This window comes from Alteromonas halophila, from assembly GCF_014651815.1.
In the GTDB taxonomy this organism is placed as follows: Bacteria; Pseudomonadota; Gammaproteobacteria; order Enterobacterales; family Alteromonadaceae; genus Alteromonas; species Alteromonas halophila.
Map to the genome: position 1 here is coordinate 115344 of NZ_BMXP01000005.1, position 57671 is coordinate 173014.

Here is a 57671-nt window from a genome sequence, read left to right on the forward strand (position 1 = left end):
TTTATGGCACCACCAAAGGTCGCCTTCGTCATCAGCTCTTATGTGAAGCGCTGGAACCCTGGCTACCTGAAACGCCGGCCCGGATTCTGGAAATTGGTGGTGGTACCGGCGTTATGGCACACTTTCTTGCTCAGCACGGCCACAACGTTGTACTCACCGATGCGTCTGAAGATGTATTGGTACATGCGAAAGAACTGTTAAGTGACACCGCCGGGGTCACCATCCGTCACGCCAGGTTACAGGATAGTCATGATATCCATCGCTACGACATGCTGGTGTGTCATGCGGTACTGGAGTGGCTGGACAACCCAATGGAGGCTATTGCGTTTATGGCCGGTGAAATGCAAAAAGGCAGTCTGCTAAGCCTGAGCTTCTTTAACCGGGACGCCTTGTTATTCGGTAATGCACTGTATGGCAATTTTGACTACATCGAGCAGGGAATGCAGGTAAAGAAAAAAGTCCGGCTGAATCCACACAACCCGTTGCCAGTGCAGCCTGTGATTGAAGCCTGCGAACAGGCCGGACTGACCGTCAGAGCTAAAACCGGCATTCGCTGCTTTCATGATTATCTTAAAGATCGAGATATGCAAACCAGCCACTATGAACAGTTACTGGCGCTTGAACGCACCCATAACCAGCGCCACCCCTATTTATGGTTGGGGAAATACTTTCACCTGATGCTGGAAAAATAAATCACGCCCGCATCACAAGACACCCACCGTTGCCAGTCGCCCGGACAGCCATTTCTGAACCAACACGTCCCGGCATCAATGACACCTGGTCTGGTTCTATAAGCAAGGACACCCGGACTGGCAGCACATGCCTGTTCAACGTCAAAGCGATCCCCCTGAAAGTTATACGTTGCCAGAATGAAACTTTTACATGACAGCGTGGTGAGTTGATAGGGCTAATATTATCTGAATAACTGTAAGTTTATGAATTTCATGCGTTAATTTAGTGGTTTTAGAGGCTGGCGTGCAGGTTGCACCGCATAAAACTGAGATAAAACCTTTTTAAATTAATGAAGACAGGAGACTGAAATGAACAGCGATCGCATTGAAGGAAACTGGAAAGAAATGAAAGGCAAGGTTCAGCAGCAGTGGGGAAAACTGACTGATGATGACCTGGATAAAATCGATGGACGCCGCGAGGAGCTGGTAGGAAAAATCCAGCAGGCATATGGAAAAGACAAAGATGAAGCTGAGCGCGAAGTGGATAACTTCTTTAAGTGATCAGCAAAGGCGCCGTGGTGGAGCCATCACGGCGCTAAAAAGTTGTCATTGTTCTCCCCCGGCATTCGTATATTTGCGACGGTAACTGCAGCAATTTCCTGCATCGCTTCCTGCGTAAAAAAGCCCTGATGACCGGTAATAAGAACGTTGTGAAAGCTGGCCAGACGTTCAAACTCATCATCCTGAATAATCTCCAGAGAGTGATCACGAAAAAAAAGCTCAGACTCCATTTCGTACACATCAAGCCCCAGGTAGCCTATTTTCTTTGATTTCAACCCTTTAATTACAGCTTGAGTATTCACCAGACCGCCCCTCGAGGTGTTAATCAGCATCACCCCATCACGCATTTGGGCAATCGTCTCTTCATTTATCAGGTGATAACTGCCTTCATTCAGCGGGCAGTGCAGAGTAATGATATGGCTGGTACTAAGAAGTGTTTGCAGGTCGGTGTAGGACGCCCCCAGCGCCTTTACAGACTGAGCAGGCATGGGGTCATAACACAACAGCGTACAGCCAAACCCCGACAGAATGCGGGCTACTGCCTGACCAATCCGTCCGGTGCCAACAATACCCACGGTCTTGCCATGTAAGGTAAAGCCCTGCAGGCCCTGGATATCAAAGTTGCCTTCCTTCACGCGATTGTAGGCTTTGTGAGTCTTGCGGTTGAGCGTAAGTATCAGTGCCAGTGCGTGCTCAGCCACGGTGTGGGGGCTGTAAGCCGGCACCCGGGAGACGCGTAACCCCAGCTTTTTTGCCTCATCTACATCAACATTGTTGTAGCCGGCGCAGCGCAGCGCGATATGTGAAACACCCGCATCAGCAAGCGCGCGGACCGTCTCGCCACATACTTTATCATTCACAAAAATGCAGACAGCATCGAAGTCGTGACAGGCTATTGCTGTCAGAGGGGTTAAGGGTTCTTCGATAAAGGTATAGGATAAATGCCCGTCGCTGTTGGCGCTTTCGAGCATGGCTTTGTCGTAGGGCTTGCAGCTAAATACACCAACCTTCATGTTTCAGTCCTTATGCAGGCTTCGCAACCAGTTCGGCAATGCGATCTTCGATCCTGGCGGGCGTTGTCGTAGAACCGAAGCGTTCAACGACGTGTCCATGCCGGTCAACCAGAAACTTGGTGAAATTCCATTTAATCCTGCGGCTGCCAAGAAAGCCGGGGGCTTCCTGCTTTAATTCTACAAACAATGGGTGAGCGTCATTTCCATTCACGTCAACTTTGCTAAAAAGCGGAAAGCTGACGCCAAAGTTCATCTCGCAGAATTGCTGAATCTCGTTGTCTGAGCCAGGCTCCTGGTGGCCAAACTGATCGCAGGGAAAGGCTAGAACAGTAAAGCCTTTCTCATGATAGCGTGTGTAGAGATCCTGCAGTTCTTTGTATTGCGGTGTGAATCCGCATTTACTGGCGGTGTTCACAATCAGTAATACCTGACCCTTGTAGTTGTTTAACGACTCGGGCTGGCCATTATTTCGCGTGGCGGAGTGATCAAAAACAGACATAACAATTCAGCCAAACTTACTGTAATACTGTAATACTGTAATTTCAAGCTAGCAAAACCGGCGAAGAACACAACGGTTTTTTTGGTAAACTGAGGTAAAAAGCAAACAGAGAAAATTATGACAATACAAAATGTGGCATTTCTTGGATTAGGAGTGATGGGCTACCCCATGGCAGGTCATCTGGCTCGTGCTGACTTTACGGTAACGGTTTTTAACCGCACACCTGATAAATCGGTGCGCTGGTGTGACGCATATCGCGGCAGGCGCTCAGAGACGATTGCAGAGGCGGTTAGCGATGCCGATGTCGTTATGATGTGTGTGGGCGATGATAACGATGTTCGCAGTGTGGCAACAGAAGCGCTGCAGGCAATGAAGCCGGGCAGTGTACTGATTGACCACACGACCGCATCGGCAACCATTGCCCGTGAGTTGTTTAGCAAAGCCAGAGAACATGACATCGATTTTTTGGATGCCCCTGTTTCAGGCGGTCAGGCGGGGGCGGAAAATGCTGCGCTGACGGTGATGGCTGGCGGGGAAGCCGCTGTATTCAATAAGGTAAAGCCGGTTATCGACAGCTATGCCCGTCACAGTCAGTTACTGGGTCATGCGGGCAGTGGGCAACTGGCGAAAATGATGAATCAAATCTGTATTGCCGGTATTGTTCAGGGCTTGTCAGAAGCCCTTCATTTTGGTCAGCGTGCCGGGCTGGATTGCAATAGCGTTATTGATGTCATTAGTAAAGGCGCAGCCCAATCGTGGCAAATGGAGAACCGCGCGGCGACAATGCTTAAAGGCGAGTTTGACTTTGGTTTCGCCGTTGACTGGATGCGCAAAGATCTGGACATCGCGCTGCAGGAAGCACGCAACAATGGTTCAACGCTGGCACTGACCGCGCTGGTTGATCAGTATTATGCTGATGTGCAAAAGTCAGGTGGTGGTCGCTGGGACACGTCTAGTTTGCTGACGCGTCTTGACTGACCCTCTGATCGTCCTTCATAGACGTCTCAGGCGTTGTTTCATCGCTGGCTTCCGGCGGCAGCAGCACACTGGCATGGTGATTCACCGTTGTGGTTAACTGCGTGAGCCGTGCGCGGTTGCTGTCGCTCATCGGCAGGTGAGGGATGGTGTCGAGTAATTGCCGGATACTGTACTGCCGATACTGTGGCGAGCCGGATTCAATCATACAATGCAGCAGATTGAGTCCGAAGGCAGCGGTGTGGTCTGACAAATCAAAGGCGTCATAAAACCGCTGCATTGCCTGAACATAGTGTTTGTCAACAAACAGCCTGGTACCTTCTTCGTTCAGCACCATTGCCTGATCCTTAGCCAGTCCAAGCTTCTTGCCACTCACTGAGATAGCCTGATAATTGAGTACCTGTTCGGAAATATTCATACTGTTACTGTTTTTCTGCTGTGCAAGGTGCATCAGATCCCGCGCCTTACTTTGATCCCCGGCGGCATGATGGACTTTGGCCGCGATAACCAGCGTTGGCGTTTCTGCGCGTTCAAGGTGAGCCGAATTAAGCACCGTTTCAAGCAGGTGCGATAGTTTGTCCTGGTCATTGTCCAGAACCGCCGAGAATGCCAGCAGATAGTCGCGTTTTTGCGTGGTTTGCGGATCGGACTGACTACGGCCGGCTATACCAAGCAGGCGACGTGCCTGGGTGAGACTTTCCTGACGATTGCTGGACGGACTTTGTTCGGCAATATGCAGGTAAAATTCCGCCAGTTCGAAGGTAAACTCGTTGAATCTGTCTTTTGCACTTCTGTGCATGGCGCGTTTTTTCTGCAGCAGCTCGATGGCCTCCAGGGTCCTGTCCTGTAACTGGTACGCAATAGTTTTCATGCGTGTGGCGGGGAGACTCAGCTCACTGAATTTTATGTTATCCAGATACTGTTCGGTCTGATTGTATGCCTGTTGCTCAAACGACATGGAGGCCAGCCACTCAAACGCGCGCTCTCTGGCTAATTCATTTCCCAGCAATGCGGTCAGTGTGTCACGACATTGTGGCCACTGACCGGCGGCATGCTGGCATTTGATTTTTCCCCATTGCGCCCACAGTACTTTTTCTGAGCGCATCAGTACCGAGTCATACATTTTAGCGGCGTTGTCGATATCTCCGGCTTCCAGCAACAGCCGGGCATGTAATTTCAGCACATCAGACTTAAGCCGGGCAGGTACCTCATCTTTGCTGAGCCGTGTCATCATGCGCAATGCAGCGCTCAGGTCATTTTTATCCAGTAAGCGCAGTACGTTCGCAACAAAGCCGCGGTATGTCATGTAATGTTCGAGATGCCGGGTCAATGAAGCAATGGTGTAGGGTTTTATAATCAGGATGTCGGGGTGGACGTCGATAATACGGCCGATTGTCTGCGGCAAACGATCAGAGGTGATGAAAATAAGCCCTGTCGAAGGCTTAAGTAACCCTGACTGGCGTAACTGGATGATCCATTCCGTGCCGGTGCGTCCCTGTCCGAGGTGATAATCCATCAGGATCAGCTCGAAATGTTGCTTTCGCAGTGCGGCGCGCAACTCGTTGCCGGTTGCGAAGCTGCTTACCTCATAAATCCCCAGTGGCAGTAAATGACTGCGAAGGGTATTTCGGGCATTGGCGTTGTCTTCAACTATTGCCAGTCGGTATTGCACGTGCTCACCTGCCTGTGTCCCAATCCATTGGGTCAACGTAATGATGTTATTCAGCTTATCAGTCCGACAGACAAAGTACAGTAACCTGCAGTAATACGTAAGGTGCGCTCAGAATACCTGCTACGCGAGATCCAAGCATGACCGGCAATGGTATACATAAACAAAATTACACAAAATTCTGTCACATTAAATTTACATGCGTAAATGCTTTGTTTTAAGTTAACGTTTACGTCAAGGAGAGTTATCCGCTAAGGTGCTCCCATCCCGTGAAACCAGACAGAGGTCACCATGAACAAGGTACCCTTATTAATCAACGGACAATTTATTCAGTCCGACACTTCTTCATATATTGATGTTACCAACCCTGCGGACAATAGCGTCATCGCGCAGGCCCCCTGTACCACTGATGCAGAAATGGAAAAGGCCATTGCTACGGCACAAACTGCGTTTGAGTCCTGGCGTCATGTTCCGGTGACAGAGCGTGCCCGCCTCATGATGCGCTATCAGGCATTGCTTAAAGAACACCAGAAATCCATTGCGACTCTGCTGGCATCAGAAACCGGCAAAACCTTCGACGATGCCATGGGTGATGTATGGCGTGGAATTGAGGTGGTTGAACAGGCGATGAATATCCCGTCAATGATGATGGGGGAAACCGCCGAAAATGTTGCCCGCAATATCGATACTTACAGTTATGTGCAGCCACTGGGTGTGTGCGCGGGAATTACGCCGTTTAACTTTCCGGCGATGATCCCGTTGTGGATGTTCCCGATGGCTATCGCCTGTGGTAACACGTTTGTTCTTAAACCGTCTGAGCAGGATCCACAGACGCCCGTTAAACTTGCTGAACTGTTTATGGAAGCCGGGGCGCCCGAAGGTGTACTGAACGTAGTGCATGGCGGCAAAGATCAGGTGGAGCCACTGCTGACTGATCCACGCATCAAAGCCGTGTCTTTCGTAGGCTCTGTGCCGGTTGGCCAGTACATCTACCGTACTGCGACGGCCAATATGAAACGGGCGCAGTGCTTTGCCGGTGCTAAAAATCATACGGTCATCATGCCCGATGCGAATAAAGAACATGTCCTGAACAATCTGGTAGGCTCGTCTGTCGGAGCGGCCGGGCAGCGTTGTATGGCGATTTCTGTGGCTGTGTTTGTCGGTGAGTCAAAAGACTGGATCCCCGAACTGGCAGAACGCATTGGTCAGGTTAAACCCGGGCTGTGGGACGACAAAGACGCGGGCTACGGACCGCTTATCAGCCCGCAGGCGAAAGATCGCGTACTTAACCTGATCCAGGCCGGTAAAGATGAAGGGGCGATCTGTTTACTGGATGGCTCTGATTTCACGTTATCAGGCTATGAAAAGGGTAACTGGGTTGGACCCACGGTTTTCTCAGATGTGTCTACAGACATGCGAATATACAAAGAGGAAATTTTCGGTCCGGTACTCAGTTGCATGAACGCAGAGTCGCTGGATGACGCATTGCGTATTGTTAATGCCAATCCCTATGGCAATGGTACGTCTATTTTTACCAATAACGGTGCGGCAGCGCGTAAGTATCAGCACAATGTTGATGTGGGTCAGGTGGGGATCAATATTCCTATTCCGGTGCCATTGCCGTTCTTCTCATTCACCGGCTGGAAGAATTCGTTCTTTGGTGACTTGCATGCTTACGGCAAGCAGGCTATTCGTTTCTACAGTGAAACGAAGACGATTACATCGCGCTGGCTGGAAGATGATATTGCCGGTGGACCTAACCTTACTATTTCTCTTGATTCTTAAGCGGAGCCGTTATGAATTTTGAGCTAAGCGACGATCAGAAAGCCTTTGCCGATACCGCCAGGCAGTTTGCCGAACAGGCACTGGCACCGCATGCAGCACAATGGGACAGGGATCATCACTTTCCCGTTGAAGCGCTGCGCGAAGCCGGCGAACTGGGCTTTTGCGGCCTCTATACACCAGAAGAAGATGGTGGCCTGGGGCTGCCACGTCTGGATGCCTCCATTATTTTTGAGGAACTGTCTCAGGGGTGCACAACCACCACCGCAATGCTGACAATCCACAATATGGCAACCTGGATGATAGCGAAATGGGGACAGGCTGAAACCAAAGAGCGCTGGTGCCCGTCTCTGGTCACCGGTGAAAAGCTGGCGTCTTACTGTCTGACTGAACCAGGATCCGGTTCGGATGCGGCCTCACTGAAAACCACTGCTACGGCAACAGATGACGGGTATGTCATGAATGGCTCCAAGGTATTTATCAGTGGTGCTGGCAGTACTGACGTACTGGTTGTTATGGCGCGAACAGGTGCCGAGGGGCCTGCCGGCGTTACTGCCTTTGCGGTGCCTGCCGATGCGCCTGGGATCAGTTATGGAAAACCTGAAGAGAAAATGGGCTGGAATGCCCAGCCGACGCGTATGATCACTTTCGAGGACGTTGCGATTGATGCATCCTGGCGTCTGGGAGATGAGGGCCAGGGGTTCAAAATGGCAATGCAGGGGCTGGATGGCGGGCGCATTAATATTGCGACCTGTTCAATAGGGACCGCGCAGCACGCGCTTAATGTTGCGCGTGCGTACATGCAGGAACGTCAGCAATTTGGTAAACCACTGGCAGCGTTTCAGGCGCTACAGTTTAAGCTCGCCGATATGGCAACCGAACTGGTCGCGGCACGTCAAATGGTGCGTCTGGCGGCCAGCAAACTGGATAACAAACATGCTGATGCCACGACGTACTGCGCGATGGCAAAGCGGTTTGCCACGGATGTGGGCTTTAATGTATGTAATGAAGCACTGCAACTGCATGGCGGTTACGGCTACATTCGCGAATATCCGCTGGAGCGTCATGTGCGGGATGTGCGCGTACACCAGATTCTGGAAGGGACGAATGAAATTATGCGCGTCATAATTGGCCGCAGACTGATTAACGATGAGCGCGACGTGCTCTGACAAGGCAGGAGACCCGATGAGTATTGATGTGCAGGACCAAGTGAAAACTGACAAAGTATTGCTGGCTGAGCACCGTAGTGACGAAAACAGTGTCATTGCGGTTGCCACGTTAAACAAACCCAAAGCACTGAATGCCCTGGATCTGGACATGGCCAGGGATTTACTGGCAGCGCTGCGACACTGGCAAGAACGCGATGACGTGATGTGCGTGGTGCTGATGGCCGAAGGGGACAAGGCATTTTGTGCCGGTGGCGACATTGTCTCTATGTATAAAGCAATGCAGGAGGCGGAAGGCGAAACACCTGCGTTTGTTCAGGAGTTTTTCACTCAGGAATACACGCTGGATTACACTATCCATACTTATAAGAAACCTATCATTGTCTGGGGAACCGGCATTGTCATGGGCGGCGGTATGGGTCTGCTGACCGGCGCCAGCCACCGTCTGGTGACACAGTCATCCCGCCTGGCGATGCCTGAAATATCAATCGGCCTCTATCCGGATGTAGGCGGCAGCTATTTTCTGCCGCGACTGCCCGGACACACCGGTATGTTTCTGGGGCTGACCGGGGCCAGCATGAATGCCACAGATGCCTGTTATCTTGGACTGGCTGATCACACGGTCGATGAAGGGGCCCGCAAGCAACTTATAGCCTCGCTGATCGGTCATACCTGGCACAAACGTTCCAGTAAACATGAGCAAGTGGATTATGTGATTAAGTCACTGCCCAAACCAGATGAGCCACCAAAAGGCAATGTTGAGGCGCATCGCGCGTTGATCGACAAAGTCTGCGATGGGGAGTCGCTGGGTCATGTTATTCGCCAGATTGTTGATTTGGATGATTACGGGAACAAGTGGCTGGCCAAAGCCAAAGCCACCCTGAAAGCCGGCTCGCCAATCACTGCGCACCTGGTTTACCAGCAGGTAGTACGAGGTAAGGGCATGTCATTACTCGGTTGCTTCGAAATGGAACTGATCATGTCCTGCCGTTGCAGTGAGTTCGGTGAGCTTCAGGAAGGAATAAGAGCGCTGTTAATTGATAAGGATAACAACCCAGCCTGGAAATATCCGGACGTCGACAGTGTGCCACCGGAAGTGATCGTGAAGTTCTTTACATCACCGTTCAAAGATCATCCTCTGTCTGAGCTGGAGAAACTTAAATGAGCAATATCGCATTTATAGGCCTGGGCAATATGGGGGGGCCCATGGCCAGCAACCTTCTCAAAGCCGGTCATGCCGTAACGGTATTCGATTTAATCGAGTCATCTGTCGCGGCGCTGGCAGAAGAAGGTGCAACAGGTGCTGACAGTGCCGCTGACGCCGTCAGGCACGCAGATGTAGTGGTGACCATGTTACCTGCTGCCTCGCACGTTAAAACGCTGTATCTGGGCGATGATGGGATCATCAAAGCCTCCCGTGCCGGAACCCTGTTTATCGATTCAAGCACCATTGACGCAGATACGGCACGCTTAGTGGGTAAGGCGGCAATGGATGAAAGCCGCCTGTTCGTCGACGCGCCGGTATCCGGTGGCGTCGCAGGCGCCAAAGCAGGCACACTCACATTTATAGTGGGGGGCTCCAGTGAATCCATGGAACAGGCCAGACCGGTGCTGTCTGACATGGGGAAAAATGTATTTCACGCCGGGGACGCGGGCGCCGGACAGGTTGCCAAGATCTGCAATAACATGCTGCTGGCTGTCCTGATGGCGGGAACATCAGAGGCATTGCAACTGGCTATTGATAATGGTCTTGATCCAAAAGTGATGTCAGACATCATGCTGGAAAGCTCGGGTTGTAACTGGACGCTGCAAAAGTATAACCCTTGTCCGGGAGTGATGGAGGGCGTTCCCTCAGATAATGATTACAACGGCGGCTTTATGACCAAACTGATGAATAAAGATCTGAATCTGGCGATGGCGGCTGCAGCGTTAAGCGAGTCGGCCACACCGATGGCGGCGACGGCGCAGAATTTATATAAATTTCATCAGAATAACGGGCATGCCGATAAGGATTTCTCCAGTATTTTCCGTATGTTCAATAAGAGCTAAACATCGCGTAGCTCATCATTCACAGGCCGGTATCCTGCATACCGGCTTCGCTTTATTCCTCGCCTCTGGTAGCATCCGCTTACTTTTTTAAAAACCGGAGCACCTATGTGGCAATGCCCGCTGTGCCAGTCTGTACTGACACTTAATGATCGGTCAGCGCACTGCAATAATCAGCATACGTTTGACCGGGCGAAGTCAGGTTATCTGAACCTTCTGCCTGTGCAGTTCAAAAAGTCCCGGCATCCGGGCGATGATAAAACCATGTTGCGGGCCCGGCAGACGTTTCATGCCAGTCATGGCTACCTGCCACTGATGCAACGTATGGCATCACTGATTGAGGCCTATCTGAAAGTATCTGAAGGCGCAGTCACGCTGTTTGACGCTGGCTGTGGTGAAGGCACCTACCTGAATACGCTGAGTGAACTGTTGGGGGCGCAGGGGATAAAAGTAAACGGCGCCGGCTGTGATATCGCCAAGCTGGCCGTTGACATCGCCTCAAAAGCCTACAAGCCGCATCAGTTTGTTGTTGCCAGCAGCGCCAATTTGCCTGTGCAGGACGCCAGTATCGACGTGATGCTGCAGGTGTTTGCCCCTGGCAGTGAACAGGAGCAGGCCAGGGTGCTTCGCGACACCGGCATGCTGGTTACGGTGGATCCCGGTCCTGATCATTTATGCGAGCTCAAAGCCAGAGTGTATGATACGCCCCGTCAGCATCCGCTTCCTAAAAAGACTAAGCCCGGCTTTCACTGTATGACGTCGGCGTCGCTGCGCTACACACTGACCTTTTCGTCAGACGCACAACGTCAGGCGCTGCTAACTATGACGCCTTACTGGTGGCGTGTGGCGGCGTCTGCACGCGACGAAATTGCCAGAGTCCTTGACGACGTGACGGCTGACTTTGTTATCCAGCTGTGGCAGCGTGACGGGGAGCTGGCGGCGCCATAAACGACGCTGCCAGTCAGGTTTAACGCGGAACAGAAAACCGCGATAGGTGTTTGATCGCCCGGCTTAACATATCAACGTTCAGTGATTCGTTACTGCGGTTGCCGGATTCAATATCGGTTATTTCATAACTGCCATTGCTCAGCACATCGGTGCGTTTGCCATCGTGGATAACGATCACACGCTCGCCGGAGGTACTGACCAGCCAGTTACGGGATGGCGCCAGCAAGTTCTGACCGGTAGAATAAGTCATCACCGGCGCGTTACAGCCCAAAGCGCCAAGCACAGTCGGTACAAGATCTTCAGTGGATGCATTACCCGCGCGCAGTGCCATGTTGGTGTAAAGCTGTCCACGCGATGCGCCGCCTTCCTGACCAAATCCCGTGGCAATAATAACTGACTCATTATTAAGATTTGTCGACGCAATGTAGTCAGAAATTTTGCTGGCGGGCAGAAAGGCAACCTGCAATCCGTTTGCCTGAGGGTTTAAGGGTTGCTGGTATTGTTTCAGTTTGTCAGTGGGCAGACCCTTATCAATATGAACAGACACAGGCATGCCTAAGCCGCTTGCCAGTGCCAGCATTACCGGACGTTTCTGCTTCAGTGTTTCCTGGTAGATCTCTGGTACACCGTAGAGCGTTGTCATTACCAGACTATCGGCGCTGGAAGCCGTAGTGTAGTAGTTGTCCAGCGCCCTAAGTTCACGGGTGGCTGTTGACGGCAGCTCACCATCGTCAGTTTGCACCAGAATGCTGATATTCCTGCTGGTATCTATGGCGCAGTAAACAGGCTCGGCCGGGTAATGAATTTGATGTACCTGAGGGTCAAACTGCAACTGCTTGCGCTTGAGGTAGGCATCCATATCAAGCAACCCGTAGCGTGACATGGTAGTCTTTGCCGTGGCCGGATAAGACAGCGGGAACATATTGTCCTGCTTGATAATTGGCTGGTACAAGTGCGCATCGGCCCACACGTGTACCGCATGACTTGTCACAAAACACAGCACAAAAAAGGTGGTGACCGGCACACCAATACGGTACTTGCTGAAGCGTTCAACCCGCTTCCACAGCGCATTCGCCAGAACCAGCTGAAAACCCAGCCAAACGACAAACAATAACAGCAAGAATCCCCATTGCTGCCAGCCCAACTGACTCAACTGAATGGCCACATCACCGCGCAAAAGATCGGCTGAATTACTGTTCAGATGAAACCCAGTGCGGTTAAACAGCAAGGCGTCAAAAGCCAGCAAGGCAAGGCCAACCGCCGCTATCACGGACGCGACAGCCTTAATGACACTGGCGTTAGAAACCAGATAACACAAGGGTAAGACAAATATGACAAAGCCAAAGAATGTCATAAAGCCGATGTGTCCGAACCAGTTGGTAAACAGGTATAACGAGCCTAGCCCAGTACCGGGCGCGGGTGAGGAAAAAATAAAGATGGACGCGATAATCAGGGCAATAACAATGTTTGCCAGTGCGAACCAGTGTCCCCAGTTGACCAGTTTCGTCACGCGTTGGCGACGTGGCGACTCAGCTAATATCATGCGAACTCCGGCTACCCGCTAACACTTTTCTTCAGTACCTGGGTAAACTGGTCGAGCATTGCCTCACGTTTTTCAGGGGCTACCTGCTGAGTAAAAATATGGGTGATCACATTCCCCAGCACCATCAGTGATAAATCCCGGTTTGCTTCATTTTTTTCAAGGACAAGAATGACTTCGTTCATTAGCGCTTCGAACTCTTGATTAGAGTATCGGCTTTGTTGGGGCATTTTGACGCCTCTTTATATAGTTTCTTTGACGAAAAGAATCGATTTCGGATTAAAATGATTATAATCGTTGTTTGAGTGATAACAATCATTCATTCCAAAATCCTGTGTTATGGGCTCAATTTTCCATTGATTTAGTGGCTGTCGGACGGTGTCATACCGATCTGGTCACTTGGCTGACGCATTCGTGGGCTGTAGACTATCTCTCATTTTTATTTAAGGAGCACCGCTTTACTATGAGTGCACTGATACACCACTTTGTTGTTCACCGCATTGCGGTAGACGAACAGGATAAACTTGTTGCCGTACCACGGGATAAGTGCCTTGACGTAACACCGGAAATAGAATCACTGGCGCAGCAGATTAACCATAGTTTCAATGTTAAACCCGGCAAAGGGGTGGGGCATTTTCTAACTGATGACAGTGAACAGGAACTCAATGAAGAGCAGACTGCGGTTGCCAGCGGGCTGACGAATTTCTTAAGCCATAAAGATCAGGGCGGCGATGATCTGGATACGCGGTTTCACGGTTTTTCACTAGAGGCCACGTCACGGCTTGTTAAAACGCTGATTGATACCGGCACGGTAGAAACCGGCTTTCTCATATTTTGTCAGTACGAGTTTCTGGCAACACAGTACCTGATGATCACATTGCTGAATACCCGCTCTCACGTTGAGGTCAATCAGGCCCTTGAACTCAACGCCAAAGAGCATCTTGATCTTGCACGGATGCAGCTGGCAGTAAGAATTGACCTGACGCAATGGCGAGTGCAACCGGAACAACAGCGTTATATCAGCTTTATAAAAGGCAGAATGGGGCGCAAGGTGTCTGACTTTTTCATGCAGTTTATCGGTTGTGAAGAGCGGGTTGATGTAAAGCAGCAAAATAAACAACTGGTATCCGGTGTAGATGCCTATCTGGCCAGTGAGCAGCTTGATCCACAGGAACAGCATCAGCACCGTGAGGATGTGAAGTCCTATTTTAAAGAAAAAATTGATGCTGGCGAGACGCTGTCCGTAGAAGAGCTGTCCTCCCGCTTACCTGCCGATGATGAACAGGGACGCAGTTTTTCGCAGTTTACACAATCTTTAAAGACCCCCCTTGAGAAGGAAATACAGCCGGATCCGGCCGCGCTCAGACAACTGGCGAAATTTTCAGGTCAGGGCGGCGGCGTGTCTCTGAGTTTTGAACGAAAACTGCTGGGTGACAGAGTTTTTTATGACCCTGCTGCCGATACGCTGACAATTCGGGGAATACCGCCAAATCTCAAAGATCAGCTGAACCGTAAATCTCAGGCCGATGATTGAACTGTGCGGCGTTTAAAAAAAACGTATACTAGAAGCCTGACAGACGTAACCGTGTAGATAACACAGTTTCAGAGCAGATAAGCCCGTTCCGTGCCTGTCGGGTACATTAACTGGTACTGAGGGTTGTGTTTGTGTAGACAGGTACAGAGCGAACACAGCGCAAGCATAAGTGCGCGGTGTAATTGTGTCGTAACTTATACGGCAAAGATGATAAGGACAATATGCAATTATTTGTTAATGATCTTACGGTAATGGACTTTTCTTACCTGTGCCCGGAGCGCGGCATGGTAGGCGAGAGCTGGATTGTGGATGTCATTCTCGACGGTGACCTCAACGAGGAAAGCATGGTTCAGGATTTCGGTAAGGTTAAAAAAGATCTGAAAAAACTGATTGATGAGTACGTCGATCACAAATTACTGGTACCCGCTGATCATCCTTCGGCCGGTGTCCGTCATGAAGACGATAGCGAACAGGTGGAAGTGCAGTTTAGCTGCGACGATGGCGATAATATTCTGCTTTACTGTCCGGCAGACGCTTATGCATTTATTTATGCAGATACCATCAGTATGGCATCGGTCAGGGACTATCTGCGCGAAGTGATAGCCATTCATTTACCCGATAACGTGGAAAATATCACGCTGAATCTGCGCACCGAAGTGATTCAGTCGCCTTTCTACCATTATACGCATGGCCTGAAAAAACATGACGGCAACTGTCAGCGGATTGCCCATGGGCACCGTTCGAGAATTGATGTATTTCATGACGGTGAAATCAGCGAGGCGAGCCAGAAATACTGGTCGACACGTTTCAGTGATATCTATATTGCGACACAGGAAGACTGTATCGACTACGACAAGCGGCAGATGAATGCAAACGTCAGTGATCCTGACGCTTATCTTTGCCTCGCGTATGAAGCGTCACAAGGGTATTTTGAAATGTTGATCGCGAAAAAACGTAGTGAAGTCATTGAAACAGACACCACCGTTGAATGTCTGGCTCAGTTTATTTTCAACGAAGAGAAAAAACGGGTACCTGCACCGCGCATACAGGTGATGGCCTACGAGGGAGTGGGCAAGGGTGCCATTGTCGGGGAATAAAAATTGCGAATACTTAACCGCTATACAAAAACGTTGCTTACCTGTCTGCTGACATCATTACCGCTTATCGTAACAGCGCAGCAGGACATCGTGCTTAACGGCAAACTTACCCAGGGTAGTCTGGTCCGGGGCCAGGTGGCGCCCGGAAGCAGTGTGTCACTCAATGGCGAACCGGTAAAGCTCAATGCTCAGGGTAAGTTTGTGATTGGTTTTGAGCGTGATGAGACGTTGTCGCACACACTCAGGGTGGAAAAGCCAGACGGAACCACGAAATCCCGGCAAATTACGTTGTCAAAGCGCGACTATGATATTCAGCGTATCGACGGTCTTGATCAGAATATGGTGACACCGCCAGCATCGGTGCTTAAACGTATCCGCCGTGACAGCGCAAACGTTGCCAGTGCGCGGGCTGGCGATAGTGACAATGATGCTGTTTTTACCCGATTTATCTGGCCAGCTAAAGGCCCAATCACTGGTGTGTATGGCAGTCAGCGGGTACTAAACGGCGATCCCAAGCGTCCGCACTATGGGGTTGACGTTGGGGGACCAATAGGCACGAAGGTGATTGCCCCTGTCAGCGGTACGGTTACGCTGGCTGATGATCTTTATTACTCCGGGAATACCCTGATAATCGACCATGGCATGCGCGTGTTTTCAACCTTCTTGCATATGGACACCATCACCGTCAGTGTCGGCGACACGGTCGAAAAAGGCCAGCAAATCGGTACGATTGGGGAAACGGGTCGGGCTACCGGGCCGCACCTGGACTGGCGCATCAACCTGGGAAATAAGCGTCTGGATCCGCAATTACTGGTCACAGGCTCCCCCAACGACTAGCGTTGGGGGCAGGGTGCCGGTGTCGCTGGCTCAGATAAGACCCAGCCATCGTTCAAACCGTTGCGTATCTTCAATGGTAAAGTAGCCGACATCTTCTCTGGCCCTGAGTACAGGCAAGTCGCAGTGAATAAGGCGTCCATCACGGGCAACGGTCAGTGAAAGGGATGCTGACGCCGACGCGTTGAGGTAGCGCTGTAGCAGTTTGTCGTCTACTACTGTGCCATCAGCGGCAATGATTGTATCGTTTATCTGCAGACCCGCCTGCTCAGCGGCAAGCCCCTCGGCGACCTGCAAAACGGTAACGCCCATTGCCGCACTTTTTACTGACGCACCTAACTGATGCCGGTTACCTGTACTGTCTGGCTTGTGCCCGCCCTTATCATCGGATGACTGACGGCAACGGAAATGCAGGGCTAGACCAATATCGCTCAGGTATTCCTGCAACGGCACATCTTCGGTGCCATACACCACAGCGCTGAGGTAGTCAGAAACATCGATACCAAAAGCACGGTGACAGAGTGATTCAATTACCTCATCCGGCGTACCACTTTCGTCTTTACCGTAGTCATTCCACAAATGTTGCATCAGTGTATCCAGCGACACCCTGCCATCTGACTTGCGACGCAGCAGTAAATCAAGACCGAAAGCGATGATCCCTCCCTTCGTATAATAACTGACGATATGGTTGGGTGAATTGGCATCCTGTTTGTAGAAGCGGGTCCAGGCGTCGAAACTACTTTCGGCGGCGCTTTGCTTATGACGACCGGCACCCTGCAAGACCCGGGTCAGGTGAGCCGATAGTATATCGAGGTATTTTTGTGGTGATACCACACCACTGCGGGCCAGGGTCAGATCATCGTAGAAACTGGTAAATCCTTCATAGATCCACAATTGTGGGGTATAGGCTTCTTTACTGAGATCCGGCGCGACCATCAGTGCCGGCTTGATACGTTTCACATTCCAGGTGTGAAACAGCTCATGGCTGCACAGGCTAAGAAAATTGATATAGCTATCGGTGGTGCCCTCTTCCCCGGGCATGGGTAAATCTCCCCGGGGAAACAACAACGCCGTTGAGTTACGGTGTTCAAGACCGCCGAAACCACTGCTACTTAGCAGAGTCATAAACAGGTAATGCTGGATTGGCTGAGGATCACCAAACAGTTGCATATGGTGCTCGCAAACTGGAACCAGATCCCTGGCAATACGATCCAGCGCCAGTACCGGCTCTCCAGAGAATAAAAGCGTAAATGTGACGTCATTTACGACTATGTCGCGGGTAACACAGCGGCCAATAAAAATAGGGTGATCGATGAGTTCATCGTAATTGCCGGCATTATACGTAAAAGCAGTATCCGGTATTTGCGCCATGCTGGTATGAACCGATTTCGCCGTATCTTCCGGTGCATTAATAGTCAGGGTGCAGGGTAAGTGAGTAGCCTCCTTTATCTGCAAAAACACACTGGTGCCGTTACAAAATGCGTATTCATCATTGATGTATGCTGAACGTACGGACAAATCGAAGGCAAACACATCATAGCTTATCTGAACCGGCTGTCCGTGCGTGGCTATTTCCCAGGTCTGCTTGTCCTGTTTGTGGCTTAGTAACACCGTGCCGTTCTCATCTGTTGCCTGCAACCGTATGATTTGACGGGCGAAATCTCGGATCATGTAACTGCCGGGGATCCAGGCAGGCAGTGTAAGTGACAGTGTATTGCTGTCGTGGGCAGGAATGCTCAGCGTCACCCTGAAAGTATGTTGCTCCCATGAGTGAACGGCCAGATGATAATGTAGCAACGCGTTGTTTTTAAACACAACACCTCCGGTCAGGCTATTAAATAAGATGTAGCTATCATGCTACACGCAGAAGTCTTTGTCAGCCTTCAAAAAATTGGTTACATTGGTTTAACAACGTCAAAGTAATCATAGCCATGGCAGAAAAAAACGCGCAATTAGCCCTTAGCCGGGACAACATTGAAAGCCTTAAAGCGCTGGAAGTTGGCGAGGCGATTGATTTGCAGATTACGACGCCGACTTCTCCCCGACGCGTGAAAACCCTCTACGTGGGCATGGATATACCTAACTGCCTGATTTTTCAGATGCCAACCACTGCTAAGTGGATTTCTACCCGTGACCTGCTGACAGTCGGTAATGACCTGGTCGTTCGGTATGTCCTTGAGGGAGATTCCGGGCAGGTCATCGCATTCAGGGTAAAGGTTTTGAAACTGCTGTCTAAGCCTACAGGGCTTCTGATTACCAGTTTTCCGCAAAGCCTTCAGTCTATCGGCCTGCGTTCCGAGAAACGTGCACAACCTGGAATTGCCGTGGCGGTTAAGTCACCACAGTTTGGCGAAGGAAGTAAAGATGCAACAGGTATTATTGTAGATGTGTCCTTCAAGGGCTGTCGGGTGGCTATGCCAATTAATCCTGACTGGCCCATGCTGTCAGCAGACGAAAAAATAACGCTTATTTATTTCGGTGAGGGCAATAATATTGAGATTTCAGCCACAATAAAAAATATAAAAGTAGAACAGGAATATAATTACTACGGCCTGCAATTTGATGAAAATCAGAAATCGGTGACTCAGTTGCTGGACCGTCATGTTCTGCTTCGCTGACCCACCCTTTGCGGGATTAACAGGAGTAACCCATGCGAGACATAGAGCGATTATTAAGCCTGTATGGTGAAAGCCATCAGAACAAGACCAATGTACTTATCCATGCTATTGCGGTGCCCAGTATCTACTTTGTCACACTCGGGCTGGTGTGGTCGATTCCGGTACCCGACTGGCTGGCGCAGTTCAATGTAACCTGGGCGCATCTCATTGCCGTACCTGTGCTGTATTATTATTTTATGTTATCCGGGCCGATTGGCGCCGCCATGACGCTGCTCACTATTGCCAGTTTCGGCGGGATAAATTTGCTGGTTTATCTTGATATCTCGGTGTGGAAATTCTGTCTGGCATTGTTCGTTGTCATGTGGATCCTGCAGTTTGTCGGGCATAAGATTGAGGGTAAGAAGCCTTCTTTCCTGGAAGATCTCCGTTTCCTTCTGGTCGGTCCTGCGTGGTGGTGGACACACTGGCTTAAACGAATGCATATCAGTTACTAAAAACACTGCATGCTCTATCCAGAAATTCAGCCGGATCCTTATAAAATAGTGCGGTGATGACCGATAAAAAGAAACGCACCTTTATAACGGCATTAGACGAGTCTGTGATAGATAATTTCATTGGAGAGGCTGCCACGCCTTAGACGGGCATGACACCCACTGGCGCTGGTAGCCGCACGCGCATTTTTGATTGCTATTTACATAATGCCCTTTGGCCGAGCGTTATTGTTGTGCGTGCCCCGTCTAATCTTGCGATAAGGCGACAGAGAGTTACGACCAAGCAGCAACAGGGATCCGTTCAAGTGCGTATAATCACCGAATGATGTATAAAATTACGGTAGTATTGTGAGTCGCTGGCAGCGCCTTTTCGACAGCAAAGAACGGTTATTCTGGGCCCTCCATTCTGCGGGATGGGCAGGCTTTGCTGTAATTTACTATATTGGTTCATTTTTGCATGATGTGCGGCCCATTTGGGTATTTATCATTATGTTGAATGCCTATGCTGGCTGGCTTCTGACCATCCCGCTTCGATATGTTTTCAGGTATGCGCGCAAGCAGTCACCGCTAAAAATGCTAACTGTTGTCATTGCTGCGTGTTACGTGGTGGCGTTGCTGTGGGCGGTGGTGAAAAATATAAACTACTGGGAAATTTACAAGCACGGGTATCGTCCAGATGCCTGGTATATGTACTTCACTAACACCATCAATTCTCTCATCATGGTTGGATGCTGGAGTGGCGTGTATTTTGGGATTAAAAACTTCCAGATGTTGCAGAAGGAGAAGCAGAACGCGCTTAAAGCAACCACTATGGCGCACCAGGCGCACATTAAGATGTTGCGATATCAGCTTAATCCTCATTTCCTTTTCAATACACTCAATGCAATATCAACACTCATCCTGTTGAAAGAAAATGATACAGCTGAAGCCATGGTCAGTCGTCTGAGCGACTTTCTTCGCTACTCACTGGATAATGATCCGATAAAGCGGGTGCCTTTGGGTCAGGAAGCAAAAGCATTGCGTCTGTATCTGGATATTGAAAAAGTGCGTTTTGATGATCGTCTGGATGTGCGTTGGGACATTGACGAGGGCTGCGAAAATGCATTGGTGCCCAGCATGATTTTACAGCCGATTATTGAAAACAGTATAAAACACGCTATCTCTAAAATGGAGAAGGGTGGAGAAATTGCAATTACCGCCAGAGCGTTTGGCAACGACCTGCTTATGGACGTCGCAGATAACGGTCCTGGTGCAGATATAAAGAACGGACAGCTGAGCCGTGAAAACGGGGTGGGGCTGGCCAATATTCGTGAACGATTACAATCGCTGTATCAACGCAACTTTGCATTGTCGATAGAGCATAATCAGCCGTCGGGTGTGCGGGTGCGCATTCGTATACCTTATGAAGTAAAGGATGCATAAGATGACTGAGCAGGTAATAAAAACGGTAGTAGTAGATGATGAACCGCTTGCACGGCGAGGATTGAAAGCCCGGCTTGAGCGCCATCAGGACATTGATGTAGTGGCAGAATGTCAGAACGGGCTGGATGCCGTAAGTGCGATTTCGCAACACCGGCCTGATTTAGTTTTTCTGGATATTCAGATGCCGGGACTGAATGGTTTTCAGGTGATCCAGAAGCTTCGTGAACTTAGCCAGCCCCTGCCGCTCATTGTGTTTGTAACCGCCTATGACAGTTACGCCATTCGGGCCTTCGATGTGCACGCGCTGGATTATTTACTCAAACCTGCCGATGATGAGCGTCTTCGTCTGGCCCTGCAGAAAGTAAGAGAATACTTTGCTACCCAGCACCAGGACGAGCAGTCACGAAAACTGGTGAATCTGGTTGCCGAACTGACCGGTGACGATTATGAGGAGATTCTGAGAAAACTGGCAAGCGGCGAGCAGGTTGAGACCAATCCATACCCCGATGTCCTGGCCATCAAAGACGGCTCTGAGGTGACGCGGGTAAATGTGCATGACATTCAGTGGATAGATGCAGCCGGTGACTACATGTGTGTACATGCCCTTGATGGTATGCATATTATGCGTAAGACCATGAAAGAGCTTGAAAAAGAACTAAACCCTCAATGGTTTGTAAGGGTTCATCGTTCTGCCATCGCCAATATCCGTTTTGTCAAAAAGCTGGTCAGCCACATCAGTGGCGAATACCACCTTATCCTTCAGAATGATACTGAACTGAAAGTCAGCCGCAGTCACCGGGACAAGGTGAAAGCAGCCATGAAAATGTAATACTGAAGGTTACGCGTAACGGCTGTTGATCAGTGCTTGCATGGTCTGTACTGCGCTCTCATCGAGTGGTTTGGTACTTTCCCAGGTCATTGGCAGCGGAACCTCGCAGGGTTTGCCATTGACTTCGCCGACCATGACGGCGTTAACAGGCTTACCTACCAGTGAGACGGCATGGGCTCCAAGCTGTGTGGCCAGAATACGGTCCTGACTTACCGGAGAGCCGCCGCGTTGTACGTGTCCCAGGATCACCGGTCTGACCTCTGAATTGGTCAGCGCATTCAGTCTTTGTGATAAATCGTTGATACCGCCAGGCCAGACATTTTCAGCAAGGACAATGATATAGCTGATATTACCCCGCAGTTCCCGTCTTACCGTCAATTGGGCGTGAATGTCATTGAGCGTTTCTTCCTCGCCATTGAAAAGCTCCGGTAATACGACATAGTCAGCGGCAGAGGCAAGTGCAGCGCTTAACGCCAGAAAGCCCGCGTGACGTCCCATTACTTCCACCAGAAACAGTCGCTCAAACGCGTCAGCTGTATCTCTGACTTTATCAATAGAGGATACAGCGGTTTCAATTGCAGTATAATAGCCAATCGTTGCATCAGTGCCAGCGATATCATTGTCAATCGTTCCAGGCAATCCGATGACCTGACCATCCCAGTGGTTGCTGAGGTGCATTGCACCGCGAAATGACCCGTCACCGCCAATCACAATCAGTGTATCAATGTTTAGTGCATCAAGATTGCTGGCCGCACGTTGGGCTGCTTCCTGAGTTTTAAACTCCAGGCAGCGCGCACTGTGCAATACGGTACCGCCTTGTTGTATAAGGTTATGGATTATATCCGCAGTAAATTCGGTGTACTCCTGATTCAGCAACCCATTATAGCCGTGCTTATAACCGATACATTCATGGCCATTTTGCTCACAAGCCAGTACAACGGCGCGAATGCAGGCATTCATACCTGGCGCATCGCCGCCGGAAGTGAGAACGGCAACCCGTTTCTGCTGTGTCATTACGTCAGTGCCCTGTTTCGTCGTAAACTACTTAAAGAATGGCAGAAGCGGCGGCCTTTAAGCAAGACACGACGGAAATAATCTGTATTGAATTCAGTAAAGTAATAAAACATATGGTTACATTCTTTATGCAACCAAATTCGATTCTTGATACCTAAGGTAGCGAACACTGGCAAATTCCTGTGTGTTATCCCTATCCGTATAACTGACAGATGCCGGCAATGTTGTAAAACAAGGGAACAATGATGAAAAAGTGGTGCTGTATTTTACTGATAGGTTTTTTGCTAAGTGGCTGTTCTTCAAAGTTTGCTTACAACAATATGGATTGGCTGGTCTACTGGTATCTGGATGATTATGTAGAGCTTAATGATTCGCAGGAAGATATTTTTGATGAGCACCTGAAAGACTGGATCCAGTGGCATAAAAGTGAAGAGCTTGAGCGCTATATTCAGCACCTGGAGACGGTTCGTGAAGATATCCGTAATAAATCGATGTCTGAGGAGCGTGTGCTCTGGCATTTACAACAGGCAAGAGAACACTGGCAGCGCATGCGGGAAGAGCTCAGTCCGCAGTTAGCAAAATTTGCTGAACGCCTCAGTGATGAGCAGGTTGTTAGCTTATTTGCTGCGCTCGAAGAGGACAATAAAGAAGAGGAAGAAGAATTGCAGGAATACCGGGAGATGTCAGCAGATGAAAGAGCCGAGGAAAGGCTTGATGACATCAGAGATGATTTGGAAGATCGAATTGGCGATCTCACCGATGAGCAGGAACAAATCATTCAGGCCCACAGTCCGCTCTTCATGAGTACGCGTGCAGACTGGATAGAGTATCGAAGAAATATTCAGCAGTCTGCACGCCGCCTGTTTGTAACGCGCGGTAGTAACGAAAAGTTTGCTAGCGATTTGCTGTCACTGATGGTTAATCCCGATGCGTATCGCAGTGAGGCCTACCGTACTAACAGAAAGGCCAATATGAAAAACTACGCCTCCCTGGCCTCAAAAATTGCCGGGACATTCACAGATGAGCAGCGCAATAAGTTACTCGATGAGGTTGATGACTTTATTAGTGATTTGCGTGACATGCAGTCTGACTAACGAATTTATGAGGGCTATTTTATAAGACACCCACCAATTCCAAGACACCCACTTTTGTCTAAGTAGCTATAATAGGGCCAGAAACATGGGGTGATGTCGTGTTTTCATTGCGGATTTTAACGCTACTCTGTCGATATATTGCGTGAGGGCTATGTTTTTTATTAGCCCCTTCAATTCAGCATTTTGACAGATAGCATTCTACATGCGGACAGTTAATTGACTGCATAAATGTGGTAAGTGGGACAGCAGGGAGGCCCTGTATCAGGCTGAACTGATGCCTCGCCTTAGTTCAAGCCGCCGGTGTGCCAAAGTCAGACTCACCGAAGTGGAGAAGTGTGTTTCTATACTGCTTGCTAGCGTTGGCCAGCAAACGGTATCAAGCCCGGTGCGGGCCAGCACAGGCGTAATATCCGGTCTGATAACCCCGGGCTTGTCAGTGTGGGGGATGCGGCCGGTCATGTCGAGTAGCGTCAGGTAATCCTCAAAGTGAAAGGGCAGGGCGTGTGTCTGCTCTTCGGCCAGGCCACTGAAAGGCAGCAGACTGGCAGGCTGGCGACCGTGGCGTGCTGCACGGATGCGCCGGCAGATACTGGTGTGGGCAGAGGCCTCCGGCGTATCAGCGATACCGGCGCGTATAGGATTTAAATCGACATAGGCCATACAGGCGGCCAGTGATGCCTCGTCCATAAGCGCCTGCGATTTAAACCGGCCTTCCCAGAAACGCCCGGTGCACTCATCTTCCTCGTTGGCCCGCCGGGCAATCTGCTCATTAAGCGCACGCATAAACCAGCTGATGTCGTACAGCCTGGCCCGGTATACCTCGGCGGTCTGGCGAACCGACTCCAGCTCAGCCGGTGAGAGAGAGGCGGCCTGTTTCGGACAACAGTATCGCTGCGTCAGGTGTGTGCCGCGAAACACCCGATGCCAGCGACTGAGTATTTCGAAGTGACTCCAGGTTTGTGTGGCAGCCTTATCTACCTTGAGTACGACATGGGTGTGGTTACTCATCACTGAGTAGGCACACATAAGCACCGAGAAGGCCTGGACAAGGACTATCAGACGGCCTTCCACCCACTGACGGCGATGCTCATAGGACTGACCCGATAACGGATCATGGCCACACAGGTAGGCCCGGCGCACACAGCGTGATACACAGTGATAGTAGGGTGTCTCATCCAGACAGATAAGCTCAGAGCGGGGCCGGGCCATGATAATCGGTCACAGTTAAACAGGTTATACCCGTAGCATGGACGATGCGGCGGGAAAAATCACCGGGACCTTAGGCCAGAATGGTGGGTGTTTATAGCTATTGTGGGTGTCTGTTGGTAGGGCCAGTATTGTGGGTGTCTACAACTAAAGTCGGTGTCTTATGACTTTATGATGTGGGTGGTTAACTATCGCCAATATAGCTAAACAACTCTTCTTTCAACGCATCATATTTCTCCTGATGTTGTTGTTTTAGCGGCATATCTTCAATTAGCTTATAGACGCGTTTGCACTCTTTGATTAATAGTGGCTCAGCTTTGTCGTTTTTGTCTAACAATTTGATGAGGCATTGAAGCAGATTGAGTGCAACCCCCGTATTTACAGGTGCAAAAGACTGGGCGCGGGTGAAGGCATCTTTGGCACTTTGGTATTGTCCTTTTTGGTAAAGGTCGATGCCTTCCCGGTTAAACTGTTGATAGCTTGAGAGGTTGTCACTGGCTTTCTTTTTCTCTCTATCCAGCAAGTAGCGGCTATTCGGATCCAGGTCTTCATCATTGTCCTGTATAAGTCCCTGTAAACGCTCTGCTTCATCAAATTCTCCTATGTCGTACATTACTTTAACGCTGTCAGGAATATAGGCGGTAGGCACATGTTCAAACTTTTCTTCTATTGAAACCTGCGAACTGGCTAAATTCCGCTTAGCATCAAGCATTTTACCGTCTATAGCGTTGACCCGTGCATTAACAATGTTTTCAAAAATATCTACGTCAAAATCATCTCCCTGCCGGTTGAGGTACTCATCAAATTTACCCCGCTGAGTGACCAGTAATGCTTCTTGCTGATAGCGGTTCCTGGTGTGTTTGTCGTCAGAAAATTCTGCGACATCCAGTAAGCTGCGAACATAACCACACCAGTGTGTGGGTGTCTGGTGCACGGTGTGTTTTGAAAGCTTCCAGATTGATTCGCTCGATGCTGAAGCCAGCACATAATCGTTATTGTCCCTGGCGATACTGCACGCAACAAAATGCCTTGGCAGGGAGAAAGGAGAAAGCTTGATGGCTTGCCTGATAGCAGCAATAGCCGCATCACCGCAGTTCATTGCGTTATTAGACTGTGCCAGTACATCGTACGCATCAGCATTAAACCGGTTTTGTTCAAGAACCTGCTGAGAGGTTGCGATCGCCTGCTCATAATTCTGTTTGAGCAAATGCGTTTTGGCCAGCGCAATTTGTGCCCATAGCAACGGCTTGCCAGACTGATAGGGGGCCAGTACATCAAGCGCTTTATCTGGCTGCTTATCCTCCCAGTACAGCTCTACCAGTAACTGCTCACAGGAGCGCTGATAAGGAGACTTAACGCCGGCGAGCTGCTCGCAGGTATCGATCGCCTGATCCCACTCCTCGTCCATAATGGCCTTGTACACAGGCTGCAGAAACTGTCTTTTTTGCCATGCTCTGGAGATACGTGTTTTTAACTGGGCCTGCGAAAACGGTTTGATCAAATAGTCATCGGGCCTGCGTTCTATGGAGCCAAGCACCACCGGACGCGCACTGTCCGCGCTTATTAATAAACAAATGGTACTGGGTTTTATCAGCTTCCTGACGCGCAGTTCTTCAATCAGTTCAAAGCCATTCTTTTTCTCAGCCCCTAAATGCAGATCACATACTATGATATCGAACTTCTGCTTTCTGCATAATGATATGGCCTGTTCCGCTGACGGTTTTGTTATCACATCAGTTGCGCCCATAGAGTTCAGTAAGCCCCGTAATAGCAACAGAAACGGGCGCTGATCCTCTATGATAAGAACGTGCTTGTCAGAAAATGTCATCGACTGAAAACTACCAGTATCGCAATGAGTTACTTACATCATTCATGAATTCAGCGATACACGCAAGATGCCCTCAAGAAAATCCGAAAGACAGCGATACAGTCTGTATGGTGTTAAAGACAGTAACAACGCATGGCCGCCGATAAAGTACAACTCGACTCGATAGCGCAGTGGGAGGGAAATTTATCCAAGGCCGCAGAAAATGGCGCCCAGTTTGCGCTGTATCTGGCTATGCAATTTGGCGCGTCTGTGGGCGAACCAAAAATCAAGCCGTATGAAACCGCTGTCCCTTCAGATAAGGCCTTTGTGGACCGCCTCAACTTCTATCGTCGTCCAGCTCTGGATGCGAATAAAGCGGATCATTCTCACAGTCATCGGTTGTCACAATTTATCGCACAGGGGGATATTTGCTCAGCGCGGTTACAGGACGCCATGCATCCCGAGCCGTTGAGCTTTCATAATGACGCTACCCGGATCCCTGATGATGTTGTTGCCAACTGCTCGCTGGCAACCCAGCGCCGGCTTAAGGGCGACACTGCGTCTGACATTGAAGAAGACAATACTCTGCTGGATGACATTATCGAACAAGCCAATGAATACAGGGTTGCCTGAGTGGCAATTTAACTGTGTATTTGCTATATTCGCGCCGCAATTTTGCACTGGTTTTACGTTCCAATCAGCAAAAAAGGTAATAATTACATGTCACAGTATATCGTTTGCGCGATGTATAAGTTCGTTGCGCTCGACAACTATCAGGCTATGCGTCAGCCATTGCTTGATACAATGGAAAAAAACGGCATAAAAGGCACACTGCTGCTGGCCGCAGAAGGGATAAATGGCACCGTATCGGGCACCCGTGAGGGGATTGATGCGCTACTGGCCTATCTCAATCAGGATCCCCGGATCAAGCCGATTTCCACTAAAGAATCTCTCCATGAAGAACAGCCGTTTTACCGTACAAAGGTAAAACTGAAAAAAGAAATTGTAACGATGGGTGTAGATGGGATTGATCCGCGCCATACCGTGGGTACCTATGTTAAGCCTCAGGACTGGAATGCACTGATCAGTGATCCTGATGTTGTAGTGGTAGACACGCGCAACGATTACGAAATTCAGATCGGGACATTTAAACATGCAGTGAACCCAAATACTGAGACCTTTCGCGAATTTCCCGAGTATGTGAAGACATCACTGGATCCGGCGAAACATAAAAAAGTGGCAATGTTCTGCACCGGCGGCATTCGCTGCGAAAAATCGACGGCTTACATGAAAGAGCAGGGATTTGATGAGGTATACCATCTTGAGGGAGGTATATTGCAGTACCTTGAAGATGTGCCAAAAGAGAATTCTCTCTGGGAAGGCGATTGCTTCGTGTTTGATAATCGCGTAGCGGTCAATCATGATCTGGAAAAGTCTGTATACGATCAGTGTTATGCATGCCGCCTGCCGATCACCAGTGACGATAAGGCCTCGGATAAGTATGAGCCGGGTGTGAGTTGCCCTCACTGTCACGGCACCCATACTGAAGAGCAGCTTGCTCGTTTTCGCGAACGGGAAAAGCAGGTACAGCTTGCCCGTCACCGTCGTGAAGCCCATGTTGGCACAGAGGCGCGTGAAGTCATGCAGGCAAAGCGCAATGACAAGGCACGACAGCAACGTGAACGTGCGCTTAAAGCAAAAGGGAATCAGGCATAGACACTGACACGCTTGAACGTTACACTCGATCCTGAGATGTATTAGAGAAGGAAGTATGCGTGAACGCCCAGTTATCAAAGGCTGAAATTGACGAAGCGAGAAGTAACTTTAACTTTTTTGATCGTGATGGAAACGGGCAGATTGATCTGCCAGAGTTCATCGAGCTGCTGACGGTGATTTCCCCTAAGACCAAAGCCAGTCATGTTGAAGAAGGCTTTAGACTGATCGACAGTAATGATGACGGGTTCATCGACTTTGATGAGTTTCTTGACTGGTGGCAGGACTGTTGGTGGGAATACTGATCCTGTTTCCATGCAAAAAAGCCAGCGTTAACGCTGGCTTTTTTGTGTCTGGCAAACCATTATCCTGCAACGACTTACGCAGCCGGATTGTCGCATTGGTGGCGTTAACTATCGCTATCGGTGTTCCTGCGTTTTACTGGCATCATGCCGACGTCCTCACCGGCCATCGTGTTGACTCGCTTTTTCTTGCGCGGGGCAGAAGCACCAGCGGAGGCGGCTTTTTTATTTGGTGTACCAGACTTCTTAGGCACTTTTTTACGTATAGCAAAGCCGGAAAATGTAGCGCCAAGGGCAGGGTGCGGCTCACAGGCCAGTGGATACGCCAGCTGTTCTTTTAATGCTGCAAAGCTTTTCCAGTCACGGGGACCCACCAGTGAAATAGCCTGTCCCTGACGGCCGGCGCGTCCGGTGCGACCTATACGATGAATATACTCGTCGGGTTGTTTGGGCAAGTCATAATTTATCACCAGTCCAACTTTGACCAAATCAAGGCCACGTGAAGCAACATCCGTCGTGACCAGAATACTGTGCTGACCGCGCCCGAATTCACTCATGATATTGGCACGTTGCGACTGCAGCAGTTCACCACTGAGCGCCACTGCGTCACGCTGCTGCGCATTGAGCAATGTGGCAATACGGCTGGTATCCTCACGTGTGGCACAGAATATGACTGCCTGATTGAAGTTAGTCTCATCAAGGCAACGGGCAAGCAGCGCATCTTTATGCTCAACATGATCGGCAAAATAGCATTGCTGGTGAATATCTTCATGAACCGCGCTTGCCTGACCAACCGCAACCCGCACTGCAGCGGTTGTCAGTTTTTTCGTCATGGCGGCCAGTTCGATGTTATCCAGTGTAGCCGAGAACAGCATGGTCTGACGCTTTCGGTGATCAGCAGCCTCGTTAATACTTGTCAGAGCCCCGGCAAAGCCTAAATCCAGCATCCGGTCAGCTTCATCAATGATAAGCAATTCAAGTCCGTTAAGGAAAAACGACTTATCCTCAAGGTGATCGGCAACCCGGCCGGCGGTGCCTACTACAATATGCGGATTGCGACGCAGTACCTTGGTTTGCTCGTTATAGTTTTCACCACCCACAACCAAAGCACATTGCAGTGACATTTTGCTTATCAGGTTTTTGGTTTCAATGAATACCTGTTTGGCGAGCTCCCGGGTAGGGGCAAGGATAACAGCGCGGGGATCTTTACGTGACAGAGGCTTGTCTTTCAGTAACCGATTAATCGCGGGGATGAGGTAAGCAAAGGTTTTGCCCGATCCGGTTTTCGATGACGCAATCACATCTTTCCCCTGAATCGCGGGGACGATAGTTTGTTGCTGGATTTCGGTAAGGTCAGTGATGCCTTTATCCGACAAGCGTTTAATAATTGTGTGATTGACGGGAAGATCAGATACGTGCAAGAGAAGCCCTCATAGATAATGACCGCGTCATTATCTATGAAAGGGCGGTGAAGTTAAAGGTGAAGTCACATCACAGTTACAATGACTGATGCCCTCGCTATTTAATCTTCATTTCAGGGATATCACCGTCAACAATAAGCGTACCGGCGGTTTTCTCCTGTATTTCTTCAACCGTTACGCCCGGCGCGCGTTCGCGCAGGTGATATGCACCATCTGCCACGTCCAGCACAGCTAAATCGGTAATGATTTGGGTGATACAGTTGACGCCGGTAAGAGGAAGCGTGCAGGACTGTAGCAGCTTGGAGTTACCATGCTTGTCTGCATGCGTCATGGTGACAATGATGTTTTTGGCCCCGGCTACCAGATCCATGGCGCCCCCCATGCCTTTTACCAGCTTGCCAGGGATCATCCAGGAGGCAATATTACCGTTTACATCCACCTCAAATGCACCAAGTACGGTAAAATCAACATGGCCGCCACGGATCATGCCAAAGCTTTCTGCCGAATCAAAAATAGAAGCGCCGACACTCGCTGTCACCGTTTCTTTGCCTGCATTGATCATATCCGCATCAACTTCAGCCTCGGTCGGATATCGGCCCATACCAAGCAAACCATTTTCGGACTGTAGCATTACATCTACCCCGTCTGGCACGTAATTCGCTGCCAGAGTAGGGATCCCAATACCCAGGTTAACATAACTGCCGTCCTGAAATTCCTGCGCCACGCGCATTGCAATTTGTTCTCGTGTGAGTGCCATATTACTGCCCCTCCTCAGACGTCACTTTGCGCTCGATTCGTTTTTCAAACGTACCTTTAATGACCCGATCGACATAAATGCCCGGCGTGTGGATTTGTGATGGTTCCAGCTCTCCTGGTTCAACAATTTCTTCCACTTCTACAACGGTAATTTTGCCAGCAGTTGCTGCCATGGGGTTAAAGTTTTGTGCGGTGTGCCGGTAAACACAGTTTCCGTAACGATCCGCTTTCCAGGCCTTTACAATAGCGAAGTCACCGGTCACCGACTCTTCAAGAATATAAGGGCGGCCATCAAAGTAGCGCACATCTTTACCATCGCCGACAGGGGTACCATACCCTGTTGCAGTGAAGAAGGCAGGAATGCCAGCGCCACCTGCCCGCATTTTTTCCGCGAGGGTACCCTGTGGTGTCAGTTCTACTTCCAGTTCGCCAGCCAGCAGTTGTTTCTCAAACAGGGCATTCTCACCGACGTAAGACGACATCATCTTCTTAATCTGTTTGTCTTCCAGCAAAATTCCCAGACCAAACCCATCTACGCCACAATTATTTGAGACAACGGTTAAGCCCTTTGTCCCCATTGTTTTTATCTGTGCAATTAGCCCTTCCGGAATACCGCACAAGCCGAAGCCGCCTGCGATTACCGTCATATCATCACGCAATCCCGCCATTGCGTCTTCATAACGGGTCACGACCTTATCGAAACCTGACATAGGATCCTCCTGTGGTGTGTTTATTTCGTTAAAAAAAAGTATCAGGGATGCTATAAGTTTTGTAAAATTAATTTTATATCAGTATTAATAAGAAAAATTTACTAATAATGGCAATTTCATACCGCAATATGCTGGCATTCCTACGGGTGGCAGAGTCATCGACATTTGCTGAAGCTGCAGAGAAACTGCATATCACCCAGCCCGCGTTATCAAGTGCAATAAAAAAAATGGAAGAACAACTTGGTGGCAAGCTGTTCAGCCGAAGCACCCGGCGGGTACAGTTAACCCCAGAGGGGCAGACATTACTGCCCACTGCACGCAGACTGATCAATGACTGGGATGAAACCCTTGATGATATGCAGCACTTGTTTTCTATGCGTCAGGGCAAGCTGACAATTGCTGCGATGCCGTCTTTTGCCGACTCCCGACTCCCCCTGATCATGCGTATGTACCATGACCGGCATCACAATATTCGGCTTCGGATCCTGGATGTGGTGATGGAAGCCGTGATTGACGCAGTGTTATCAGGGCGCGCAGAAATTGGTTTCACATTTGAGCCGGAAGTGAATGAAGGCCTTGTTTTCGCGCCCTTGTTCGAAGACAGCTTTATCGTTGTTACCGATACAGGACACCCACTTGCCAGCCAGTCGTCAGTGAGCTGGTCAACCTGCCTCAAATATCCGTTTATTATGATGAACAGAGGATCTGCAGTACGAAACTGGACCGAGAACCGTGCCAGTGAATTTGGCAGCCTGACCATTGTCGCTGAAACCGGTCAACTAGGGTCGGTGGGGCAATTAGTTGCGCAGGGGTTAGGTATATCGGTAGTTCCCGCACTGTGTGGTCCTCAGATGAAAGCGCGGGGACTACATTGTCTGACAATAAATGATAAACCACTGGTAAAACAGGTCGGTATGATCAAAGCCTCACGACGCGGTTTGTCTGTGGCTGCACAGGCGTTGTGGACACAATGTACAAAGGGGATTTAAATTGCATTGCCTGGCCACCCTCATTAAGTACAGTGAGGGTAGCCCTTTAATGCGGGTTTACCACTTTTTCTTAGGTGCGAACAACTCGTCAAGTTCGTCACGCTCTTCTTCTTTCTTCCTGGCACGATCCTGCGCATTGACACTTTTCAGGTTATCCTGAATATCGGACAGTGACTCTTTCAGCGTGGCAAGGCGCGATGAGGTGTATTCATCAGGGTTAGACTGATTTTCAAGTGCGTTGATTGCTTTTTCAAAATATTGCCTGGCCGAGCCCAGCATATTTGCGGCAAGTGCACTGTTGGCCCGCTTAACCAGTGTCTCAACATTAATTTTAAGCTGTAAACGCTCCAGATGACGCTCTTCTTCAACATAGGTTTTAGTGTCAATTCTGTTTCTGCTGTGTTCAGAGCGAAGCACCACACGCAACTTCTTCACCGCCTGAATATACTGAATAATCAGCTTATCGCTGTCAGGCAGTGTAAATTCATTAAGACTTGGAATTTTATCATCTGCGTCTTCCGGTGACGTCTGCTCGGAGGCGTCTTTAATCCGTTGTTTGGTTTCCGCTGTTTTATTCAAATCATGAATAACTTTAAGCGCGTTAAGAACACGCTGATGTAATATCGCCATTAAACGCTGAGATACCGGCATATTGGCACATGCCATGATGACATTTTCAGTCTCGTCGACGATGGTGCGTTGTTTGGCAGCCTCGGCACGACGTTCCGCTTCAAGCTTTGCGCGGTGCTGTTGATAGGCATTGATAAATATGGCCGCCACAACCAGCAGCACAATTAAAATTATTATTATCGTGAACATCGTGTACTTTATTTCCTATCGCAGTGATCTTTCTTCAGTCGCTGGTCGCAGGGGCGTGCAATGTCACCTGATACCAACGATTTATATCAGTAATAGTGATTATGTCGGCCGCATTTACGGTAATTTTACTTCAAACACACTCCCGCCCAGCGTACCACCATTTGTTAAGGAAATCTCACCGCACTTGTCGCCCTGCCGGTGAGCCGCTGCTATAAGTCTGGCAAAAAACAGACCCAGCCCGGTGCGGCCCTGACTTAGCTGTAATTCGGTCATATCAGCGGTGCTGTTCTCCAGCATACTGTCCGGGTAGCCGTCACCATCGTCTTCGACGGTGAGCACCAGATACTGATTTTTAATCTGTGCGCTGAGTCGAATATTGGATGTTCCGTACTTCAGCGCATTGACCACGACATCGTTAACCAGTAAATACACCAGTTCGCTGTCAAGGTACCAGCTCAGCGACTCATCGACATCTATATTAATATCAATTTTCTTTTGCTCGATATACAACAGGTTCGAGCCAACGACATCGTGAAGCAAATCATACAGAAAACACTCATCTACGGTGATGGGAAGCTTTTCCAGCTCGGCACGGTACAGAGACAAAATCTGGACGAGGTTGGTATTAAGCCGGGAGGCCTCATAGTGCACATTCGCAACCTGACTCAGGGCCTTATGATCATCGTCCGGTAACTCAAGTGCGAGATTTTCAATAGACTGGATAAGCAGGAACAGAGAGTTTTTCATGTCATGAACAGCGGCCGCTAACACGGAGGAAAAATCAATCTGCGAAGATGTGCTGTACTGCTCTGTCATAGATGTTCGCCGTTGCGTGCTGGCCTGAAATTGCAAGTATCCATGATTTATGACGTTTTTTCCTGGTTTTTTTGCCAGAATAACGCCGGACAGGAGTAATCCTGTAGCAATCACAAAAAGATTTAGTTATAACGTGCATAGTATTTATTAGTTCCGGTAATGAGGAAATCTCACTATGAAACTACAGCAGTTACGATACATCGTTGAGGTATTAAATAACAACCTCAATGTATCGGCAACGGCCGAAAGTCTCTATACCTCCCAGCCAGGCATCAGTAAGCAGGTCAGAATGCTTGAAGATGAACTGGGTGTGCAAATATTCGGACGTAGCGGGAAGCATTTGACTCATGTCACGGATGCAGGGCATGACGTGATCAATATTTCCAGAGAGATTCTGGCTAAAGTTGAAAGCATTAAATCGGTCGCGCGCGAGCATACCTTACCGGATCAGGGCAAACTGAACATTGCCACAACGCACACCCAGGCGCGCTATGCGTTACCGTCTGTGATACAGGGGTTTATGAACAAATTTCCCCGGGTATCACTACATATGCATCAGGGAACGCCATCGCAAATCAGTGATCTGGCGGCAAAAGGAGAGGCAGACTTCGCCATCGCTACCGAAGCGCTGCATCTATACAACGACCTGGTGATGCTGCCGTGTTATCACTGGAATCGCAGTGTCATTGTCAATAAAGCTCACCCTTTGGCTACGAAGAGTAAAATTGACATCACGGATATCGCAAAATATTCGCTGGTCACGTATGTATTTGGTTTCACCGGACGCTCGGAGCTGGATCAGGCGTTTGAACGAGCCGGGCTGACACCTAAAATCGTGTTTACTGCCACTGATGCGGATGTCATCAAAACGTACGTAAGACTGGGGGTTGGGATTGGTGTGATTGCCTCGATGGCCGTTGATGAAGAGCTCGACTCTGATTTGGTAAAAATTGATGCCAGCCATTTGTTTGATTACAGCACGACAAAAATTGGTTTCCGAAAAGGCTCGTTTTTACGCAGCTACATGTATGATTTTATTGAACGGTTTGCGCCGCATCTGACTAAGGATAAAGTCGAAAAGGCAATGATGCTGAAAAATAATGATGAAGTAGAAAAAATGTTTAAAGGCGTAACCCTGCCGGTTAAATGACAGGCTCAGCATTAGGGAAGATGCGAACACGTCTATCACTCAGCGAGTCCTGAAGTACGTATTCACATCTTCCCCGACCGCTAACATTCAATAATATTAACAGCAAGGCCGCCTCTGGCGGTTTCTTTGTACTTGGTCTTCATATCGTTGCCAGTGTCACGCATGGTCTTTATGACTTTATCCAGCGACACCTTGTGCTCGCCGGTGCCACGCAGGGCCAGTCGTGAAGCATTAATGGCTTTGATTGCCCCCATAGCATTGCGTTCAATGCAGGGTACCTGAACCAGACCTCCTACAGGGTCGCAGGTCAGGCCCAGATTATGCTCCATACCAATTTCGGCCGCATTTTCCACGGCCAGTACGGTGCCACCCATAATTTCCGCCAGTGCGCCGGCCGCCATTGAACAGGCAACGCCAACTTCACCCTGACAGCCCACTTCCGCCCCGGAAATAGAGGCGTTTTCTTTATACAGAATGCCAATCGCCCCGGCTGTTAGCAGAAAACGGCAGGCGGTCTGCTCATCCACCGGACGAATAAATTTATCGACATACTGTAACACGGCCGGAATGATACCTGCCGCGCCATTAGTAGGGGCTGTAACAACCCGTCCACCGGCGGCGTTCTCCTCATTCACCGCAAGCGCAAAAAGATTAACCCAGTCCATGGTTTGCATGGGATCGGTAGAATGCTCGGTCTGCAAACGACGATGTAACGCGGGCGCGCGACGTACTACCTTAAGGCCACCGGGAAGAATACCTTCGCTTTCAATGCCGCGCTGTATGCAGCTTTTCATGGCCTGCCATATCTCATGCAGCTTTGCCTGCACTTCATGGGCAGGGCGGTGTACTGACTCGTTTTTCAGCATCAGCGAACTGATACACAGGCCATTGGATTTGCAGGTCTCAATGAGTTCAGCGGCTGTTTTGAACGGGAAGGGGACCTTTGCCTGTGTACCTAAGGCTGCCGCTTTAGCGTCATCAAAGTCTTCGTCTTTAATGATAAAGCCGCCGCCAATACTGTAATAGGTCTGTGCACGCATTTCTTCCTGCCCCTTATAGGCGCGAAGAGTGAGTGCATTGGCGTGCTTTGGAAGCGTTTTGCGGCGATGGAAAACAATCGCGTTCTTGTTTGGGAAGGTCACCTGATGGCTGCCATTTAGCGACAGGCGCTGCTGATTATGGATCTCCTCCAGCATCATATCGATGCTGTCGACGTCGATCGTTTCCGGCGCTTCTCCTAATAAGCCAAGAATAACGGCTTTTCCTGTGCCGTGGCCTTTGCCCGTCTGACCCAGTGAGCCAAAAAGCTCTACTTTTACTTCTGTGATTTGCTCAAATAGTGCTTCATCGCCAGCCAGCTCTTTGACAAATTCTGCAGCAGCGCGCATGGGGCCGACAGTATGTGAACTGGAAGGGCCGATACCGATACTGAACATATCAAATACGCTAATCATAGGGTCATTATCCTTTTTCGTGGCCTGGTGCGTTTTCCAGGCGCAAAGTGTTTACCGCAGATCTTGCACGGCAATACCAAAAACTACAATAGACCGGGCGTGTGAATGCCCAATGTGCGTACACGGAGGTGTAAACTTAACTTGCTGTCGCAAGCGACGGGTAGGCAGGGCAACGATTCACCCTGTACGATTTAACGACCTGATACATAACTCCGTATTTACGCGACGCCTAATACACTACGCGGCGGCGTTAACGCAGGTTTAGCTGGCCACTGTGATCCAGATGATGGGCCAGGTTTCTCACCATGGCTGCGGTGGCCCCCCAAATCAGCTTTCCCTGCCAGGGAATAAAGTAAATAGGGAAACGCTGATTATGTCTGACCATGAAATGGGTAAGGTGATGTTGTTTATCCATCAGGTGGGCCAGCGGTACTGTAAAAACACTGGCAACTTCGTTGGGATCAATCTGATAATCGAAATCCGGTGATACAAAGCCAATAAAGGGTGAAATCACAAATCCACTGATTGTGCGGTAATCTGGCAGGCGGCCGATAATTTCGACGGCGTCACGCGGTAATCCAATTTCTTCCTCTGCTTCGCGCAACGCTGCAGCCGCTGCTGAACTGTCGTGTTTTTCCCGCGCGCCTCCGGGAAAACTGATTTGACCGGGGTGGGCGCGAAGGTGTGACGAGCGCTCGGTGAAAATGACATCCAACGCACCCTCACGCTGCAGGATCGGAATAAGTACCGACGCCGGGCGCCCCTTCACAGGTAACGGATAGTCCGGCTCCTGCTCGACCTGCCGAAAGTGGTGGAAGCGATAGATAAACTCGTCTTTATTCACAGTGCTCGGCCAGTTCGGGTAATATTTTGGCAACCTTATCGAGGGTTTCCTGATATTCACTCAGCGGATCAGAGTCCAGCACTATGCCGCCACCGGCCCAGCAATGAATGCGATTATTTTCTGCCAGTAAGGTCCTGATACATATACTCGAATCCATGTCATTCATTGCGCCTAAATAGAACATGGAACCACAATATACGTTCCTGCGGTGTGGCTCCAGTTCATCAATAATTTCCATGGCACGTACCTTCGGTGCGCCGGTGATGGAGCCGCCCGGAAATGCGCCAGCGAGTAAATCCAGGGGTGATGCATCAGCGCTAAGCCTTGCCGTGATGGTGCTCACGAGATGGTGTACTGCTGCAAAGCTTTCCAGCGAAAAAAGTGCAGGCACCGCGACAGAATGTGGTTCACAATGTTTGCTGATGTCATTGCGTAACAAATCTACAATCATCAGGTTTTCGGCCTGGTCTTTCTCTGCTTCAAGCAGTTCATTCGCACTGGCCTTATCCCGCGCAGGGTCGGCAAACCGTGGGCGGGTTCCTTTAATCGGTTTGGTCTGCACCTGGCCATCTTTGGATACCGATAAAAAGCGCTCCGGTGATATACTCAGTACATGGCTGCCCTGATGATGCAGATACGCAGAAAACGGCGCTTTATTGCTGTCCCGTAGCCGACAATAAGCGGTAAAGGGATCACCGGTGTACGCTGCGGTAAAGCGCTGCGCCATATTAACCTGATAACAATCTCCCGTATGCAAATAGGTGTTGATGCGCTCCAGTGCGTTGACATAGGCCTGTTTACTTAAATTGGATACCCAGCGCGAGGCAAGTGCAAATCGCCCGGTTTCCGGCTTAGCGTCAATACCCGAGAGATCAAGCCGTGGCAAATAGTCGAGCCTGCAATGATACTGCATGCCGGTTACCCGGTCTTCAATCAGCGACTGATCGTAAAGCCCCACGACCACGTCAGGACAGTCGTAATCATCTTCGGCCTCGGTTGGCAGGGCCTCATAATAGCGACCGGTATCGTAGCCTGCCAGACCGGCAACACCGATAAGAAAGGGCAGTTCATCGGCAAGGCGCTGACTGTCCCCAGCGATACTAAGCGTGCTGACCAGCGCGTGGTGCAAGTTCTTTAATGCTGTAAACGGTGGCGAGGTGACGCGCTCAATTAGTTCGCTGTCGCGGTAGCGTATGTGGCTCTCGCCCTGCCTGGTAGTCAGCCAGGCTTTTGGAGACCACGCCATTATGCTGTAGCGGCTATCACTGTGCTCGCTGGCCGAATCGAACAAGACTGCCATGTCTGTATGGCAAACCTCCTCGAAAATGGTCCGCAACGGACGAATGGATGGCGGCGCAAGTGGCTCAATAACGAGCGTGACGGATGGTTTGGTCATAAAGTTTCTAGTTATTTATCCACCAGTTGTATATGCAGCGTGACGCACTGCTTGCTGATTGCACTATATTACTTATTACTTGGTGCGACACTTTGAGATGCGCTAGTATACAGGTTTTTAGCGTGCTAAGACCATGTTTGGCTTAAATTAAAGAGGATGCCATGACCGTAATCCGTCAACAAGATTTCATCGAAAGCATTGAAGATGCTTTACAGTTCATTTCTTATTATCACCCACTTGATTACGTCAAAGCCGTAGAAAAAGCGTACCTGAAAGAGCAGAGTCAGGCCGCAAAAGATGCGATGGCGCAAATTCTGATTAATTCCAGAATGTCAGCCGAAGGCAAACGCCCGTTGTGTCAGGATACAGGCATTGTGACTTGCTTTGTCAAAGTTGGGATGGCGGTTAACTGGGACAAAACCGATATGACCGTGCAGGAAATGGTTAACGAGGGTACGCGACGTGCTTATACCAACAGTGACAATCCGCTGCGGGCGTCTATTGTGTCAGACCCGGCCGGAGCCAGACAGAACACTAAAGATAATACGCCTGCGGTTGTGCACATCGATATGGTGGCTGGCGACAAAGTGGAAGTCATGATTGCGGCAAAAGGCGGCGGCTCAGAAAACAAGTCCAAGATGGTCATGCTAAATCCCAGTGACGATATTGCCGAGTGGGTGGTGAAAACGCTGCCCACCATGGGCGCAGGCTGGTGTCCGCCAGGTATGCTGGGGATCGGTATCGGGGGGACCGCAGAGAAAGCGGCGGTACTGGCAAAAGAAAGTCTTATGGATCCTGTGGATATACAGGATCTTATGGAACGTGGTGGGGAAACGACAGACGAACAACTGCGTCTGGATATCTTTAAACGCGTTAATGACCTTGGCATTGGGGCGCAGGGACTCGGTGGCTTAACCACAGTGGTAGATGTAAAAATTAAGTCTGTGCCTACTCACGCTGCGTCAAAACCTGTCGCGATGATCCCCAACTGTGCGGCTACCCGTCACGCTCACTTTTTTCTGGACGGCAGCGGGCCTGCTGAACTGACCCCGCCGAAGCTGGAAGAATGGCCGGAAGTAACGTGGGAAGTGGGTGAGAATACCCGTCGTGTGAACCTTGATGAAGTGACGAAAGACGATATCCAGGAATGGAAAGTGGGTGAGACGGTACTGCTTAGTGGCAAAATGTTAACCGGTCGGGATGCAGCGCATAAGCGTATTCAGACCATGATAGAGAGTGGTGAAGGCCTGCCGGAAGGCGTGGATCTGACCAACCGCTTCATCTATTACGTAGGGCCGGTTGATGCGGTTGGCGATGAGGTCGTAGGGCCGGCGGGCCCCACAACGGCCACCCGTATGGACAAATTTACCGATATGATGCTGGATAAAACCGGCCTGATCGGCATGATTGGCAAAGCCGAGCGCGGCCCGGCGACGGTTGAGTCCATTGCCAGTCATAAATCGGTCTACCTGATGGCCGTGGGCGGCGCTGCCTATCTGGTGTCCAAAGCTATCAAGAAGGCCCGGGTTGTGGCGTTTGAAGACCTTGGAATGGAAGCCATTTACGAATTTGAGGTCGAAGATATGCCGGTTACTGTTGCGGTGGACAGCACGGGTGCCAATGCACATAAAACGGGTCCGGCAATCTGGAAAGCAAAAATCGCCGATCTGGAAACGGCGCTGTCCAAGTAACTCTGTCAGAATGCGGCAGGCAACCTGTCTGCCGCCACATCCACACTTTAATTTTGAGAATTCATGGCGTTTTTATCATCCCTTTCCCCCCTCCACTATGTCCTGGCGTTAGCGATCCTGTTATCAGGGGTTGCAGCAGGCTTTGTGACGGCATCACGACGCAAACAGCGCGAAGTAGATGAAGCCCGCGAGCAGGCCGAACAACTGGAATTGACATCGCGTCTGGCATCAGAACGCTACCAGCAACAGCTTGCCCAGCGCGAACAGGATTTACGTGACACACAACAGGAGTTGCGTGACACTCATCAGTCTCAGCTCGCCCTGCAGGAACAGCTTGGCAGTCTCAACCAGAAGGCTGAGCAACTGGTCAGCGTGCAGGACGAATACCGCCGACTGCAAAGTGAGTTTCGTGAGCTTCAGGAGTCTCACTCGGCGCTTCGCGCACGCTATGAGTCACAGTCTACCAGTCTGGACGATCTTAAAGCTGCCCATGAAGAAAAAGTGGCACTGCTTGAGAATACCGAGCAGCGCCTGCAGACCCAGTTTGAAAATCTGGCCAATAAAATATTCGATGCCAAAAGCGAAAGCTACCAGAAGCAAAATAAACAGGGGCTGGATGCGATTCTAAACCCGTTAAAAGAGCAGATTGATGGCTTTCGAAAGCAGGTTTCCGATCAGTACGTGAAAGAAGGTCAGGAGCGGGCGTCTCTTAAAACTGAGATATCGAGCCTGAAAGAGCTCAATCAGAAAATCACCGAAGAAGCCAATGCCCTGACTCTGGCCCTCAAAGGCAGCAGCAAGACGCAGGGTAACTGGGGGGAAGTGGTACTCGAACGTATTCTGAAAGAGTCAGGACTGCGGGAGGGCCATGAGTTTGAGACGCAGGTTTCTGCGCGTAATGAAGACGGTAAATTGCAACAACCCGATGTGGTGGTGCATTTGCCTGATGACAAAGATGTGGTTATTGATGCAAAGGTTAGCCTTGCCGCCTATGAAAAGTATTTCAACAGCGAAGACCCAGGTGTACGTGAGCGTTGCCTGAGCGAGCACGTTGCATCCATAAGAAATCATATCAAGGGCCTGGGCAGTAAAGATTATCATGAGCTCAAAGCGCTGCGCTCGCTGGATTACGTACTAATGTTTATTCCCATAGAATCGGCGTTTTTGCTGGCCATTGATGAAGATCCCGAACTGGTTAATCTGGCGCTGGCGAATAATATTATGTTGGTCAGTCCGACCAATTTGCTGGTTGCACTGCGTACCATTCATAATATCTGGCAGTATGAATACCAGAATCAGAATGCCCAGAAAATTGCTAACAACGCTGCCAAACTGTACGACAAGTTTGTAGGGTTCGTTGCCGATATGGAGAAGATTGGCAAATCCATTGAAGGCGTTCAGAAAAATTATGACGGTGCGATCAATAAATTGTCACAGGGGCGAGGAAATCTGGTTCGCCAGGTCGAACAGTTCCGGGAACTGGGTGTGCAGCCCAGTAAGCGTCTGCCCGACGAGCTTGCCTCTCAGGCACTTGATACGCAAGACGATACGCAAACCTAATGACAGAAACGTCGCGGCGACAGGGCTGGTGAACAACGCAGCAGTCGGGCGTGGGCCTTTTTTACGCAGAGATATACGAAGGAGAAGGCAATGTGTGGCAGGCTGAGTATCACGGATTCTCCGGGCGTCAGAGCGCTGTGTGATCAAATGGAGATTGCGTTATGGCCGGATGACGGTCAGATTTTCACCCGCTTCGCGCGCGCGACTCAGCGCATCTCGGTAGTTTTTGAGCGTGATGGGCAGCGTATTATGCGCAATGCTATTTGGTGGTTACTCCTTGATAAAACACACGATGAAGGTGGCCGCAGTGTGCTTAGACCATCAAAGTATACGTCGTTCAATACCCGCTACGACAAGCTCAACACGCCGCGCAGCGCCGGCTACCAGGCATTTCGCCAGCAGCGCTGTGCAATCCCGGTCCGAGGTTTTGGCGAGAGCCAGAAGACCCGTGAGGGCATGCACTACCATGACATGGTGGTCGCTGAAGAAGGCGCAATGGCAATGGGCGGGCTTTATCGCGTGTGGGACTATACCGATGATCGCGGAGAACGCCGTCAGGCAATATCCTGCTCTGTTGTGACTTTGCCCCCACACCCAAAATTGCAGGCCATACACCAAAAATCAACGCCACTGATGTTGTCCGAGACCGATGGCAGCCTTGATCGCTGGCTCGATGCCGGCACCACTGACAGTGATGCGCTGAACGACTTACTTACGCCCTGTATTCGCCACCCGCTTAACGCTGTACCCATTGACAGGCCTTCTTCACACAACCCCATTGGCGAGTCGTTCACTATTCAAAAAGACAGATAGCCGACTGATTCCCGGTATTGATTCAATGGCAGTGTCGGTGACGCCACCATTGCACTGAGGGAAACGACTGGCTAGCGGTTTCTGCCGTATTTGTCGTGACTGGACACCCAATGGCCAGTAATGACCGCGCAGGCCAGGGAGATATCACCTGCCAGCACGGTAGCTGCGACAATTTCTGCCAGCTTATTCGCTTTGCCCTTGCCATAACAGCCTAATAGCTCCAGGCATTCACGCTGGGTAGGTAACCCGGTGCCGCCGCCAAAGGTTGCTACTATCAGCGAGGGCAGGGTAACGGATAGGTATAAATCACCGTTAGGCAGGAGCTCATGAGAAAGCAGCCCGGCATGGGATTCCACCACATTTGCCTCATCCTGTCCGGTGGCGATAAATAATGACGCGATACCATTAGCAGAGTGCGGGCCATTATACGCCGCTCCGGCCAGCATTGCGCCCATATTCGCCAGCACCGATGAACGGGCCATGACCCGGGTATCGACTTTCATCAGCTTTCGCATCACGTCCTGCTTGAGGGTGACTTCTGCAATAACCCGTTTCCCGCGGGAGTGCAGCATATTCAGGTGCGAATGTTTTTTATCGGTGTCCATATTGCCCGACAGTAAAAATTCACAGTCACCCGGGTAGTTGTCAGAAATCCACTGGCAGGCAGCGAGCGTCGCTTTGCCCACCATATTCTGTCCCGCCGCATCACCGGTCGTATAATTAAACCGGACATAGCGAACCCGCGATACAGACCATTGTTCGAAATGGGTTAGCCTGCCGATAGAGGTTGTGGATTCAGCCGCCTGTTTGATGGCATCGAAATTGTCATCCAGCCAGCTCCCAAATTCCCTTGCCTGACGGGCATCGTCGAAAATAAAGGCAGGGGCGCGCTGCATAAACTGCTCGACCACGGTGGTTTTCACACCGCCACACTCATTAATCACACGCATGCCGCGACTGTAACTGGCAACCAGCGTGCCTTCGGTCGTTGCCAGCGGCACATAAAATCGCCCTTTTGCATCTTCGCCGTCAATATCGACTGGACCGGCTACACCGACCGGCATTTGTACAATACCTATGAAGTTTTCTATATTTCCCGGCAGGCAGGCCGGATCGATTGAATACTGGCCTGTATGGGAGAGTTCTGCGCCGGTATGTTCCTTTAAAAATTGCCGACGGGTCTGGGCCTGTTCGCGACTATGGTCGTTCTGACCGTCTCTGGGGATCCTGTATTTGCCGTTTGCCATTACCATTCCTGTTAGTGCTACCTAGTCGTTCACTATACACATCGCATAGGCAGGATCTACGCGCGACACACTGGTAGGAGCAATAAAAAAAAGCCCGGTTAATAAACCGGGCTTTTACAGCTATAACAGAAAGTTAGCGTTATTTTTTAATTCTGCGGCGCAGAATCGCAACCGGCAGCAGCAGTAACGCTATCCAGCTCATTGAACCGGCAGAATCACTGCTTGGCTCAGGGGCTGGTTGCGGCTGTTCACTTGCTTCGTCAGCCAGGTTGTTGACGGTTATTTCAACCTCTACCGTTTCAGATGTGTTGCCCTGTGTATCAATGGCAACCACTTCCAGCATGATAGACTCAAGTCCAGCGTCATAATCAAGCATTTCGCTGTTTGCAACTGTGATAACACCGTCGCTTGATACATCAACAGCAATTGAGCTTGACGACTGAACGTAGATTTCAGAAACAGGGCTTGTAATAACGTCACTGTCACTGGCTTCAATGGTCCCGATTACGGTGCCATTTTCCGCATTTTCATCAACCGAGAACGACTGTGATGCCACGGTAGGCGCACTGCCGTTAGAGGCAGAGGCTACGCTTGACGGAACAACACCGCCGTTGCTGAAGAAGGTAAAGCCACCGGCTGCAGCACCCTGCAGGTAAGCGGTTTCGCCTGGTGCCAGCATGTCGACTGGGGCGCCGTCTGCATCCACTACGGAAGGTAGCGCACCGGTGAAGGTGAAGTCGTGCATAGCAACCAGATCCGCATCGTAAGGCTGAGTTGGATCGAAGTCGAACGAACTGTTCTCAACACGGAACGCAACTGTTGCAGGAACACCTGTTTCCAGATCACTTGCAGTCAACCCTAAGTCTTCTGCACAGCTTACCATGGTCAGCTGATTAGAGCCTGGTTCGTGCTGTGTAAAGAACAGGCTACCGCTCAGCGAACCAAACGGACGGGTGAAGGTCATTGATTCAAAGGTTGACTGACCAAACGCGCCATAGTTAATGGTCTGTGCGGTGAAATCAAACTGACCATCACTGTTAACATCCACGTCCATGAAGAAGCCAGCCTGGTGTGCAATTAACACCGGATCACGCATGGTAATGGTTGTCAGAACAATACCACCTGTTGCACAGGCGCTGCTTGGGTATGTCTCAATGCCGGCAGAGATGATGTCAAAGGTTTTATCTTCATCAACACCACTGTCTACTGTCAGTGGGATCGTTGCGGTATCCATGGGCACCACACCGGTGTTGGTAACCATACGCATAATGCCATCGTCGGTTACTTCAGAAGACAGTTCAACTTCCGCAAAGCCTTTAGGCAGCGAGTGGTAAACCATGTGCATACTTGGTTCATCTGCACCGCTTTCGGTGAACATCAGCGCACCATCGTACTCTACGGTAGTCAGGCCTTCTGTCCCGGCTTCAGTGTAGATATTGCCACTGTTAAGCGCCCATTCTGGTAACAGGGTAGGGTCGAAGGTTGCTGTGACTTCGAAGGTCATTGTCTGACCAGCAGGAACAGTAACAGACCCTGGATAATCCATGGTCAGGGCACCGGTTTCCATGTCATTAGCGAAGCGCGCTTCGTCTGACAGGTTATAGGTCTTGTCCTCTGTAGAGAAGTTCTTAACCATGATGGTCTTAGTGACCGACGTGGTCGAAGAAAGCGGCAGCGGACCAAATGACAGGGCACCTTGCTTGGTGTCCATATCCCAAGCCGCAACCTGTGACATAGACGCTTTCTCGACATCGACCAGACCCGCACCGATATAGCTGATTGGCGCCATTTCGGTTTCAGGGTTCAGTGAGCGAGGCTCCATGGTCACGTTCAGGTTGGCTGTATTCATCAGCGTGGCTTTAAGCTCAAACGCATTTCTGCGTGGGAACACTTCAGCAAGCAATGCCATGGCACCTGCCGTCATTGGGCTGGAGAAAGAGGTACCGTTGATGGGGGATAACTGATCACCGGTTCCTGATAGAGCAGTGTTGATTTGTACGCCTGGGGCTGTAATTTCAGGCTTCAGACGACCATCAAGCGATGGGCCACGTGAGGTAAAGTCAGCAATCGCGCCTTCCTGCACAATCAGCTCAGAGCTGAATGAGTAGTCAAGGGCACCACCAACCAGCGCTTCTTTCATTGCTGCACCGGATTCAAAGGAAACCATGACAGCGTTGATGGTGATTTCTTCGGTCGGTGTACCGCCCATCACAAATGGTGCTTCGCCAGGGTTATTGTTGGCAACAATAACAAATTCCGCACCCGCCGCCTGCGCATTTTGAATTTTCTGCGTGAAGGCACAGGCACCACGGTCAATCAGCACAGCCTGACCAGTCAGATCAGCCGCGTACGGGTCGCAACCTGTTGCATTGGTCTCTGACTCAGCATAGACAACCGGCAGACTACCATCTAAGGAAAATTCCGCGTCAGCATTAAATGCAGCAGCAACTGCGGCAATTTCTTCCCCGGCAAACGTTCCAGATACAACTGGCAGTGCTGTAGTAGGGTGCGTCATTGCGCCTACAGAAAGGGCATTATCAGTGGTACTTGGACCACCAACAATAAACGGATAAGGACCATCGTTACCGGCAGAAATTGCAACGACTACGCCCAGGTCAACGGCACGGTTAATCATGTCGGCTACGGCGCCACCACGGCTTGTCCCATAGTCGCCACCCAGTGACATGTTGATGATGTCTACACGGTCAGAAATGTCGCCGTCGCCATTAGGATCCATAGCGGCTTCAAGGCCACCTAACTGCGCAGCACCCGAGCAGGTTTGCTGACACACAGTGTACCCATAGATATCTGCTTCAGGGGCAACACCCAGTACTGAGTGCGCTACGTGAGTGCCGTGAACGCCATTATCAAGCGGATCAGGATCGTTAAAGACAAAGTCGTAACCGCCTTTAACATTACCAATTGGCCATGCAGGTGTATCTGCTGTGTCTGCCGCCGCTTCAGCGTAGGCTTCCGCCGTACCCGGACCTCCCATGGCGGCGTGCGTATAGTCGATACCAGAATCCAGTACCGCAACACTGATGCCGGCACCCGTTGCTGAACCAGATTCTACCAGTTGTGTCGCATTGATATATTCGGCACTGTCAGCAATATGAAGCTCTGAGTCATACACAGGCAAAACACTTGCTACGCCTGCCAACTGACGTACTTTCATTACTTCTGACTTTTCACCCTGCAGTACCAGAGAAGCTGCCAGCTTGGTAGTACGTGAAATAATAGTAACATCTGCACCCAGTGCATTGATTGCCGCTTCCAGACGGTCCAGACCATCGTTGGCCTGAGCAACTGCATGCTGGGCATCTACTGAAGAGGTGGATGCTGCGCCGCGCGTAACGTCAGCAACAGATACAGCTGTTGAAGCATTGGCTTTGACCATCCATGTAGTAGTTTGCGACTGACTTCCGCTAAGCGATACATCATTTTGTACTTTTCCGCCCAGGGCATTGACGTCGATTCTGTCGCTGGCTGCTGCGCCGGTTGACGCCAGTGCCAGCAGTAATGCTGTGGTTATTTTACTTTTGTTCATATTAGAAAACTGTTTGACGTGAAGAAACCAAGCGAATGATGTATCACAACACTGCGCGATTTTGTCTAATTGGTTTCGCGCCAAACAGATACCCTCCTGAATTTTTAAGTTCCTGGAATTATTATTTTGAAATGGTCTTTGCCATTTGTGAGTGCCGTCTGATTTACGACCCTGTTAGTTCTAGCACACTTTAATCGCGTTTGTAATTATAAAGTCACATTAAATAACAGACATATTTTGTTACATCTTGTCCGTACGTAGAAAATTATAAAAAGAAGGAATAACAAAGACATAGATCATCAATTAAATCGTTGAGACCGTATCGAACTGTTGGCGTGTTGAAAACGTAAAGAAGTTGCGCAAATTGTTAACGTTGCGCGGTTAAAATTTACATTATTCGTTAAAAATAGGACGGGCATCCTATTTGCTGGCCTGATGTTAGGTATCATATCTTCCATACAGGTGAGAAAGCGAGTAAATAGCAAGGCCTCTTTGCGCACATTGAACTAGCATGTGGGATGAAAATGCTGACCGTGATCAGCGAATAAAAACTATGCGAGGAACGGATTGTGAAAGACAGAAATCACCTGGCGAAGGTGTCGACCACGCACGAAGTCAATATTATTGAAGATGGCCTGATCGATATACCGATGCTTCAAATCCTCAAACCAGACGGCTCACTGCATGAGAATGCCACTGCGCCGGAACTGGATGAAGCCACAGCAGTTAAAATTCATGACACCATGGAATACATCAGGGTGCTGGATGAGCGGATGATTGCCGCGCAGCGACAAGGACGAATCAGCTTTTATCTGGCCAGTACCGGCGAAGAGGCGGCTGCAGTAGGCAGCGCAGCGGCACTTAGTGAGCATGACATGATCATGTCTCAATACCGTGAGCAGGGCGCACTGGCGTATCGTGGTTACACAACGTCACAGTTTATGAATCAGATGTTCAGTAATAAGGAAGACCCGAATAAAGGTCGCCAGATGCCGATTCACTACGGTGACAAGCCGCTGAACTTTATGACTATTTCTTCACCGCTTGGCACACAGATCCCGCAAGCCTCAGGATACGCATACGGGCAGAAAATGGCAGGAAATGAAGCCATCACCATTTGCTATTTCGGTGAAGGGGCAGCCTCTGAGGGAGACTTTCATGCTGGCCTGAATATGGCCGCCGTGTTGCATTGCCCGGTTATCTTTTTCTGTCGTAACAATGGTTACGCAATCTCCACACCGGCCGATGAACAGTTTGCCGGCGATGGTATCGCTTCCCGTGGGCTTGGCTATGGTGTCAAAACCATACGGGTTGATGGCAATGATCCACTAGCGGTGTATGCAGCCACCAAGCGGGCCCGCGAAATTGCGCTGGAAGAATCCTGTCCGGTGCTCATCGAAGCCATGACATACCGTCTGGCTGCGCATTCCACCTCAGATGATCCTACCGGTTATCGCTCTCGCGAAGAAGAAGACAAATGGCGGGCCAAGGATCCTATCCAGCGCATGGCTAAATGGCTGGAGAAAAAAGGCTGGTACGACGAAGCGGCGAATACCAAACTGATAGAGAAATCGCGCGCCGACGTGCTAGCAGCGCTGAAAAAATCAGAAAAGATTGACGTTAACCCCATCGAAGACATTGTGGAAGATGTCTACGACGACGTGCCGTGGCACCTCAAAGAGCAGCTGGATAACCTGAAAAGCCATATAAAGCAGTATCCGAAGGCCTACCCGAAAACAGCAGGGAGAGTGAAATAATGGCGAAAATGAATCTTCTACAGGCAATCAACAATGCCCTGATCACTGTGATGGAACAGGATGAGCGGGTTATGGTCTTTGGTGAGGATGTCGGCCACTTTGGGGGGGTATTTCGTGCGACCAGCCACCTGCAGGAAAAATTCGGCCGCGCGCGTTGCTTTAACACACCTCTGACTGAGCAGGGCATTATTGGTTTTGCCAATGGCCTGGCCTCTCAGGGCTCTGTGCCGGTTGCCGAAATTCAGTTCGGTGATTATATCTTTCCGGCATTTGATCAAATCGTTAACGAAACCGCGAAGTTCCGTTATCGCTCAGGGGGGCAGTTTGATGTCGGCACACTGACAATTCGAACGCCGTATGGCGGCGGTATTGCCGGGGGCTTATATCACAGCCAGTCACCGGAAGCGTTTTTCGCGCACGCACCGGGCATCAAAATCGTTGTGCCGCGCAATCCGTATCAGGCTAAAGGCTTGTTACTCGCCTCAATCCGCGACAAAAACCCGGTATTATTTCTGGAGCCCAAGCGTCTGTACCGAGCTTCGGTATCGGATGTTCCTGAAGAGGATTATGAACTGCCGCTTGGTAAGGCAGATGTTGTACAGGAAGGCAGCGACATCACATTACTGGGCTGGGGAGCCCAGATAGAGATATTACAGAAGGCTGCGGATATGGCGCATGAGGACGGGGTGTCCTGCGAAATTATAGACTTACGCAGCATTTTACCCTGGGATGCGCAGACTGTGGCGGAATCTGTAATGAAAACCGGACGGCTGCTGATCAATCATGAAGCGCCACAAACCGGCGGTTTTGCCAGTGAAATTGCGGCCACGATCCAGGATAAGTGCTTCCTGTATCTTGAATCTCCGATAGCACGGGTGTGTGGACTGGATACGCCGTACCCGCTGTCTCATGAAAAAGAGTACATGCCGGACCAGTTCAAGACTTATGAAGCCATCAAACGTACACTGCATTATTAAGGGCGATTACGATGACGACTGAATTTATTCTGCCTGATATTGGCGAAGGCATCGTTGAGTGCGAATTGCTGGAGTGGCTGATTGCCGAAGGCGAACATATCGAAGAAGACCAGCCTGTGGCTGAAGTGATGACAGATAAGGCAACGGTGCAGATCCCGGCCATGCATGCCGGTACCGTCAAAAAGCTGCATTATAAGGTGGGTGATATCGCTAAAGTTCATGAACCGCTGTTCGCAATGGACAAGGACGATGACGACGACAGCGATACCTCAGCCAGTGATGCTCAGACTGACGAACAGCCTGCTACATCTGATAACGCTGACAATGCCAGTAACGCTCAAACGTCACAAGGTCATGCGGAAGACTTTATCCTTCCTGATATTGGTGAAGGTATCGTTGAGTGCGAAATTGTTAAGTGGCATGTCAGTGAAGGCGACAGCATTGAGGAAGATCAGGCTGTGGTCGAGGTTATGACCGACAAAGCCGTGGTAGAGATACCGGCCAAGAATGCCGGCACCGTACATAAGCTTTATTACCAGGAAGGTGATATCGCACAGGTACACGAGCCGTTGTTTGCTTTGATGGGCGAGGGCAGTGGCAGCGCAGATAACGCAATGGATGAAGCGGCACCTGAAGCGCCAGTTACACAGACTGCTAACTCGAATAGTGTTTCAGCTAAATCCGACGACAAGTGGCAGGACGGCGCGTATGAACCGCCGGTTGCAATACCTGGTCGCGTGCTGGCAAGTCCCGCCGTACGACGTGTCGCGCGGGAAAAAGACCTGGATCTCACTAACGTTGAGGGAAGCGGCAAAAAAGGCCGTATCCTGAAACAGGATGTGACAGACCTTGCAGCATCATCGCAGCCTCAAACTCAGTCGCAGTCTGACCAGGCTGCATCACAGTCCACCTCGCAGCGCATACAGGCTGGCGGTAAACGTACCGAAAAAGTACGGGGCATTCAGGCGGCGATGGCGAAGCAGATGACAGCATCGGTGCAAACCATTCCACACTTTACGGTCAGTGATGAGTTGCAGATGGATGCGTTAATGGCATTGCGTAGCGAACTCAAGCCGGTCTTTGCACAAAAGGATATTAAACTGAGCTTTATGCCCTTTTTCGTCAAAGCACTGTCGCTGGCGCTGCAGGATTTTGCTGTAATTAACAGCCAGTTAAACGACGATGCTACCGAGCTTACCTATTTTGATGATCACAACATCGGCTTTGCTGTGGATTCAAAAGTTGGACTGCTGGTCCCAAATATTAAGCAGGTGCAGTCCAAGAGCCTGTTTGATATCGCCAGAGAAATGAACACCATGATAGACGCGGCCCGCGAAGGTAAGCTGAGCGGCGATGACCTGAAAGGCGGTACCATCAGTATTTCTAATATTGGTGCGTTAGGTGGTACGACCGCCACGCCCGTCATCAATAAGCCTGAGGCGGCAATTGTGGCGTTGGGTAAAACGCAAAAACTGCCACGCTTTGATGACCAGGGTGGCGTCAGTGCGCAGCATTTCATGACGGTGAACTGGTCAGGCGATCATCGCATCATCGACGGGGCGACGATGGTTAAGTTTAATAATCTGTGGATGTCTTACCTACAGTCACCATCGACGATGCTGATGCATCTTCGTTAATAGTTATTGTGCCGCACGCATGTTCGCTGTGGCACGGTTATGACCAGTCTGGCAGTGGGTGTACTGCTGGCGCCTGGTGCGCAGGCGCATTTCTGCCGGACTGGTATTATTTCCTGTTTGTATCCCTTCTTTCACCTAAGTACTATATGACACAGAATAAGACACATTAGTAAGAGTCTGTATTGCTTAGCTATAAACACGCATTTCATGCCGGTAATTTTGCAGATGTATTAAAACATCTGAGCTGGCTGGATATCATCGGTTATCTGGAAAAAAAGCCAAAACCCTTCACGCTGTACGATACGCACAGTGGTGCGGGCCTGTATCAGTTAAACGACGCAGACGCACAGAAAACCGGGGAATATAAAACCGGGATCGGGGCTATACAGGCTCATCAATTCAGCGATCCGCTGGTTAAAAAGTACCTGAATGTGTGTCAGGTGTTTCTTGGCCGTCAACAATACCCGGGATCACCGCTTATTGCCCTGTCCTCATTGGCCCGCAAAGAAGCCGTTGAGCTAATGGAGCTGCATCCGACCGAATATCACTCGCTTAAAGCCGCCTGTAGCACCTGGCCGAACGCCCATGTTCATCACCGTGACGGTCTGGAAGGCATTATTGCGCTCACGCCGCCACCTAACAAGCGCGGCGCAATATTGATCGATCCCGCTTACGAGCAACTGAGCGAGTATACAGATATCGTGAAAACGGTCAGTCAGGTACTCAGGCGCTGGCGTAATGCCACTATCGTGATCTGGTACCCCAGATTATCGGCCCGCGCCGGAAACAAATCCGGCGCATCAGAAAAAATGGTCAACGCACTGGCTGAGCAAGCCGGCGCCGCCTTCACCGCTGAGTTAACGATGACTGACGACAGCAAGGATGCCGGCATGTACGGCACTGGCGTACTGGTGCTGAATCCGCCCTGGGAGTCTGATGTGCGTATCAGTGCCGCTATGCAGGAAGTAGTGACACAGATGCCTGCAGGTACATCCTTTGCGTGTCATTGGTTAAAACGTGCAGACTAAGATGACAGACGCTAAAGGTCTCAAGCATTTTTACATTCCCGAAGAGCAATCTATTTATCTGCTCTCCCACGCTGATGCCAAGAAACTCAAAGACTGGGTATCGCTGTGTACTGAACAGCTTGCCTGGCTGGGTTATCGCGATATTGAGCTGCTTGGAAAAGGTGCGTTTGGCTTTGCCTTTGCCGGCAACGCACCTAATGGCAATAGCCGGGTTTTTAAATTTTCCCGTATTAACTTACCCCAGCATATTCAGGACCGGCTGGAGGAAGAGGCTTTTATGCTTGGCCATGTAGCGCATCCTCTGGTGCCGGCACTGGTTGAGTTCCAGCAAATTGGCCGTCAGGCCATTTTGGTGATGGAGCGGGCAATGGGGGAGGATCTGGAAAAAGTCAGTCTCAATATGGGGCCCCTGCCACCGCGGCTGGTCGTCAGCATTGCTGTACAGATTGGTGAAGTATTACAGACATTTCGCCGCTACACGGAAAATGGTGAGCGTAAGCCGCTGGTACATGGCGATATTAAACCTTCGAATCTGGTATGGGATGCCGACACAGAGACGGTACGGCTGATTGACTGGGGGTCGTCGGTTTTCGCTCAGACTGACGAAGACGGCCACTATGTTGGCAATAATGTCATGGATCTGATGTCAGGCGAACTGCATCAAACCAATGCGCGGCTTGGCGATGTGTATTTTATTGGAGAAGAACAGCTAAACGGCGCGCTGTCTTCTCCACGGTTTGATGAACAGGGGCTGGCCAGCACGCTGTATGCGCTGGCGTCCGGGCAGTCGAGTCGCTATGGTCGCAAAGTCATCACCCCCTTGTCGCTGGGTTTGCCCAAAATGCTGGCGCAGACGCTGGATTATATGCTCAGTGACGATCCCAGGCGTCGGCGACAGGGCGGAGATTACTTTTTCAATAATCTGCATGTGCTTAAACAACTGGTTTTTACTTCTGACAGCCCGCCAGTCTACCAGGCGGCAATACCCACCTGGGTCGCCCGCAGTAATAAAGAAATAGAGACGGTTGTTTACAGTTCGAGAAAGTCATTTTTGCGTCAGCAGTCAGATGAAGCTGAAGCGGAGCTTAAATATATCGACGATGCCCAGTTTGACCGCTATTACAAAAATTATTTGCAGGGTATGGGCGAGACAGAAAAAGGATTTGTCGCAGCGGTTAGCCGACTTGGACGCTACCCGGTCGTTGGCGGAATGGCTATACGGTGGGCACCGGATGGCATCTATGTGGACTCCAGTCTTAACCTTTATGATGCATCGCTAAAACCGGCTTTTGAAATGGCGGTTAACAGCGTGATTGAGCTGGCACGTGCTATCCACAGAAACGGTATTTTTAAGTGCTGCATGTTCAATGCGAAAGATACGATTCATATTGAGCGTGAAAACGAACAAGCGCCGTTTGTACCTGAACCTCACTGTCAGTTACCGTTTGAAAAGTCGGCAACGTCGGTGCCGGTTGATGACAGTCGCACGCATTCCTATTTTGAAGATGGTGAAGATCCGGATGAGTTGCTTAAACTGCCTGAAGGCATGATTGCGACGCTTGAAGAGTTAAATACTATTCATCACACGGGGTGTATCATTTTCGAAGCATTGCCGACACACCTGAAAATACACAGTTACTATATGCTGCTTGACCACGCGCAGGAATCCCGGTTTAGTGATTTGCTGGAACAACTGGTAAAGCATGTGCCTGCGATTTCCGGTCTCGGTATTTCTGGCTTTATGAAACTGCCTTATAAAGATACCCGTTATTTCACCCATTGCGCGCAGCTTCCGGAGAAATACTACCCGCGGAATCCCAGAGCAGGTTAACTGCAAAATTATATACAAGCAGTGCGCCTTTTATGGCGCGGCGCGGGTACATATAATGTAATGACGGTCAAAAGGCGGCGTTGCGCACGCTGTGCGCATTATATAGAGGGTGGTAACACGGCTGAAAAAACTGGCCAGTGATTAACCGCCTGCTTTGCAAAAATAAGAGGAAAAACAGATCCATGTCAGAGGTCAAACTTGCATCACTATTTGAACTTGAAACCATTGAGAAGGGCTTATTTCGCGGACAAAGCTGGGATCTGGGCTTTCGTGCACTGTTTGGCGGTCAGGTACTGGGACAGGCGTTAAGCGCCGCCTATCAGACGGTAGAAGCAGGCCGCGTGGCACATTCTTTCCACACCTATTTTTTATTACCCGGTGATGCACAAAAGCCCGTGGTATATGACGTTGAAGTTGTCAGGGATGGCAGAAGCTTTTCAGCAAGGCGTGTAAAAGCGATTCAGGATGGTAAGAATATCTTTTATATGACAGCGTCATTTCAGGCTCCCGAAGAGGGTATGCATCACCAGCATGCGCAAATGCCGGATGTGCCGCCTCCGCACGAGGTTGAATCCGATATAACATTTTATGAAGACAATTTTGATAAAATTGCCAAACCGATGCGCGAAGCGCTGTCATACCATCGGCCCGTCGATATTCGTACCATTGATGCGGCAACCAGCTACAAAGCCAGGAAGCGACCACCAGTCCGGCATATCTGGATGCGCTCAAGAGATACCATGCAAGACACCGCGAATTTACATCAGGCCTCGCTGGCTTATGCCTCTGATTATCACTTTCTGAGTACCTCGCTGCAACCTCACGGAATAGCAGTGACGGACAAAAGTCTGCGTATCGCCACCATTGACCATGCCATGTGGTTTCACCGTCCTGTTAACCTTAACGACTGGTTATTATACGCCATGGAAAGTCCGTTTAGTGGCAATGCCCGTGGCGTTGTCCGTGGTCAGATATTTAACCAGCAAGGTGAACTGGTTGCATCGACTATGCAGGAGGGACTCATGCGTCAGTTACCAGAGGAGTCGCTATCATGATTTACCGTTTAGATGACGTCACGCCGAAAATTGGCAGTGGTGTTTATATTGCGCCTGGTGCTCACGTCATCGGAGATATCCGTCTCGGGGACAATGCCAGCGTATGGTTTAACGCTGTGATCCGTGGTGACGAACATCATATCGATATTGGCAAAGACAGCAATGTTCAGGATGGTGCCGTGTTGCATACGGATGCCGGCGTACCGCTTACGCTGGGTGAGGGCGTCACAGTAGGGCACAAAGCAATGCTGCATGGTTGTGAGGTTGGCCGCTTTACCCTTATTGGGATCAATGCTGTTGTGTTAAATGGTGCCAGAATAGGCAACTATTGTGTTATCGGGGCGAACGCGCTGGTCACTGAAGATATGACCATCCCAGATTATTCTCTGGTGATGGGGACACCTGCAAAAGTTGTAAAAACACTGGACGAGGGTGTTAAACCTAAGCTGGAGGGGTCTGCGGCACATTATGTTGCCAATGCGAGGCGATTTGCTTCGGGTTTACATGCTGCATCCGATCCAGCCGCGTTTGTCTGAGTGCTGCGTTACGTAGTGAAAAAGCGCCAGCGCAATGGGAATCTGCCCGGATTGGTGCTGGTTCCCACATTCGTGTGTTGCCGGCTTCATCTTTAAGCAGGGAAAATTGATGGCAGCTGACATAGCGCGGCGTGCAGCGATGTTTAGCATTTTCTTTGGGGATAAAAAATGCCCAGAACAAATGTTCCGGGCCTAGGGGAATGGCTCATTGCTGAGCCGTGCGCTAACTTTTGCGAGGGAGAAGTTTCATGCAAAATTTTTTACAACGGACAGTAATAATAGATCACATTTGTTTATTTTATAAACAATTATTTTGTGAAATTTCCCTTACATCAAATCTATTCGCTAACGTTATATGATTTTAATCGTAAATTCAAAGCCTTCTGACTGGTCCGAGGTTTGCGAATAAAGTAGTCTGAGTTACTCACCGTTCTTGCACACATCATGCACTGAGTTATCCACAACCCTCTCCCGTTTAATATTCATTGTATTTATGTTCAGCACAGTGCCTTGTTGTCAGTGGTTATCTTGGCGACAATGGAGACATTGACAAATCGCAAAGGAAGTATCTATGCAATATTCCACGTTTATCCCTGAACAACGCACACTAATGGGCCCTGGCCCGTCAGATGTCAGCCCGAGGGTATTAAACGCACTGGCACGCAGTACGCTCGGCCACCTTGACCCATCTTTCATTGGGCTGATGGACGAAATTAAAGCGCTACTGCAGTATGCGTTTAAAACCCAGAATGCACTGACAATGCCCGTTTCAGCACCAGGCTCAGCAGGCATGGAAGCCTGTTTTG

51 protein-coding genes (2 of these 51 cut by a window edge) are annotated in these 57671 nt (G+C 50.1%); 32 read left to right on the forward strand and 19 right to left on the reverse strand.

All coding sequences use genetic code 11. From position 1 onward, the window contains the following. Together IE054_RS11355 and IE054_RS11360 are read left to right on the forward strand one after the other, a co-directional pair. Positions 1-692, forward strand: the 3' portion of a protein-coding gene (locus IE054_RS11355; RefSeq protein ID WP_189406538.1) for a methyltransferase domain-containing protein. The gene continues 52 nt to the left of window position 1, outside the view; the window shows 692 of its 744 coding nt (coding positions 53-744); its start codon lies beyond the left edge, outside the window; its stop codon occupies positions 690-692. 348 nt (positions 693-1040) lie between these two features. Continuing rightward, positions 1041-1232 carry a CsbD family protein gene (locus IE054_RS11360; protein ID WP_189406540.1) on the forward strand — a complete coding sequence of 64 codons (192 nt, stop codon included), beginning with the start codon at positions 1041-1043 and terminating at the stop codon, positions 1230-1232. A 26-nt stretch (positions 1233-1258) separates the two neighbouring features. Here IE054_RS11360 and IE054_RS11365 read toward each other — a convergent pair whose 3' ends face one another. Next, on the reverse strand, positions 1259-2245 hold the full coding sequence (locus IE054_RS11365; protein WP_189406542.1) for a 2-hydroxyacid dehydrogenase: 987 nt from the start codon (positions 2243-2245) through the stop codon (positions 1259-1261). Between the two features lie 10 nt (positions 2246-2255). Then, a complete protein-coding gene (locus tag IE054_RS11370; RefSeq protein ID WP_189406544.1) occupies positions 2256-2744 on the reverse strand; it encodes a glutathione peroxidase in 489 nt (162 codons plus the stop codon). Between the two features lie 117 nt (positions 2745-2861). Here IE054_RS11370 and IE054_RS11375 point away from each other — a divergent pair, with 117 nt between their 5' ends. Then, a complete protein-coding gene (locus tag IE054_RS11375) occupies positions 2862-3722 on the forward strand; it encodes an NAD(P)-dependent oxidoreductase (protein ID WP_189406546.1) in 861 nt (286 codons plus the stop codon). Here IE054_RS11375 and IE054_RS11380 read toward each other — a convergent pair. Then, the gene (locus IE054_RS11380; RefSeq protein WP_189406548.1) at positions 3697-5391 is read right to left on the reverse strand and encodes a response regulator; all 1695 of its coding nucleotides are present in this window, start codon (positions 5389-5391) and stop codon (positions 3697-3699) included. The genes IE054_RS11375 and IE054_RS11380 overlap by 26 nt on opposite strands. A gap of 288 nt (positions 5392-5679) precedes the next feature. Here IE054_RS11380 and IE054_RS11385 point away from each other — a divergent pair, with 288 nt between their 5' ends. The 5 genes from IE054_RS11385 (at position 5680) to IE054_RS11405 (ending at position 11330) form a co-directional block, all read left to right on the forward strand. Then, positions 5680-7173, forward strand: a complete 1494-nt coding sequence (locus tag IE054_RS11385) for a CoA-acylating methylmalonate-semialdehyde dehydrogenase (protein ID WP_189406550.1) — start codon at positions 5680-5682, stop codon at positions 7171-7173. Positions 7174-7184: 11 nt separating this feature from the next. After that, positions 7185-8339 (forward strand): acyl-CoA dehydrogenase family protein, encoded by a 1155-nt coding sequence (locus tag IE054_RS11390; protein ID WP_189406552.1) that lies wholly within the window; start codon positions 7185-7187, stop codon positions 8337-8339. Between the two features lie 16 nt (positions 8340-8355). Continuing rightward, entirely contained in the window at positions 8356-9501 is a 1146-nt protein-coding gene (locus IE054_RS11395; RefSeq protein WP_189406554.1) for an enoyl-CoA hydratase/isomerase family protein, read from the forward strand. Further along, positions 9498-10385 (forward strand): 3-hydroxyisobutyrate dehydrogenase, encoded by an 888-nt coding sequence (gene mmsB, locus IE054_RS11400; RefSeq protein WP_189406556.1) that lies wholly within the window; start codon positions 9498-9500, stop codon positions 10383-10385. The genes IE054_RS11395 and mmsB overlap by 4 nt, the downstream gene beginning before the upstream one ends. 105 nt (positions 10386-10490) lie before the next feature. Next, complete coding sequence (locus IE054_RS11405) at positions 10491-11330, forward strand: putative RNA methyltransferase (protein WP_189406558.1); 840 nt, start codon at positions 10491-10493, stop codon at positions 11328-11330. Positions 11331-11349: 19 nt separating this feature from the next. Here IE054_RS11405 and IE054_RS11410 read toward each other — a convergent pair whose 3' ends face one another. Further along, positions 11350-12873, reverse strand: a complete 1524-nt coding sequence (locus tag IE054_RS11410; protein WP_189406560.1) for a DUF3413 domain-containing protein — start codon at positions 12871-12873, stop codon at positions 11350-11352. Positions 12874-12884: 11 nt separating this feature from the next. After that, positions 12885-13100, reverse strand: coding sequence for a YejL family protein (locus tag IE054_RS11415; RefSeq protein ID WP_189406562.1), 216 nt, complete (start codon positions 13098-13100; stop codon positions 12885-12887). A 233-nt stretch (positions 13101-13333) separates the two neighbouring features. On the opposite strand from IE054_RS11415, the gene yejK reads away from it, so the two are divergent. The 3 genes from yejK to IE054_RS11430 all read left to right on the forward strand — a co-directional run bounded on the left by yejK (position 13334) and on the right by IE054_RS11430 (position 16338). Next, a complete protein-coding gene (gene yejK, locus IE054_RS11420; RefSeq protein ID WP_189406564.1) occupies positions 13334-14404 on the forward strand; it encodes a nucleoid-associated protein YejK in 1071 nt (356 codons plus the stop codon). A 221-nt stretch (positions 14405-14625) separates the two neighbouring features. Next, on the forward strand, positions 14626-15501 hold the full coding sequence (locus tag IE054_RS11425; protein WP_189406566.1) for a 6-carboxytetrahydropterin synthase: 876 nt from the start codon (positions 14626-14628) through the stop codon (positions 15499-15501). A gap of 33 nt (positions 15502-15534) precedes the next feature. Continuing rightward, positions 15535-16338, forward strand: coding sequence for a M23 family metallopeptidase (locus IE054_RS11430; RefSeq protein ID WP_229805115.1), 804 nt, complete (start codon positions 15535-15537; stop codon positions 16336-16338). A gap of 30 nt (positions 16339-16368) precedes the next feature. Here the strand turns inward: IE054_RS11430 and IE054_RS11435 are convergent, their stop codons facing one another. Continuing rightward, on the reverse strand, positions 16369-18150 hold the full coding sequence (locus IE054_RS11435; protein ID WP_189406570.1) for a M61 family metallopeptidase: 1782 nt from the start codon (positions 18148-18150) through the stop codon (positions 16369-16371). Positions 18151-18266: 116 nt separating this feature from the next. On the opposite strand from IE054_RS11435, the gene IE054_RS11440 reads away from it, so the two are divergent. The 4 genes from IE054_RS11440 (at position 18267) to IE054_RS11455 (ending at position 21695) form a co-directional block, all read left to right on the forward strand. Then, entirely contained in the window at positions 18267-18953 is a 687-nt protein-coding gene (locus tag IE054_RS11440) for a flagellar brake domain-containing protein (protein ID WP_189406572.1), read from the forward strand. A gap of 32 nt (positions 18954-18985) precedes the next feature. Then, a complete protein-coding gene (locus IE054_RS11445; RefSeq protein ID WP_189406574.1) occupies positions 18986-19447 on the forward strand; it encodes an Mpo1 family 2-hydroxy fatty acid dioxygenase in 462 nt (153 codons plus the stop codon). Positions 19448-19792: 345 nt separating this feature from the next. Next, positions 19793-20866 carry a sensor histidine kinase gene (locus tag IE054_RS11450; RefSeq protein WP_189406576.1) on the forward strand — a complete coding sequence of 358 codons (1074 nt, stop codon included), beginning with the start codon at positions 19793-19795 and terminating at the stop codon, positions 20864-20866. 1 nt (position 20867) lies between these two features. After that, entirely contained in the window at positions 20868-21695 is an 828-nt protein-coding gene (locus tag IE054_RS11455; protein ID WP_189406578.1) for a LytR/AlgR family response regulator transcription factor, read from the forward strand. A gap of 9 nt (positions 21696-21704) precedes the next feature. On the opposite strand, the gene IE054_RS11460 is transcribed toward IE054_RS11455, so the two are convergent. Then, complete coding sequence (locus tag IE054_RS11460) at positions 21705-22709, reverse strand: ATP-dependent 6-phosphofructokinase (RefSeq protein WP_189406580.1); 1005 nt, start codon at positions 22707-22709, stop codon at positions 21705-21707. A 242-nt stretch (positions 22710-22951) separates the two neighbouring features. Between IE054_RS11460 and IE054_RS11465 the strand changes: the two genes are divergently transcribed. Beyond that, the gene (locus tag IE054_RS11465; RefSeq protein ID WP_229805110.1) at positions 22952-23803 is read left to right on the forward strand and encodes a DUF6279 family lipoprotein; all 852 of its coding nucleotides are present in this window, start codon (positions 22952-22954) and stop codon (positions 23801-23803) included. A 261-nt stretch (positions 23804-24064) separates the two neighbouring features. Here the strand turns inward: IE054_RS11465 and IE054_RS11470 are convergent, their stop codons facing one another. Then, complete coding sequence (locus IE054_RS11470) at positions 24065-25012, reverse strand: transposase (RefSeq protein ID WP_189406582.1); 948 nt, start codon at positions 25010-25012, stop codon at positions 24065-24067. Between the two features lie 181 nt (positions 25013-25193). Then, complete coding sequence (locus IE054_RS11475; RefSeq protein ID WP_189406584.1) at positions 25194-26837, reverse strand: response regulator; 1644 nt, start codon at positions 26835-26837, stop codon at positions 25194-25196. 132 nt (positions 26838-26969) lie between these two features. On the opposite strand from IE054_RS11475, the gene IE054_RS11480 reads away from it, so the two are divergent. The 3 genes from IE054_RS11480 (at position 26970) to IE054_RS11490 (ending at position 28834) form a co-directional block, all read left to right on the forward strand. Then, entirely contained in the window at positions 26970-27449 is a 480-nt protein-coding gene (locus IE054_RS11480) for a VC2046/SO_2500 family protein (RefSeq protein ID WP_189406585.1), read from the forward strand. 87 nt (positions 27450-27536) lie between these two features. Then, a complete protein-coding gene (gene trhO, locus IE054_RS11485) occupies positions 27537-28532 on the forward strand; it encodes an oxygen-dependent tRNA uridine(34) hydroxylase TrhO (RefSeq protein WP_189406586.1) in 996 nt (331 codons plus the stop codon). Positions 28533-28591: 59 nt separating this feature from the next. Beyond that, entirely contained in the window at positions 28592-28834 is a 243-nt protein-coding gene (locus IE054_RS11490) for an EF-hand domain-containing protein (protein ID WP_189406587.1), read from the forward strand. Between the two features lie 104 nt (positions 28835-28938). Here IE054_RS11490 and IE054_RS11495 read toward each other — a convergent pair whose 3' ends face one another. The 3 genes from IE054_RS11495 to IE054_RS11505 all read right to left on the reverse strand — a co-directional run bounded on the left by IE054_RS11495 (position 28939) and on the right by IE054_RS11505 (position 31718). Next, positions 28939-30252 carry a DEAD/DEAH box helicase gene (locus IE054_RS11495; protein ID WP_189406589.1) on the reverse strand — a complete coding sequence of 438 codons (1314 nt, stop codon included), beginning with the start codon at positions 30250-30252 and terminating at the stop codon, positions 28939-28941. A 97-nt stretch (positions 30253-30349) separates the two neighbouring features. Beyond that, complete coding sequence (locus tag IE054_RS11500) at positions 30350-31009, reverse strand: CoA transferase subunit B (RefSeq protein WP_189406591.1); 660 nt, start codon at positions 31007-31009, stop codon at positions 30350-30352. A gap of 1 nt (position 31010) precedes the next feature. After that, complete coding sequence (locus IE054_RS11505) at positions 31011-31718, reverse strand: CoA transferase subunit A (RefSeq protein ID WP_189406592.1); 708 nt, start codon at positions 31716-31718, stop codon at positions 31011-31013. 107 nt (positions 31719-31825) lie between these two features. On the opposite strand from IE054_RS11505, the gene IE054_RS11510 reads away from it, so the two are divergent. Continuing rightward, positions 31826-32707, forward strand: a complete 882-nt coding sequence (locus IE054_RS11510; RefSeq protein ID WP_189406593.1) for a LysR family transcriptional regulator — start codon at positions 31826-31828, stop codon at positions 32705-32707. A gap of 57 nt (positions 32708-32764) precedes the next feature. Here the strand turns inward: IE054_RS11510 and IE054_RS11515 are convergent, their stop codons facing one another. Continuing rightward, positions 32765-33526, reverse strand: coding sequence for a hypothetical protein (locus IE054_RS11515; RefSeq protein ID WP_189406594.1), 762 nt, complete (start codon positions 33524-33526; stop codon positions 32765-32767). 114 nt (positions 33527-33640) lie between these two features. Then, positions 33641-34342, reverse strand: a complete 702-nt coding sequence (locus IE054_RS11520; RefSeq protein WP_189406595.1) for a sensor histidine kinase — start codon at positions 34340-34342, stop codon at positions 33641-33643. A gap of 175 nt (positions 34343-34517) precedes the next feature. Here IE054_RS11520 and cysB point away from each other — a divergent pair, with 175 nt between their 5' ends. Next, complete coding sequence (gene cysB, locus IE054_RS11525) at positions 34518-35492, forward strand: HTH-type transcriptional regulator CysB (protein WP_189406596.1); 975 nt, start codon at positions 34518-34520, stop codon at positions 35490-35492. An 80-nt stretch (positions 35493-35572) separates the two neighbouring features. Here cysB and IE054_RS11530 read toward each other — a convergent pair whose 3' ends face one another. The 3 genes from IE054_RS11530 to pabB form a co-directional block, all read right to left on the reverse strand. Then, entirely contained in the window at positions 35573-36946 is a 1374-nt protein-coding gene (locus IE054_RS11530; protein WP_189406598.1) for an L-serine ammonia-lyase, read from the reverse strand. Between the two features lie 250 nt (positions 36947-37196). Further along, a complete protein-coding gene (locus tag IE054_RS11535; protein WP_189406599.1) occupies positions 37197-37790 on the reverse strand; it encodes a CoA pyrophosphatase in 594 nt (197 codons plus the stop codon). Then, positions 37783-39186, reverse strand: a complete 1404-nt coding sequence (pabB, locus tag IE054_RS11540; protein WP_189406600.1) for an aminodeoxychorismate synthase component I — start codon at positions 39184-39186, stop codon at positions 37783-37785. Before pabB ends, IE054_RS11535 begins: the two co-directional genes overlap by 8 nt. A 161-nt stretch (positions 39187-39347) precedes the next feature. Here pabB and IE054_RS11545 point away from each other — a divergent pair, with 161 nt between their 5' ends. From IE054_RS11545 to IE054_RS11555, 3 genes are all read left to right on the forward strand, one after another. Then, positions 39348-40877: a fumarate hydratase gene (locus IE054_RS11545; RefSeq protein WP_189406601.1), complete on the forward strand. Its 1530-nt coding sequence runs from the start codon at positions 39348-39350 to the stop codon at positions 40875-40877. A 63-nt stretch (positions 40878-40940) separates the two neighbouring features. Further along, positions 40941-42437, forward strand: a complete 1497-nt coding sequence (rmuC, locus tag IE054_RS11550; RefSeq protein ID WP_189406602.1) for a DNA recombination protein RmuC — start codon at positions 40941-40943, stop codon at positions 42435-42437. A 90-nt stretch (positions 42438-42527) separates the two neighbouring features. Next, entirely contained in the window at positions 42528-43250 is a 723-nt protein-coding gene (locus IE054_RS11555) for an SOS response-associated peptidase family protein (RefSeq protein WP_189406603.1), read from the forward strand. A 71-nt stretch (positions 43251-43321) separates the two neighbouring features. Here the strand turns inward: IE054_RS11555 and IE054_RS11560 are convergent, their stop codons facing one another. Together IE054_RS11560 and IE054_RS11565 are read right to left on the reverse strand one after the other, a co-directional pair. Then, the gene (locus IE054_RS11560; RefSeq protein ID WP_189406604.1) at positions 43322-44497 is read right to left on the reverse strand and encodes a hydroxymethylglutaryl-CoA reductase; all 1176 of its coding nucleotides are present in this window, start codon (positions 44495-44497) and stop codon (positions 43322-43324) included. A gap of 139 nt (positions 44498-44636) precedes the next feature. Continuing rightward, the gene (locus tag IE054_RS11565; RefSeq protein ID WP_189406605.1) at positions 44637-48044 is read right to left on the reverse strand and encodes a S8 family serine peptidase; all 3408 of its coding nucleotides are present in this window, start codon (positions 48042-48044) and stop codon (positions 44637-44639) included. Between the two features lie 569 nt (positions 48045-48613). Here IE054_RS11565 and IE054_RS11570 point away from each other — a divergent pair. The 8 genes from IE054_RS11570 to IE054_RS11605 form a co-directional block, all read left to right on the forward strand. Then, entirely contained in the window at positions 48614-49801 is a 1188-nt protein-coding gene (locus IE054_RS11570; protein ID WP_189406606.1) for a thiamine pyrophosphate-dependent dehydrogenase E1 component subunit alpha, read from the forward strand. After that, a complete protein-coding gene (locus tag IE054_RS11575; protein ID WP_189406607.1) occupies positions 49801-50778 on the forward strand; it encodes an alpha-ketoacid dehydrogenase subunit beta in 978 nt (325 codons plus the stop codon). The genes IE054_RS11570 and IE054_RS11575 overlap by 1 nt, the downstream gene beginning before the upstream one ends. Before the next feature lie 11 nt (positions 50779-50789). After that, on the forward strand, positions 50790-52415 hold the full coding sequence (locus IE054_RS11580; RefSeq protein WP_189406608.1) for a dihydrolipoyllysine-residue acetyltransferase: 1626 nt from the start codon (positions 50790-50792) through the stop codon (positions 52413-52415). 182 nt (positions 52416-52597) lie between these two features. Then, on the forward strand, positions 52598-53443 hold the full coding sequence (locus tag IE054_RS11585; protein WP_189406609.1) for a 23S rRNA (adenine(2030)-N(6))-methyltransferase RlmJ: 846 nt from the start codon (positions 52598-52600) through the stop codon (positions 53441-53443). Between the two features lies 1 nt (position 53444). Further along, complete coding sequence (locus IE054_RS11590; RefSeq protein WP_189406610.1) at positions 53445-55274, forward strand: protein kinase domain-containing protein; 1830 nt, start codon at positions 53445-53447, stop codon at positions 55272-55274. A gap of 182 nt (positions 55275-55456) precedes the next feature. Continuing rightward, positions 55457-56329: an acyl-CoA thioesterase II gene (tesB, locus tag IE054_RS11595; protein WP_189406611.1), complete on the forward strand. Its 873-nt coding sequence runs from the start codon at positions 55457-55459 to the stop codon at positions 56327-56329. After that, complete coding sequence (locus tag IE054_RS11600) at positions 56326-56865, forward strand: gamma carbonic anhydrase family protein (RefSeq protein ID WP_189406612.1); 540 nt, start codon at positions 56326-56328, stop codon at positions 56863-56865. The genes tesB and IE054_RS11600 overlap by 4 nt, the downstream gene beginning before the upstream one ends. Before the next feature lie 610 nt (positions 56866-57475). Further along, positions 57476-57671, forward strand: the 5' end (the start) of a protein-coding gene (locus IE054_RS11605; protein ID WP_189406693.1) for a pyridoxal-phosphate-dependent aminotransferase family protein. 884 nt of this gene lie beyond the right edge of the window; 196 of the gene's 1080 nt are visible here — the first part of the coding sequence; its start codon is at positions 57476-57478; its stop codon lies beyond the right edge, outside the window.

Bases quoted from the DNA above. Each gene is read 5' to 3' on its own strand.
- IE054_RS11360 (WP_189406540.1), top strand. From the start codon at position 1,041: ATGAACAGCGATCGCATTGAAGGAAACTGGAAAGAAATGAAAGGCAAG.
- IE054_RS11365 (WP_189406542.1), bottom strand. From the start codon at position 2,245: ATGAAGGTTGGTGTATTTAGCTGCAAGCCCTACGACAAAGCCATGCTC.
- IE054_RS11370 (WP_189406544.1), bottom strand. From the start codon at position 2,744: ATGTCTGTTTTTGATCACTCCGCCACGCGAAATAATGGCCAGCCCGAG.
- IE054_RS11375 (WP_189406546.1), top strand. From the start codon at position 2,862: ATGACAATACAAAATGTGGCATTTCTTGGATTAGGAGTGATGGGCTAC.
- IE054_RS11385 (WP_189406550.1), top strand. From the start codon at position 5,680: ATGAACAAGGTACCCTTATTAATCAACGGACAATTTATTCAGTCCGAC.
- IE054_RS11390 (WP_189406552.1), top strand. From the start codon at position 7,185: ATGAATTTTGAGCTAAGCGACGATCAGAAAGCCTTTGCCGATACCGCC.
- IE054_RS11395 (WP_189406554.1), top strand. From the start codon at position 8,356: ATGAGTATTGATGTGCAGGACCAAGTGAAAACTGACAAAGTATTGCTG.
- mmsB (WP_189406556.1), top strand. From the start codon at position 9,498: ATGAGCAATATCGCATTTATAGGCCTGGGCAATATGGGGGGGCCCATG.
- IE054_RS11405 (WP_189406558.1), top strand. From the start codon at position 10,491: ATGTGGCAATGCCCGCTGTGCCAGTCTGTACTGACACTTAATGATCGG.
- IE054_RS11410 (WP_189406560.1), bottom strand. From the start codon at position 12,873: ATGATATTAGCTGAGTCGCCACGTCGCCAACGCGTGACGAAACTGGTC.
- IE054_RS11415 (WP_189406562.1), bottom strand. From the start codon at position 13,100: ATGCCCCAACAAAGCCGATACTCTAATCAAGAGTTCGAAGCGCTAATG.
- yejK (WP_189406564.1), top strand. From the start codon at position 13,334: ATGAGTGCACTGATACACCACTTTGTTGTTCACCGCATTGCGGTAGAC.
- IE054_RS11425 (WP_189406566.1), top strand. From the start codon at position 14,626: ATGCAATTATTTGTTAATGATCTTACGGTAATGGACTTTTCTTACCTG.
- IE054_RS11440 (WP_189406572.1), top strand. From the start codon at position 18,267: ATGGCAGAAAAAAACGCGCAATTAGCCCTTAGCCGGGACAACATTGAA.
- IE054_RS11445 (WP_189406574.1), top strand. From the start codon at position 18,986: ATGCGAGACATAGAGCGATTATTAAGCCTGTATGGTGAAAGCCATCAG.
- IE054_RS11455 (WP_189406578.1), top strand. From the start codon at position 20,868: ATGACTGAGCAGGTAATAAAAACGGTAGTAGTAGATGATGAACCGCTT.
- IE054_RS11460 (WP_189406580.1), bottom strand. From the start codon at position 22,709: ATGACACAGCAGAAACGGGTTGCCGTTCTCACTTCCGGCGGCGATGCG.
- IE054_RS11465 (WP_229805110.1), top strand. From the start codon at position 22,952: ATGATGAAAAAGTGGTGCTGTATTTTACTGATAGGTTTTTTGCTAAGT.
- IE054_RS11470 (WP_189406582.1), bottom strand. From the start codon at position 25,012: ATGGCCCGGCCCCGCTCTGAGCTTATCTGTCTGGATGAGACACCCTAC.
- IE054_RS11475 (WP_189406584.1), bottom strand. From the start codon at position 26,837: ATGACATTTTCTGACAAGCACGTTCTTATCATAGAGGATCAGCGCCCG.
- IE054_RS11480 (WP_189406585.1), top strand. From the start codon at position 26,970: ATGGCCGCCGATAAAGTACAACTCGACTCGATAGCGCAGTGGGAGGGA.
- trhO (WP_189406586.1), top strand. From the start codon at position 27,537: ATGTCACAGTATATCGTTTGCGCGATGTATAAGTTCGTTGCGCTCGAC.
- IE054_RS11500 (WP_189406591.1), bottom strand. From the start codon at position 31,009: ATGGCACTCACACGAGAACAAATTGCAATGCGCGTGGCGCAGGAATTT.
- IE054_RS11505 (WP_189406592.1), bottom strand. From the start codon at position 31,718: ATGTCAGGTTTCGATAAGGTCGTGACCCGTTATGAAGACGCAATGGCG.
- IE054_RS11510 (WP_189406593.1), top strand. From the start codon at position 31,826: ATGGCAATTTCATACCGCAATATGCTGGCATTCCTACGGGTGGCAGAG.
- IE054_RS11515 (WP_189406594.1), bottom strand. From the start codon at position 33,526: ATGTTCACGATAATAATAATTTTAATTGTGCTGCTGGTTGTGGCGGCC.
- IE054_RS11520 (WP_189406595.1), bottom strand. From the start codon at position 34,342: ATGACAGAGCAGTACAGCACATCTTCGCAGATTGATTTTTCCTCCGTG.
- cysB (WP_189406596.1), top strand. From the start codon at position 34,518: ATGAAACTACAGCAGTTACGATACATCGTTGAGGTATTAAATAACAAC.
- IE054_RS11530 (WP_189406598.1), bottom strand. From the start codon at position 36,946: ATGATTAGCGTATTTGATATGTTCAGTATCGGTATCGGCCCTTCCAGT.
- pabB (WP_189406600.1), bottom strand. From the start codon at position 39,186: ATGACCAAACCATCCGTCACGCTCGTTATTGAGCCACTTGCGCCGCCA.
- IE054_RS11545 (WP_189406601.1), top strand. From the start codon at position 39,348: ATGACCGTAATCCGTCAACAAGATTTCATCGAAAGCATTGAAGATGCT.
- rmuC (WP_189406602.1), top strand. From the start codon at position 40,941: ATGGCGTTTTTATCATCCCTTTCCCCCCTCCACTATGTCCTGGCGTTA.
- IE054_RS11555 (WP_189406603.1), top strand. From the start codon at position 42,528: ATGTGTGGCAGGCTGAGTATCACGGATTCTCCGGGCGTCAGAGCGCTG.
- IE054_RS11560 (WP_189406604.1), bottom strand. From the start codon at position 44,497: ATGGCAAACGGCAAATACAGGATCCCCAGAGACGGTCAGAACGACCAT.
- IE054_RS11565 (WP_189406605.1), bottom strand. From the start codon at position 48,044: ATGAACAAAAGTAAAATAACCACAGCATTACTGCTGGCACTGGCGTCA.
- IE054_RS11575 (WP_189406607.1), top strand. From the start codon at position 49,801: ATGGCGAAAATGAATCTTCTACAGGCAATCAACAATGCCCTGATCACT.
- IE054_RS11580 (WP_189406608.1), top strand. From the start codon at position 50,790: ATGACGACTGAATTTATTCTGCCTGATATTGGCGAAGGCATCGTTGAG.
- IE054_RS11590 (WP_189406610.1), top strand. From the start codon at position 53,445: ATGACAGACGCTAAAGGTCTCAAGCATTTTTACATTCCCGAAGAGCAA.
- tesB (WP_189406611.1), top strand. From the start codon at position 55,457: ATGTCAGAGGTCAAACTTGCATCACTATTTGAACTTGAAACCATTGAG.
- IE054_RS11600 (WP_189406612.1), top strand. From the start codon at position 56,326: ATGATTTACCGTTTAGATGACGTCACGCCGAAAATTGGCAGTGGTGTT.